The sequence below is a fragment of the Paracoccus sp. (in: a-proteobacteria) genome (assembly GCF_039808215.1).
Classification (GTDB): Bacteria; Pseudomonadota; Alphaproteobacteria; order Rhodobacterales; family Rhodobacteraceae; genus Paracoccus.
The window spans coordinates 53304-107402 of the sequence record NZ_JBDHSP010000005.1 but is presented as its reverse complement, the minus strand read 5'-3'; the positions used below and the strand labels follow the sequence as shown (position 1 = coordinate 107402).

Below are 54099 nucleotides of genomic sequence, written 5' to 3'. Positions count from 1 at the left end.
ACCTTGGTCCGGGCGGCATGATCCAGACCAACGGCAAATATGACCTTGCCATCGACGGCGAGGGTTTCCTGATGGTGCAGACGCCCGCGGGCAACCGCCTGACCCGCGCCGGCGCCTTCGCGACCAATGCCGAGGGCGTGCTGGTCAACCCCGACGGCCATGCGCTGCTGGACGACGGCCAGGCGCCGGTCGTGCTGCCCGCGGGGGTGCGCAGCGTCGGCATCGGGCTGGACGGCACGATCTCGGCCGATGGCAATCCGGTCGGGCGCATCGGCGTGTTCGCCGCCCCCGATCCGGCGAAGCTGCGGCTTGAGGCCGGGACGCTGATCGACCCGGGCGGCGCCGCCGAGCCGCAGGAGGATGCCCGGCTGCGCCAGGGCTTTCTCGAGGAATCGAACGTCGATCCGGTGATGGAGATCTCGCGCATGATCGAGGTGCAGCGCGCCTATGAACTGGGCCAGAGCTTTCTGGACCAGGAGGATCAGCGCATCCGCCAGGCCATCACCTCGCTCACCAGGTGAAAGGACAGCACATGAGAGCATTGCAAATCGCCGCCACCGGCATGAGCGCGCAGCAGATGCGCGTCGAGGTGATCTCGAACAACCTCGCCAACATGTCGACCACCGGCTACAACCCGCGCCGGGCCGAATTCGCCGACCTGCAATACCAGCAGGCGACGCGCCCCGGCACGCTGACCGCGACCAATGGCGCCATGGTGCCCGCGGGCGTGCAACTGGGCCTGGGCGTGCGCCCGGCCAGCGTCGCCGTGATGCTGGGCCAGGGGGCGCTGACGCAGACCAATGGCGACCTGGACCTCGCCATCGACGGCAGCGGCTATCTTGAGGTGACACTGCCCTCGGGCATCTCGGCCTATACCCGCGACGGCAGCCTGAAACGCTCGGCCGAGGGGCAGATCGTCACCTCCGAGGGCTATCCGCTGGTGCCTGACATCACCATTCCCGAGGGCGCGCGCAGCATCTCGATCAATGCCGGCGGCGAGGTCTTTGCCTATTTCAGCGACCGCGTCGAACCCGAGAACCTGGGCCAGATCACCCTGGCGACATTCGTGAACGAAAAGGGGCTCGAGGCGACCGGGGGCAACCTGTTTCTGGAGACCACCGCCTCGGGTGCGCCGCTGGTCGCCGCGCCGGGCCAGGAGGGGCTGGGCACGATCCGCGCCGGCTTTCTTGAGGAAAGCGCCGTCGATCCGGTGCGCGAGATCGCCGAGCTGATCAAGGCCCAGCGCGGATATGAGCTGAACTCGAAGGTCATCACCGCCGCCGACCAGATGCTGGCCACCACCGTGCAGGTGCGCTGATGAAATGGCTGGCGCTGATCCTGTCGCTGACGCCGGGCTGGGCCGGGGCCGGCACGCTGCTGGCCACACGCACCCTGCCCGCCGGCACCGTGCTGGCCGCGGCGGACGTGTCGCTCTCGGACGAAAGCGAGGGCGGGATTGACGACCCCGCGCAGGTCCTCGGCCAGCAGCTGCGGGTCATGGTCTATCAGGGCCGCCGCATCGACCCCTCTTATCTCAGCGCACCGACGCTGGTCGGGCGCAACCAGATCGTGACCCTCATCTATGAAAACGCCGCCCTGCGCATCGAGGCCGAGGGCCGGGCGCTTTCGGCCGGCAGCATCGGCCAGACCGTCCGCGTCATGAACAGCAGCTCGCGCGTGACCGTCTCGGGGCGCGTCGCCCCGGACGGCACCGTCGTCATCAGCCAGAACTGAGAGCCCCATGCCCAAGATGTCATCCTCCTGCCCCGCCAGCCTGATCGCTCTCGCGGCGCTTGTCCTGATGGCCGCCGCCTGCGGCCGCGCCTCGCAGATCGGCCAGGTCCCGAAAATGAGCCAGCCCGAGAACAGCGTCGAATTCCAGGCCATGGCCGCCACCGCCTATGGCGGCGAGCCCCTGCCCGAGCGGCCCGACAGCGCCGCCTCGCTGTGGACGACGCAGCCCGGCTCGCTGATCACCGACCGGCGCGCCGCCAGCCGCGGCGACATCCTGACCGTGGTGATCGAGATCGACGACCGGGCCGAGATCCAGAACAGCTCGGGCCGCAGCCGCAGCGCCGCCGACAAGGCCAGCATCCCGGCGATGGTCGGGCTGCCGCAGCGCATCGACGAATTGCTGCCCGACGGCGCCAGCATGGAGGAGATGGCCGAGGCAAAGGCCTCCTCGAGCTTCAAGGGCTCGGGCAATATCTCGCGGCGCGACAAGCTGACCCTGCGCGTGGCGGCGACGGTGATCGACCGGCTGCCCAACGGCGTGCTGCGCATCCAGGGCAGCCAGGAGGTGCGGGTGAACTATGAGGTGCGCGAGCTGACGGTCAGCGGCTTCGTGCGGCCCTCGGACATCGGCCGACGCAACGAGATCGCCTATGACCGCATCGCCGGGGCGCGCATTTCCTATGGCGGGCATGGCCAGATCAGCGACGTGCAGCAGCCGCGCTATGGCCAGCAGGTCGCCGATATCCTTCTGCCCTATTGAGGCCCGCAATGAAAAAGCTTCTGCTCGTGCTGCTGCCCCTGCTGGGCCTTGCCCTGGGCGCCGCCGGCGGCACCATGCTGCAGCCCGCAGCCACCGCGCCCAAAACCGGCCCCGAAACCGCCGCCTCCGGCGGGGCCGAGGCTGCGCCGGACGCCGGGCACGGGGCCGAGGCCGAGACCGCCGCCGCGGGCCATGGCGCGGATGACGGTGCCGGCGGCCTTGACTGGTTCAAGTTTCCCAACCAGTTCTTCGTGCCGATCCTGCGCAACGGCAGCGCCGATGCGGTGATGATCCTGTCGCTCGGGCTCGAGATCCGCGCCTCGGGCCGCACCGACATCGAATCCCAGGAACACCGGCTGCGCGACGCCCTGCTGAGCGCGCTGATGGCCGAGGCCAATACCGGCGCGTTCGACGGCAATTTCACCTCGGATGCCGCAATGCAGCGGCTGCGCGGCGCCCTGCTGGCGGCGGCCCGCAATGCCGCCGGTCCCTCGGTCGTGCGGGTGCTGGTCGAGGACATCGGCCGGCAGGCGCAATAGCCGCTTTCCGCCCGCCCGCGGCATCGGCTATAGACCCCGCAGATCCAAGCGGAGAGCCCGTTGCACCCGACCATCACCATCGTCCTCGCCTCGTGCAACGGCGCGCGCCACATCGGCACCCAGCTTGACAGCATCGCGGCGCAGACCGTGACGAACTGGCGGCTGCTGGTCAGCGATGACGGGTCGCGCGACGCCACGCGCCAGATCGTGCAGGACTTTGCCCGGGGCCGCGCCGCCGGCCAGGTCGAACTGATCGACGGCCCCTGCCGCGGCGCGACCGCCAATTTCCTGCACGCCACCCGCCATGCCGATCCCTCGGGCTGGCTGGCCTTTGCCGATCAGGACGACCAGTGGTTTCCCGAGCGGCTGCAGCGCGGCGTCGAATTCCTGGTGCAGCACCACGGCCCGGCCGTGCATGCCGCCCGAACCATGCTGGGCGATCAGGACCTGCGGCCGCTTGGCCCGGCGCCGCATTTGCGCGGCCCTTTCGGCTTTCGCAATGCGCTGATCCAGGCCTGCCTGCCAGGAAACACCATCCTGGCCAATGCCGAGGCCCTGCAGCTGCTGCAGGCGGGGGCGAAAGCGGCCGATGCGGCCGATGTCGTCGCGCATGACTGGTGGGCCTATCAGCTGCTGGCCGGGGCGGGGGCGCATATCCGCCGTGACCCGGCCCCGGCGCTGATCTATCGCCAGCATGGCCGGAACCTGATGGGGCGCAACGACACCTTCCGCGCCAGGGCGCTGCGGGCCATGATGCTGCATGACGGCCATTTTGCCGATTGGCTGGGGCGCAACCAGCGCGCGCTTGAGCCGATGGCCGGGCTGCTGCTGCCCGAAAACCGCGAACTGCTGCAGCGTTTCGGCCAGGCTCTGCGCGCCAGCGGCCCGCGCGCCTGCCGCGAGTTCATGCGCATGCGGCTTTACCGCCAGACCAGTGCGGGAACGCTGGCGGTGCTGGCGGCCGCGCTGGCCGGACGGTTGCGCCAGCGCTGAGCGGCGCCACAGCGCCGGGACGCGCGGGCGACGCCATGTCTGCCGACCGCAAGACCCGGCCGCATCGGCGCAAGACATCCCGGATTGCGGTCAGCGGGCCGACGCGCCCGGCGCCGCGCGGCCTCGTCCCGGTGCGACAGGAAAGATCCGATGCCCGCGCCCCGGGGCCGCCCGCAATCCCCGCCCGGATCAGGCCAGCAGCCTTGCCAGATACCTTCCGTAATCGTTCTTGGCGTATCTGGCGGCCTGTTCGCGCAACTCATCGGCGCTGATCCAGCCCTGGTCATAGGCGATTTCCTCGGGGCAGCCGGTTTGCAACCCCTGGCGCTGTTCCAGCGTGCGCACGAAATTGCCGGCGTCCAGCAGGCTTGCGTGTGTGCCCGTGTCGAGCCAGGCAAAGCCGCGGCCCATGCGCTCGACCGTCAGGCTGCCCTCGTGCAGATAGGTTTCCAGCAGCGTGGTGATCTCCAGCTCGCCCCGCGCCGAGGGGCGCACCTCTCGCGCCCGCGCCGGCGCCGTGCCGTCGAGAAAGTAAAGCCCGGTCACCGCATAATCCGAGGGCGGCACCTCGGGCTTTTCGACAATCTCCCGCGCCCGGCCCTCGGCGTCAAAGCCGACGACGCCGTAGCGCTCGGGGTCCGAGACGCGATAGCCGAAGACCGTGCCGCCGGCGGGGCGGCGGTCGGCGGCCGCAAGCAGCAAGGGCAGGCCGTGGCCGAAAAAGATGTTGTCGCCCAGCACCATGGCCGAAGGACTGCCGGCCAGGAAATCCTCGGCCAGCAGATAGGCCTGCGCCAGCCCGTCGGGCGAGGGCTGGACGATATATTCGAACCTCACCCCCCATTGGCTGCCATCGCCCATCAGGCGGCGGAACTGCGCCTGGTCCTCGGGCGTGGTGATCACCGCGATGTCGCGGATGCCGGCGAGCATCAGCACCGTGATCGGGTAATAGATCATCGGCTTGTCATAGATCGGCAAAAGCTGTTTCGACACGCCCATGGTGATCGGATAAAGCCGCGTGCCCGAGCCGCCGGCCAGGATGATGCCCTTGCGCTGGCCGGGCAGACTGGAAATGGCATTGGTCATGGATTCAACTCCTGCAATGTCTGGGCAAGACCGGCCTGCCAGTCGGGGCGGGCAAGGCCGAAGTCCTGCAAAATGGCGGCGCAATCCAGGCGGGAATTCGCCGGACGCCGGGCGGGGGTGGGATAGTCCGCGGTCGCAATGTCGGTGATGCGGCAGGCAAGCCCGGCCTGAGCCATGATCGCGCGCGCGAAATCCGCCCAGGTCACGTCGGGCGCCCCGGCAAAGTGATAGATGCCGGTGCGGTCCGCGCCCGCGCGCAGGGCATCCGTGATCTTCAGGCAGGCGGCGGCGATGGCGGCGGCGGGGGTCGGGCCGCCCCATTGGTCGGCGACGACGCGCAACTCCTCGCGCTCGGCGCCCAGTCGCAGCATGGTCTTGACGAAATTCGTCCCATGCGCCGAGAACACCCAGGAGGTGCGCAGTACCAGCCATTGCCCGCCGGCGGCCCTGATGCCCTGCTCGCCGGCCAGTTTGCTGGCGCCATAGACGCCCAGCGGCCCGGTCGGGTCGCTTTCCCGCCAGGGGCGTTCACCCGAGCCGTCGAAGACGTAATCGGTCGAGACATGGATGAAGGGCACGCCCAGCTCCGCCGCGGCCCGCGCCATGGCGGCGGGGGCCAGCGCGTTGACGGCATGGGCCAGGTCGGGCTCGGATTCGGCGCGGTCGACGGCGGTATGGGCGGCGGCATTGATCACCGCCGCCGGGCGCAGGGCGCGGATCGCCGCGGCGCAGGCACCGGCGTCAGTCAGATCGGCGCTTTCGCGCCCCAGGAACTGCGCCGCGGGGGCGATCCGGGCCAGTTCGGTCGCCAGCTGCCCGCTGCGGCCAAAGACCAGCAGTCCGCTCACGCCGCCCCCAGCCTTTGCCCGACGCCCTTTCGGCCGAGCAGCGGCTGCCACCAGACGGCATTGTCGAGATACCATGCGACGGTGCGCGCCAGCCCCTCCTCGACGGTGACCGAGGGGCGCCAGCCCAGCTCGTCGCGGATGCGGGTCGGGTCGATGGCATAGCGCCGGTCATGGCCGGGGCGGTCGGTGACGAAGGTGATCAAGCGGTCGTGCGGGGCGGCTTCGGGGCGCAGCCGGTCCATATGCGCGCAGATCACGCGCACGAGATCGATATTCTTGGCCTCGTTCTCGCCGCCGATATTGTAGCTGCGGCCGATCCGGCCCTTTTCCAGCACCAAAAGCAGCGCATCGGCGTGATCCTCGACATAAAGCCAGTCGCGCACATTGCCGCCATCGCCATAGACCGGGATCGGCCGGCCGTGCAGCGCATTCAGGATCACCACCGGCACCAGCTTTTCCGGGAAATGGAACGGCCCATAATTGTTCGAGCAATTGGTCAGCACCACCGGCAGGCCGTAGGTCTCGTGCCAGGCGCGCACCAGATGGTCCGAGGCCGCCTTGGAGGCCGAATAGGGGCTGCGCGGGTCATAGGGGGTATCCTCGGTGAACTGCCCCTCTTCCCCCAGCGAGCCGAAGACCTCATCGGTCGAGACGTGGTGAAAGCGGAAGCTCTCGGGCCGGTCCTGCCGGATCCAGTAGCGGCGCGCGGCCTCGAGCAGATTGTAGGTGCCGGTGATATTGGTGTCGATGAAATCGCCCGGCCCGTCGATCGAGCGGTCGACATGGCTTTCCGCCGCCAGATGCATGATCGCATCGGGCTGATGCGTGGCCAGCACGCGCTCCAGCGCCGCGGGATCGCGCAGATCGGCGTGTTCAAAGGCGTAAAGCGGGCTCTCGGCCACCGAGGCGACGTTTTCCAGGTTCGCCGCATAGGTCAGCGCATCGAGGTTCACCACCCGATGCCCGCGCGCCACCGCCAGCCGCACCACCGCCGAGCCGATGAAGCCCGCGCCGCCCGTTACCAGAATCTTCATCTTCCGTCCTCTTGTCCCTCTGCGCCCGCGAAGGTGAACGGGCTGTCGAAATCGCAAAGCCGCACCGCCGCGGCGTCCTTGCCCGACAGCAGCGGCGGCGCGCCCAGCCCCCAGTCGATGCCGGCGCTGTCCCAGGCCACCGCGCCATCGCATTCCGGCGCATAATGATCGGTGCATTTGTAGCAAATTTCCGTGTCCGGCTCGCGGGTGACGAAGCCGTGCAGAAAGCCGGCCGGGATCCACAACTGGCGGCCGTTGTCAAAGGACAGCTCGGCCCCGGTCCATCGCCCGTAACTTGGGCTGCCCTTGCGGATGTCGACCGCGACATCGAACAGCCGCCCGCGCCCGCAGCGCACCAGCTTGCCCTGGGCATGCGGCGGCGCCTGGAAGTGCAGGCCGCGCAAGGTGCCGGCAGCGGTCGAAAGCGAATGATTGTCCTGCACGAATTCCGGCAGGTCCAGCCCGGCGGCCAGCAATGTGCGCCGGTTCCAGCTTTCGGCAAAAAACCCGCGCGCATCGCCGTGCCGCGCTGGCGTCAGGATCAGGACCCCGGCCAGTGGGGTCTTCTCGATATTCATCGCTCATCGTCCAGAGTGGCGGCGCGGGTCAACGCGCCGGCAGGGAATCGTCGTGCCCGAAATCGGCCTTCGCGCCCAAACTATGGCCTCGGCCGATAAAATGCACGGGGAATAACGCGTGACTTGGAAGGCCTTGCAGGGACTTCCTTAAGCGATCGGAAATGGTTCCGAGTCACCGCCGCCACCACGTCAGCCAGCAGGCCGGCCAGCAGGGACGACAACCGCAATGCGTTACCGCCTCGTTGCGACCCATACCGGGACGGCCCTGCCCTTCGCCGCCGGGATCAGCGACCTGCGCACCCATGCCGGGGCCGGGGGGCTCGCGCTGTTCAGCCTGACGCAGCGCGGCGGCGGCATGACCGCCTATCGCATCACCGCCGCCGACCAGCCGATCATGATGGCGACCAGCCGGGCCTATGCGCCCGCGCTTTCCCATGCCGGCACGCCGCTTGCCAGCATCGTCGACCTGGGCGCCGGGCCGCTGCTGTTCGGCACCGGGCTGACCAACAGCCTGGGCGCCGGCATCGCCCTGGGTGCCGACGGCAGCTTTCTTGGCAGCGGCCAGCTGGCCGCTGCCGGGCTGGCCAGCGATGTCATCCGCATGGGCCAGTTCCAGACCCCGGCGGGCAGCTTTCTCTATACGGTGCGCGACGGGCAGACCGCCTTCGACATCTGGCGCATCGGCGCCGCGGGCGCGCTGGCGCATGTGACCCGCGCCGCCCTGCCCGCCGGCCCCGGCCTGCAGGGCGCCGAGATCGACGCCATGCAGCTGGCGCAGCTCGCCGACCGCAGCTTCATCGTCACCGCCTCGGCGCTGGGCAATTATGTCGCGGCGCAGATCGTCAATGCCGATGGCAGCGCCGGTGCCGCGCAGATGCTGTGGGCGCATGACGGCGTGGGCCTGAACCAGCCGCGCCACCTCGGCCTCGCCAGCGTGGCGGGCACGACCTATGTGGTGGTCGCCTCGGCGCAAAGCTCGTCGCTGACCACCATGCGCCTGACCTACGGGGGCGAGCTGATCCCCGTCGATCACGTCATCGACGAGCTGACCACCCGCTTCCAGCGCACCACCGCGCTGGAGACCGTGAGCATGGGCGGGCGCGCCTTTGTCTTTGTCGGCGGCGGCGACGACGGCATCAGCGTCTTCACCCTTACGCCCGAGGGCAAGCTCTTGCATCTGACCACACTGGCGGATGCCGACGACCGCAGCCTGGCGGATGTCTCGGCAATGTCGGCAGCGGTGATCGGCGGCAAGATCGCGCTGTTCGTCTCCTCGCACAGCGAGGCCGGCATCAGCCAGTTCGTGTTCGAGCCGGGCAGCATCGGCCTGACCGCCACCGTCGGCGCAGGCGATCAATATGGCACCGATGGCAGTGACATGATGATGGCCTCCTCGGGGACGGAATGGTTGTCGGGCGGCGCCGGAGACGACATCCTGATCGCCGGGGACCGCCCGCTGGCCATGGTCGGCGGCATGGGGGCCGACATCTTCGTGCCCAGCGCGGTGACCGGCCAGATCGTCATCCGCGACTTCGAGCCCGGGCAGGACCGCATCGACCTGTCCTTTCTGGGCATGTTGCGCAGCACCGCGCAGCTGCGATTCGTGCCGCAGGGCACCGGCATCAAGATTTCATTCGGAACCACGGAGATACGGGTTGTGACCAAGAACGGCACCACATTGCAGGCAAAGGATTTCGACAATTCGCTGATTCCGGTGGCGCATTACGCCGCCCCCAGCATGCGCACGAAGGTGCTGGGCACCGCCTTGGCCGACAGGCTGACCGCCTCGCGCCATGGCTCGAGCATCTATGGCTATGGCGGCAACGACATGCTGATCGGCGGCCTCGGCCGGGATCTGCTGATGGGCGGCGCCGGCCATGACACGCTGAACGGCGGGGATGCGAATGACAGCCTGGTGGGGGAGTTCGGCAACGACTTCCTGTCGGGCGGCGCCGGCAACGACATCCTCTACGGCGGGGGGGACCAGGATTCGCTTTACGGCGGCGCCGGTTTCGACACGCTGCACGGCGGCGACGGCAATGATTTTCTTTATGGCGACCTCGATGCCGACTATCTGTCGGATGCGGCGGGGCACAACACGCTGTCGGGCGGGGCGGGCAACGACACGCTGATCGCCGCCGCCGGCCATGACATCCTTTACGGCGGCGATCACAACGACCACATGCTGGCAGGCGCCGGCCATGACAGTCTTTACGGCGGCAGCGGCAATGATTCGCTGGATGGCGAGGCCGGCAACGACCTTCTCGACGGCGGCGACGGCAACGACACGGTCGCGGGCGGCAGCGGCAACGACATGATGCTGGGCGGCGACGGCAACGACCTGATGCGCGGCGGCGACGGCCATGACACGCTGAACGGCCAGACCGGCAACGATCTGATCCATGGCGACAGCGGCCATGACGTGCTGTTCGGCTGGCTGGGCAATGACACGCTGTTCGGCGGCGTCGGGTCGGACACGCTTTACGGCGACTGGGGCGACGACCTGCTGTTCGGCGGCGACGGCAACGACCCGATGCTGGGCGGAGAGGGCAACGACACGCTGCATGGCGAGGCCGGCGAGGATATCCTGCGCGGCGGCGAGGGCAATGATTCCGCCACCGGTGGGCTGGGCAACGACCTGATCTTTGGCGACGCCGGCAACGACCGCCTGTTCGGCCAGGAAGGCCACGATTCCATCGAGGGCGGGATGGGCGACGACCTGATCTCGGGCGGCGCGGGCAATGACACGCTGACCGGGGGCGCCGGCGCCGACATCTTCGTCTTTGCGATGGCGGATCTGGACGGCAGCACCGACGTGATCACCGATTACCAGCGGGCGTTTGACATGCTCGACCTGCGCGGGCTTGGGCTGAGCTTTGTCGGATATGACGCCTTCACCGCCGCGGGCCAGGCCCGGCTCGAGGTGCAGGGCAATGGCCATCGCCTGCTGGTCGACATGGACGGCGACCGCATGGCGGACCTGACCATCACGTTTGAGGGCACCAACACGCACGTCGGCATCGATACCGGGAGTTTCCTGTTCTAGCGCTCCAGCAGGTAACGATGCGTGCGCTCGAGCAACATCAGGCCGATGAACAGCAAGAACACCGCGAGGCCGATGACATAGCCCCGGCTGACATAGCTGGCCTCATAGGTCGGATAAAGCCCGCGCCGCATCAGCGCCACGCAATGGATCAGCGGGTTGAACCACAGCACCTCCTGCGCCTTCGTCGGCATCACCTCATAGAGAAAGAAGATCCCCGACATCAGGAACAGCGGCCGTGTCAGGATGCTCCAGACCCGTTCCCAGATCGGGAATGCCGTCATCAGATAGCAGTTCAGCGACCCCACGCCGACCGCGAGCAGCGTGACCAGCATGAGCGATTCGAGGATCGCCGCCATGTCGATCAGCACCGGCAGCTGGTAGATGATGAAGATCGCGCTCAGCACGATGCCGATGACCGCGGTATGGGTCAGCGCATTCAGCACCGTGCGCGCGATCATCGCGTCGATGAAGGTCACGCTGGGATAGGCCAGAAACGGGCGCGAGTAGCGGATCGAGGCCGCGACCTTGTGCGTCAGGTCGTTGAACATGGCAAATGGCAGAAAGCCGGACGCATAGAACAGCGCAAAGTTCGAGCCGATTCCGGGGCTTCTGAGCGCCATGCTGAAGATCACCGTCAGCAGGGCCACGCCCAGCACCGGCTCGAGCACCGCCCAGACATAACCCCCGGCCGAGCGGCCATAGGTGGTCGCCATCTCGCGCAGCATCAGCGCCACGACGATGCGCAGCATGCGAAACCGCGGGCCTTTGCGCAATGGCCGCTGGGCGCGGCGGGTTTCGCCTGAGATGTCGGACATGTGAACACAAATGCTGGCCTTGGGAACCGGCAATATGTAACAACTGCGCCGAAAAGGTAAACCAGCGAAAGCGTCCCTGCGGTGAGCACCCCCACTTCTTCGGCCGGCAGCAATGTCGGCCAACCCGCCCAGGCCCCTGGCGGGCAACAGGACGCGGCCGCCACGCCGAAACCCGCCGCAGCCGGGCCGGCCGCGACCGCGCGCCCCTTCCAGGGCAATCCGGCGATGACGCCGCCCGCTACTGCCCCGTCCCCGGCACCGGCGCCCGCAGCCGAGGCGCCTGCAGCCGCCACCCCTGTCGCGCCCACCTCGGCGCAACCGCCGGCGGTGCGCCCCGCTCCGGCGCAGCCGATCCCGGTCCGGCCGGTCGCCACCGCGGTGGTCAAGCCCGCCCCGGTCGTGCCGCCCACGCCGGTGCAGCCGATCCGCCCGACCGTGGCCATCGCCCAGCCGCGCCGCCGGCACTGGCTGATCCTGGTCTCGTTCCTGCTTCTGGTGGCGCTGCCCACGCTCGTATGGTCCTGGTATCTCTGGGCGCGGGCCTCGGACCAGTATGTCTCCAGCGTCGGATTTTCGGTGCGCACGGAACAGATGACGCCCTCGATGGACCTGCTGGGCGGGCTCATGCCCTTTACCGGCGGCGGCGGCGCCTCGGACACGGACGTGCTTTACGAATACATCCGCAGCCAGGACATGGTGGAAAGGATCGACGCCAAGCTGGACCTGCGCGCGCGCTTTTCCCGCGACTGGCCGCATGATTTCGTCTTTGCCTTCGACCCCTCGGGCCAGATCGAGGACCTGACCGATTACTGGCAGCGCCAGGTCAGGGTGCTTTACGACAACAGCACGCGGCTGATCACCCTCAATATCAGCGCCTTTTCCCCCGAGGACGCGCAGCTGATCGCGGCGGCGGTGTTTCAGGAAAGCTCGGACAAGATCAACGAACTGTCCTCGATCGCGCGTGACGATGCCACACGCCTGGCCAGCGAGGAACTGGACAAGATCCGCGAGGATCTGACCCGCACCCGCCAGGCGATGACCGCCTTCCGCATGGAGACGCAGATCGTCGATCCCGAGGCCGATCTTGCCGGCCAGATGGGCGTGCTGAGCGGGCTGCAGGCGCAGCTGGCCGAGGCTCTGGTCGCCCATGACCTGCTGATCGAGAACGCGCCGGCGACCGATCACCGCGTCACCCAGTCGCAACAGAAGATCGACGCCCTGCGCCGCCTGATCGACAGCGAGCGCTCCAAGTTCGGCGCCGGCGGCAAGGGTCCGGCCGGGGAAAGCTATGCCCAGCTGATGGCGGAATATGAAAAACTGGCGGTGGACCGCGAATTCGCCGAGGGCGCCTATCGCTCAGCCCGCATCGCCTATGAGACCGCGCTAGCCGAGGCCCGCCGGCAGTCGCGCTATCTGGCGGCGCATATCCAGCCCAAGGTGGCGCAAAGCTCGACCGAGCCGAACCGGCTGTGGTTGCTTTTCGTCGTCGCCGGCCTGCTGTTCACCGGCTGGTCGATCCTCGTGCTGATCTACTACAGCATCCGCGACCGCGGCTGAGCCATGATCCTGCTCGAGAATCTGACCAAGGTCTATCGGCTCAAGGGCCGGCAGACCGTGGTGGCGGACAGGTTGAACGCGGTGTTTCCGACCGGCGCCTCGGTGGCGCTGCTCGGGCGCAACGGTGCCGGCAAGTCCACGCTGCTGCGCATGATCGCCGGCACGGTCAAGCCGACCTCGGGCCGGGTGCTGTCGGACGGAAGCATCTCATGGCCGGTGGGCTTTGCCGGCAGCTTTCACCTTGAGCTGACCGGGGCGCAGAACGTGCGCTTCGTCGCCCGCATCTACGGCGTCGACACGGACGAGCTGGTGGATTACGTCGCCGATTTCGCCGATCTCGGGCAGCATTACCACCAGCCCTTCGGCAGCTATTCCTCGGGCATGCGCTCGCGGCTGGCGATGGGCACCAGCATGGGCATCCATTTCGACACCTATCTGGTCGATGAGGTCACCAGCGTCGGCGACGCCGATTTCCGCGCCAAGTCGCAGCGCGTGTTCAACGACCGCATGAGCACCGCGGGCGCCATCGTGGTCAGCCATTCCATGCCGATGGTGCGCAACATGTGCAACATGGGCGCGGTGCTGGATCACGGCCGGGTCAGCGTCTTTGAGGATCTCGAGGAAGCGATCGCCCTGCACGAGGCGATCCTGCGCGTGCCGCCCTCGGCGCAGCCCGGCTAGGCGCCGCCCTGCAACAGCGCCGCGATCTCATCGCGGCGCGCCGCGACCAGGCCGGCGTCGCCGCGCGATTCCACGTTCAGCCGCACCACCGGCTCGGTGTTCGATCGCCGCAGGTTGAAGCGCCAGTCGGCAAATTCCAGGCTGATGCCGTCGGTGTCGTCGCGCCCGGCTGCATCGGGGGCGAAACGCGCCAGCACGCGCGCGATCGCCGCCCCGGGATCGGCGAGGCGGAAGTTGATCTCGCCCGAGGAGGGAAAGGCCCGCATCCTGGCCGCCAGCAGCGCATCAAGGCCGCAACCCTTGCGCGAGAGCAGCTCCACCACCAGAAGCCAGGGCAGCATGCCGCTGTCGGCATGGTAAAAATCGCGGAAATAGTGATGCGCCGACATCTCGCCGCCATAGATCGCGCCGCTCTCGCGCATGGCGCGCTTGACGAAGGCATGACCGGTGCGGGCCTGCACCGCCTGCCCGCCCGCCGCCGCGATCACGTCGCGGGTGTTCAGCACCACGCGCGGGTCATGCACGATGCGCGCGCCCGGATGCCGTTCCAGAAAGGCCGCGGCCAGCAGCCCCACCACATACTCCCCGGGAATGAAATTCCCCTGCCCGTCGAAGAAGAAGCAGCGGTCGAAATCCCCGTCCCAGGCCAGGCCCAGATCGGCGCCATGCGCGCGCACCGCCTCGGCGGTCATCGGCTGGTTCTCGGGCAGCAGCGGGTTCGGGATGCCGTTCGGAAAGGCCGGGTCCGGGTCGTGGTTGATGCGGACAAAGCGCAGCGGCGCGCCGCGCCGCGCCAGTTCCGCGGCGATGGCGTCGAAGGTCGGCCCGGCGGTGCCGTTGCCGGCATTGACCAGCACCGTCATCGGCCGCAGCGCCGCGATGTCGATGAAGTCGACCAGAGCCGCGGCATAGCTGTCGCGCGCCCGGGCGAAATCGACCGTGCTGCCCCGGCGCGCGGATGGGACGAAATCGCCCGATTGTGCCAGCGCGGCGATGGCGGCGAAATCGCCCTCGGGGTCCAGCGGCGCCGCGCCGCGCCCGACCAGCTTCATGCCGTTGTAGTCGATCGGATTGTGCGAGGCGGTGACCTCGATGCCGCCGTCGGCGCCGGAATGGCCGGTGGCGAAATACATCTCCTCGGTGCCGGCAAGGCCGAGGTCGCGGACATTGGCGCCGCCCTCGTTCAGGCCGCGGATCAGCGCCGCCGCCAGTTCGGGCGAGCTGGCGCGGCAGTCGCGCCCGACGATCACCTCGCGCGCGGCCAGCACCTGGGCAAAGGCGCGGCCGATGCGCCAGGCGATGTCGGCATCCAGTTCGCTGCCCAGCCGGCCGCGCACGTCATAGGCCTTGAAACAGTCGATACGCCGCGCGGGCGCCCCTGCCGGAACACTCATTCCATCCCCCATTCTGCCCTGACGTGGCTATAGCAGCCGCAAGGCGATGGAAACAGCCGGTCGCGGCTGATGACCCGCGGCCCCGGTCGCGCTAGACTGGCAAGGGGGGGGGACGCCGATGGAAAAGCCGCAGCCCGATCACGCGGCGCCGATGCGCGCAGGAGCGGCGGCGGGTGGCGGCGCGATCCGCACCCGCATCCTGACCGGCGATGCCATCGCGCCGCTGCTGGACGAACTGGCGCGGCTGCGCATCACGGTATTTCGCGACTGGCCCTATCTTTACGACGGCGATCTGGATTACGAGCGCGAATACCTGCAATGCTGCCTCACGCCCGGGTCGGTGATGGTCGGCGCCTGGGACGGCGCGACGCTGGTCGGCGCCGCCACCGGCGCCCCGATGGAGGACCACGCCGAGGAATTCGCCCCGGCCTTCGCGCATCGGCCGGAAAAGCTGCACCAGATCTTCTATTGCGCGGAATCGGTGGTCCTGCCGCAATATCGCGGCAAGGGGCTGGCGCGGGCCTTTTTCGACGGGCGCGAGGCGCATGGCCGGCTCTTGGGGCGCCGCTTCAGCGCCTTTTGCCGGGTGCTGCGCCCCGAAAACCACCTGCTGCGGCCGCCGGGCTTTCAGCCGATGGATGCGTTCTGGCAGCGGCGCGGCTATCGCCCGCTGCCCGATGTCGATGCCGGCTTCGACTGGAAGGACATCGGCCAGAACGCGCCGACGCGCAAGCGGCTGCAGTTCTGGATGCGCAAGCTCTAGCGGCGCGGCTGACAAAAGGTCGCAGGCGGCAAGCGGTTCCGTTTGGTTGCGGTTTGGTTTGCCGCCGCTATTTCGGCCCTGATCGCGGGGCCGATGCGGATAGCCTACCCTGCGCAAACCTGGAGAATCTTGTCAGGAGCAGGAACATGCAGATTTGGGACAGCCACGAGCGTTACGGAGCCATTTCCCGACCGTTGCACTGGGGCATGGCGGCATTGATGGTCTGGCAATTCGGCGGCGTGCTGGCCAAGAAGGCGCTGGGCGAGGAGAACGGCCTCGCGGCGGCGCTGTCGGGCAATCACACCGAGGTCGGGACGATGCTGGCCGTGCTGATCGTCTTGCGCCTGATCTGGGCCTTTGCCAACCGCCACAACCGGCCGCCGCATGACGAGGGCCTGCGCGGGCAGCTGGCCAAGGCGGGCCATCTGGCGCTTTACGCGCTGATGGTGCTGGTGCCGGCTGCGGCGCTGCTGCGCGCCTGGGGCGGCAAATGGGGCTATTCGCCCTTCGGCATCGAGGTCTTTCCCGGCCGCGAGCCAGAGCAGGTGGTGGGCTTTGCCACCTGGATCGGCGGCACCTTCCATGGCGAGCTGGGCCTGATCATGGGCGCGCTGATCCTGGGCCACATCCTGATGGCGGTGATCCATGCCCGCCAGTCGCGCGGCCGCACCGTCGGGCGCATGGCCGGCTGATCCGGCCTCTTGCCGCGGTGCCTAGGCGGGTTCGTCGGGCATTGCGGCCTCGGGCGTGGCCGCGGGCGCCGGACTGGCGCCTTCGGGGTCGGTCAGGCGGTTGTCCTCCCACTGGCCCGCGGCGGTCTGGCCGCTGGCATAGCGCATGACCCCGGTGCCCTGGCGCTTGCCGGCACTGAAATGCCCGGTATAGATATCGCCATTGGCATAGGTGGCGACCCCCTCGCCGTCGATCTCGCCCGCCTTCCAGGCGCCCTCGTAGCGAAAGCCGTCGGGGGCGATCAGCCGGCCCCGGCCCTCGCGCAGGCCATGCGCGAAGGCGCCGTCATAGCTGGTGCCGTCGGCATAGGTCGCCTGGCCCTGGCCGTGACGCTGGCCGTCCAGCCAGGCGCCGTTGTAGACATAGCCGTCGGGATAGGTCATGCGACCCTGGCCCTCGTTGCGGCCGCGCCGGAAGGCGCCCTCATAGACAAGGCCATTGGCATATTTCGCCACGCCCTGCCCCTCGATCACCCCGGCCTGCCATTCGCCGTCATAGCTGGCGCCGTCGGCATAGGTAATCAGCCCGCGCCCCTGCGGCAGGTCGTCCTTCAGCGCCCCCTCATAGACCGAGCCGTCGGGATAGGTGATGCGCCCCAGCCCCTCCATGCGGCCCTCGACCCAGTCGCCGGCATAGACATAGCCATCATGGCCGGTGAATGTGCCGGTGCCCCAGTGCCGGTCGCCGCGGAAATCCCCCTCATAGCGGTCGCCATTGGCAAAGACCGCCACGCCCCTTCCCTCGCGCCGGCCATTGGCAAAGCGCCCCTCATAGCTGTCGCCCGAGGGCTGGGTCAGCCTGCCCTGGCCAGACATCTGCCCGCCGGCCCAGTGCCCCTCATAGATCAGGCCGTCGGGCATGGTGAAGCGGCCGCGGCCCTCGCGCCGGTCGGCCTTCATCTCGCCCTGATAGGTGGCGCCGTCGGCATAGACGATCTTGCCCGAGCCCTGCTTGAGCCCCTGTTTCCAGCCGCCCTCATAACGAAAACCGTTCGGCTGGGTCAGCACGCCGCGCCCGTCGTGCAGCGCGTTCACAAAGCCGCCCTCATAGACCGAGCCATTGGCATAATGCGCCACACCCTGGCCGGTGATCTGCCCGTCCAGCCAGTCGCCCTCATAGGTGCCGCCATCGGCATAGGTGATCTTGCCGCGGCCCTGCGGCTTGCCCTGGGCAAACTCGCCCTCATAGACCGAGCCATTGGGGAATTTCGCCCGGCCCCGGCCCTGGATCACGCCATCCACCCAGTCGCCGCTGTATTCATAGCCCGAGGGCAGGCGATAGGTGCCGCTTCCGTGCTGGCGGCCGTTGCGAAAGCTGCCCTCATAGACGCCGCCATCGTCATAATGCTTGCTGACCACCGGCCCGGCCGCGGCCATGCCGGCGCCGGCCAGGATCATCGCGCCGGCGACAACGGCTGCCTTCATGACCCTCTTCCTCCCGTGCGGTTTCCCGCCCCGGTTCTAGCGCATGGGTCCTGCCGGCGCAAAGCCGACTTTTCCTTTGCCGCGACCTCGCCTATCACGGGGGCGACATCCGCTGAAGGGGCGCGCCATGGCCGACAAGATCCGCATCACCCTGGGACAGCTGAACCCCACCGTGGGCGACCTGCCCGGCAATGCGGCCAGGGCCCGCGACGCCTGGGCGCAGGCGCGCGCTGCCGGCGCCAGGTTGTTGGCCCTGCCCGAGATGTTCATCACCGGCTACCAGACCCAGGACCTGGTGCTGAAATCCGCCTTCACCCGCGACGCCATGGCCCATGTCGAGGCGCTGGCCCGCGACTGCGCCGACGGCCCCGCCATCGCCATCGGCGGCCCCTTGGCCGAGGGCGACAAGCTCTACAACGCCTACTGGATCCTCAGGGACGGACGCGTGGCGGCGCGGGTGCTGAAGCACGAACTGCCGCACAAGCAGCTTTTCGACGAATTGCGCCTGTTCGACCAGGGCCCGGTCAGCGGCCCCTACAGCGTGAACGGGTTGCGCATCGGCAGCCCGATCTGCGAGGACGCCTGGTGGCCCGAGGTGACCGAGACCCTGGCCGAGACCGGGGCGGAACTGCTGCTGGTGCCGAACGGCAGCCCCTATCACCGAAACAAGCTGGACCTGCGCATGGGCCATATGGTCGCGCGCGTGGTCGAGACCGGGCTGCCGTTGATCTATCTGAACTCGGTCGGCGGCCAGGACGACCAGATCTATGACGGCGCCAGCTTCGTGCTGAACCCCGGCGAGGACGGCGGCGCGGTCAAGGTCATGCAGCTTGCCCCTTTCGACGAGGCCCTGGCCCATGTCGATTTCACCCGCACGCCGCAGGGCTGGCGCGCGGTGCCCGGCCAGATGGACCACCAGCCCGACGAATGGGAACAGGACTATCGCGCCATGACCGAGGGGTTGCGCGACTACATGGGCAAGTCCGGCTTTCGCAAGGTGGTGCTGGGGCTTTCGGGCGGCATCGATTCCGCGCTGGTCGCCACCATCGCCTGCGACGCGATCGGGCCCGAGAACGTGCGCTGCGTCATGCTGCCCAGCGAATATACCTCGCCCTCCAGCCTGGAGGATGCCGCGGATTGCGCGCGCCGGCTGGGGGTGCGGCTGGACAGCGTGCAGATCGAGGGCGCGCGCGACGCGGTGGGTGCGGCGCTGGCGCCGCTGATGGCGGGCACCACCCCCGACACCACCGAGGAAAACATCCAGTCGCGGCTGCGCGGCGTCATGCTGATGGCGATCTCGAACAAGTTCGGGGAACTCTTGCTGACCACCGGCAACAAGTCCGAGATCGCGGTCGGCTATGCCACGATCTATGGCGACATGGCCGGCGGCTACAATCCGATCAAGGACCTCTACAAGACCCGGGTATTCCGCACCTGCCACTGGCGCAACCTGAACCACCGCGACTGGATGCGGGGCGCGGCGGGCGAGGTGGTGCCGCCGCAGGTGATCGCCAAGCCGCCATCGGCCGAGCTGCGCCCGAACCAGACCGACCAGGACAGCCTGCCGCCCTATGAGGTGCTGGACGCGATCCTCGAAGGGCTGGTGGAAAAGGATCTGGCGCTGGTCGATCTGGTGGCGCAGGGCTTTGACCCCGACACGGTGCGCCGGGTCGAAGCGCTGCTTTATGGCAGCGAATGGAAACGCTACCAGGCGGCGCCGGGGCCGCGGATCTCGACCCGGGCCTTCTGGCTGGACCGCCGCTATCCGCTGGTGAACCGCTGGCGCGACCGGCTGTAGGCACGCGGCCGGGCGCCGGAAACTGCGTGGCATTTTAAGCAGATGTCACGTGCCTGCGCGGGCGCGGCGCCTATCATGGCCTCTGGGCGGACAGGGTTTCGGCGCGGACCGCCTGCCGTGGCGGCGGGCATTTCCCCCGGGCCGGCAGGACAAGGCGCGCCGGGCCGCGGGTCCCGGACCACCACATGCCGGGGCCCGACGGCCGCGCGCCGTCGGCCGGGTCAGACCTCGACCGCCAGCGCCTGCTGCGCGCCGACCTCGAAGACGCGCCTGTAGCGGGCGATTTCCGCTGCCGGGCCGGTGGCCTTGCCGGGGTTGTCCGACAGCTTGACCGTCGGGCGCCCGTCTGCCGCCACCGCCTTGCACACCAGCGAAAACGGCGCCAGCCGATCCTCGGGCACCAGGCCGCGGAAATCGTTGGTCAGCAGCGTGCCCCAGCCGAAGCTGACCTTCACCCGGCCATGGAATTGCCGAAACAGCTCGCCGATCTTGCCGACATCCAGCCCGTCCGAGAAGATGATCAGCTTGCGGCGCGGGTCCTCGCCGCGGTTTTGCCACCAGCGGATCGCAATCTCGGCGCCCTCGGCCGGGTCGCCGCTGTCGACGCGGATGCCGGTCCAGCCCGCCAGCCAGTCCGGGGCGTGGTCCAGAAAGCCCTGGGTGCCATAGGTATCGGGCAGGATGATGCGCAGATTGCCCTCATGTTCCTCGTGCCAGTCGGCCAGCACGCGATAGGGGGCGCGGCGCAATTCCTCGTCGCTGTCGGCAAGCGCGGCAAAAACCATCGGCAGTTCATGGGCATTGGTGCCGATGGCCTCGATGTCGCGGCGCATGGCGATCAGGCAGTTCGAGGTGCCGATGAAACGCTCATCCCCCAGCCCCTCGACCATGGCCTGCACGCACCAGTCCTGCCACAGGAAGCTGTGGCGCCGCCGGGTGCCGAAATCGGCGATGCGCAGGTCGGGGCCAAGCGCGCGCAGCGCCTCGATCTTTTCCCAGACCCGGGTCATGGCGCGGGCATAAAGCACCTGCAGCTCGAACCGGCCCATGTCGCCCAGCACCGCGCGCGAACGCAGCTCCATGATGATCGCCAGCGCCGGGATTTCCCACAGCATGACCTCGGGCCAGCGGCCTTCGAAGCTCAGCTCATACTGGCCATCGCGCTTTTCCAGGTGATAGGGCGGCAGGCGCAGGTTCTCGAGGAATTCCATGAAATCCGGGCGGAACATCTGGCGCTTGCCGTAAAAGGTATTGCCGCGCAGCCAGGTGCTTTCGCCGCGCGTCAGCGACAGGCTGCGCACATGGTCAAGCTGCTCGCGCAGCTCGCCCTCGTCGATCAGCTCGGCCAGGCGGATGCGGCTGCTGCGGTTGATCAGGCTGAAGGTCACCCGCGTGTCGGGCCGGTTGCGAAACACCGACTGGCACATCAGCAACTTGTAGAAATCGTCGTCGATCCGCGAGCGCACGATCGGGTCGATCTTCCATTTATGGGCATAGACGCGGGCGGCGATGTCGACGGTCGGGGTGATCATGCCAGCACCACGCCGGCGCGGGTCATCTCTGCCCGCGCCGCCTCGCGCGAGCCGTTCAGGTCGATGGCGCGGGTCGCCTGCTCGATCACCCTGGCGCGAAAGCCCAGCTTTGCCGCGTCGATGGCCGACCAGGCCACGCAGAAGTCAAGCGCCAGCCCGACGAAACTCAGATCCAGCAGGTCGCGCTCGCGCAGATAGCCGGCCAGGCCGGTGGCGGTGCGGCGGTCATTGTCGTGGAAGGCCGAATAGCTGTCGATCTGCGGGCGAAAGCCCTTGCGAATCACCAGATCGGCGCAATCGACCGCCAGCCCTGGATGGAACCCGGCGCCGGCGCTGCCGATCACGCAATGGCTGGGCCACAGCACCTGCGGGCCGTAAGGCATCTCGACCAGCGAAAAGGCCGCAGCACCGGGATGATTCTCGGCAAAGCTCGCATGGTCGGGCGGGTGCCAATCCTGGGTCAGCACCACCGCGTCGTGATCGGCCATCAGATCGTTGATCGCAGTCAGGATCTCGTCGCCGCCGGATACGGCAAGCCGCCCCCCGGGGCAGAAATCCAGCTGCATGTCGATGACGATGAGCGCCCTTGCCATTGCCCGGCCCCGCTTGCCCCCTGCCCGCAAATTGGTAGGCGGCGGCGCAGCAGGCGTCAATGCCGCAGCTTGATCCGCCGCCCCGCCGCGGGTAATGCCGGCCCATGCTGATCGTCGCCGCGCTTTATCACTTCACCCGCTTTCCCGACCCCGCGGCGCTTGCAGCGCCGCTGGCCGAACTGGCCGCGGCGCAGGGCGTCAGGGGCAGCCTGCTGCTGGCGCCCGAAGGCATCAACGGCACCATCGCCGGGCCGCGCGCCGGCATCGATGCGGTGCTGGCCCATATCCGCGCCCTGCCCGGCTGCGCCGCGCTCGACTGCAAGGAAAGCACCGCCCGGACCATGCCCTTCGGCCGCCTGAAGCTGCGCCTCAAGCGCGAGATCGTCACCATGGGCCAGCCCGGGGTGGACCCGACCGCCGCCACCGGCCGCCATGTCCAGCCGCGCGACTGGAACGCGCTGATCAGCGCCCCGGACGTGGCGGTGATCGACACCCGCAACGATTACGAGGTGCAGATCGGCAGCTTTGCTGGCGCCGTCAATCCCGGCACGCGCAGCTTTCGCGACTTTCCCGCCTGGTGGCGGCAGAACGCGCAACGCTTCCGCGGCAAGCGCATCGCCATGTTCTGCACCGGCGGCATCCGCTGCGAGAAATCGACCAGTTTCCTGCTGGGCGAAGGCGTGCCCGAGGTGTTCCACCTCAGGGGCGGCATCCTGAACTATCTCGAACAGGTGCCCGAACGGGACAGCCTCTGGCAGGGCGAATGCTTTGTCTTCGATCGCCGCGTCAGCCTCGGCCATGGACTCGCCCAGGGCAGCCACAGCCTGTGCCACGCCTGCCGCCGGCCGCTCTCGCCCGCGGACCGCGCGCGGCCCGAATTCGAGGACGGCGTCTGCTGCCACCGCTGCGCCGACACCTTCTCCGACGCCGACCGCGCGCGCTTTCGCACCCGCCAGCGCCAGGCCGAACGCGGCGAATGTTTCGCCGCCCCCGAATAAGAAACCGCGCGCCCGGTCGGGGGCGCGCGGCTGCATTCTTGCCGAAATATCCCGGGGGAAGCGCTGCAGGCGTTGGGGGCAGAGCCCCCTATTTCACCTGACCCAGACGCCCCGCCGCGATCGCGGCCATGTTCAGGATGTCGTTCACCGTCGAATTGGTCGAGCAGATCTGGATCGGCAGCGGCACACCGGTCAGGATCGGGCCGATCATCGTCGCCCCGGCCATCTCCTGCAGGAGCTTGACCGAGATCGAGGCCGAATGCCGTGCCGGCACCACCAGCACATTGGCCGGGCCGGTCAGGCGCGAGAACGGATATTTCGCCGCCGACACCGGGTTCAGCGCCACGTCCACGGTCATTTCGCCCTCATATTCGAAATCGGCGCCACGCGCGTCCAGCACCTCGGTCGCCTTGGCCATCTTCACCGCGCGCTCGCTCAGCGGATAGCCGAAGTTCGAAAACGACAGGAAGGCCACACGCGGGTCCAGCCCAAGGCCGCGCGCGACATGCGCGCCGCGGGTGGCGATCAGCGCCAGGTCCTCGGCCTCGGGCCATTCATGCACCAGCGTGTCGCCGACGATGATGATGCGGCCGTTGAGCAGGATCGCGGTCAGGCCGACGGCGCCGTCCTCGGGCTTCACGTCAAAGACCTTGCCGATCTGCGCCAGCGTCGGCGCGTTCTTGCGCGTGGCCCCGGTCACCAGCCCGTCGCCATGGCCATGCAGCAGCAGCAGCGAAGCGAAGACATGGCGATCGCGATTGGCCAGCTTGAAGGCATCCTCGCGGTCGAAGCCGCGCCGCTGCAACCGGGCGTAAAGCGATTGCTGATAGGTCTCCAGATGGCGGGTATTGGCGCTGTTGACGATGGTCAACTCGCGGAAGGCGTCGCCCATGCCCACCGATTCCAGCATCTCGCGCACCTCGGCCTCGCGCCCGACGACCAGCGACTGGCCCATGCCGCCGCGCTGCCAGGACACGGCGGCGCGCAGCACGCGCAGATCGTCGCCCTCGGCAAAGATCATCCTTGCCTGGGCCTGGCGGGCGCGGGCATGGATGCCCTGCAGCACCGCCGCCGTCGGGTCCATGCGCGCCTTCAGCGCCTGCACATAGGCGTCCATGTCGATGATCGGCCGGCGCGCCACGCCGGTGTCCATGCCGGCCTTGGCGACGGCCGGCGGCACGACATGGATCAGCCGCGGGTCAAAGGGCGTCGGGATGATGTAGTCGCGGCCGAACTGCAGCTTGCGGCCATAGGCCACGGCGACCTCGTCGGGCACGTCCAGCCGCGCCAGTTCCGCAAGCGCCTGGGCGCAGGCGATCTTCATCTCGTCATTGATGGCGCGGGCATGGATGTCCAGCGCGCCGCGGAACAGATAGGGAAAGCCCAGGACGTTGTTCACCTGGTTGGGGTAGTCCGAGCGCCCGGTGGCCAGGATGGCGTCGGGGCGCACGGCATGGGCCTCTTCGGGGGTGATCTCGGGGTCGGGGTTCGCCATGGCGAAGATCACCGGATTGTCGGCCATGGCCATGACCATGGCCTGCGTCACCGCGCCTTTGGCCGAGACGCCCAGGAACACGTCCGCGCCCTTCATCGCCTCGTCGAGCGTGCGCAGGTCGGTCTTGACCGCATGGGCGGATTTCCACTGGTTCATGCCCTCGGTGCGGCCCTGGTAGATCACGCCCTTGGTGTCGCACATGATGCAGTTCTCATGCCGCGCGCCCATGGATTTCAGCAGTTCCAGACAGGCGATGCCGGCGGCGCCGGCGCCGTTCAGCACGATGCGCACGTCCTCGATCTTCTTGCCCGACATTTCCAGCGCGTTGATCAGGCCGGCAGCGCAGATCACCGCGGTGCCGTGCTGGTCGTCGTGGAACACCGGAATGTCCATCAGCTCCTTCAGGCGCTGCTCGATGATGAAGCATTCCGGCGCCTTGATGTCCTCGAGGTTGATGCCGCCAAAGCTGGGGCCCATCAACTTGACGGCGTTGATGATCTCCTCGGCGTCCTCGGTGTCCAGCTCGATGTCGACGGCGTTCACATCGGCAAAGCGCTTGAAGAGCACCGCCTTGCCCTCCATCACCGGCTTTGACGCCAGCGCACCCAGGTTGCCCAGCCCCAGGATGGCGGTGCCATTCGAGATCACCGCCACCATGTTGCCCTTGACCGTATAGTCATAGGCGGTCTCGGGGTGCTCGGCGATGGCTTCGACCGGCACGGCGACGCCCGGCGAATAGGCCAGCGATAGGTCGCGCTGCGTGGCCATGGGCGTCGAGGCGACGATGTCGTATTTGCCGGGCCGCGGTTCAAGGTGATAGGCCAGCGCCTCTTCGCGCGTGATGCGGGATTTGCGCGGGGTGTTGTCGTCGCTCATCGCCGGGTTCTCCTCGTGACGTGATCCTATGGCATAGCGCCCGTCAGCCCGGAATCGAAAGAGAAAAATTCGTTGAAGCTGACCCTAGGAAAACAGCGCCCCGATCAGCGCCTGGCGATGGCCGTCCAGCGCCAGCGCGATGGCCAGCACCGCCAGCGCCGCGGCGACCAGATCGTGGCGCGGATCCCAGCAGCGGTGGCGCCGCGCCAGCCAGACCGTCACCGGATAGCACAGCAGCTGCGCCAGCCCCTGCCCGATCAGCAGCCCCGGCAGGCCAAAGGCCCAGGCACCGGCCAGCACCAGGGCGAAATAGATCAGCGCCCGCGCCGACTGCATGATGAAAAAGCCGCGCGAATCGCCCGCCGCCAGCGCCGAATATTCATAGCTGATCGGGATCACCTGCAGCATCTGGATGCAGGCGATGGCCACGAGAATGCCGCCCGCCGTGTGATAGCGCGGGTCGTAAAGCAGCTCGACCAGTCCCGGGCCGACCCAGGCCAGCACCACCGCCGCCGAAAGCAGCACCGCGCTCAGCCCGGCCCGCGTGCGTGCCAGGATGCGCCGGTCGGCCGCACTTTCGCCGGGCGGGTGCTGGCGATACATCGGGATGAACAGCCGGTTCGCGATTGATGAGCCCAGCATCATCGGCACCGTGGCCAGGAACAGGCCGATATTGTAGATGCCCAGCTGTTCCAGCGTCAGCACCCGGCCCAGGATGATGCGGTCGCCCTGAAACAGCACAAAGCCGCAGATGGTGCTGAAAAAGATCCACAGGCCGAATTTCATCACCTCGGCGCGCGCCTCGGGTTCCATGCGCAGGCGGTTGCGGTGCCCGGGCAGGAAATGGCGAAACATCAGAAGCTGCGCGACGGCGCCCAGCACATTGCCCCAGACCAGCGCCCAGACCGACTGCAGGATCAGCGCCGCGGCGATGGTCAGCAGCACGCCGATCAGCTGGTTGCACAATTCGATCACCGTCAGCCGGCCGATCTGCAGGTGCCGCGCCGCCGAATCGATCCGCGTCGGGAAAAACCCGCCGATCATCAGCGAGCTGGCGGCGACCGGAAACACCCAGGCGAATTCCGGCGCGTCATAGAACACCGCCAACGGCCAGGACATGGCCAGCGCCGTCAGGAACAGCATGAAGCCGCGCACGATCTTCAGCGTCCAGATCGTGTCGAGAAAGTCCGGATCGTCGCCGCGCCGGCTTTGCATGATCGAGGGGCCAAAGCCCATGTCGCTGAACATGGTCAGCCCGATCAGGAAGCTGGTGACCAGGGTCATCAGCCCGAAATCGTCCGGGCTGAGCAGCCGCGTCAGGATCAGGTTCGAGCCGAGGCGCATGATCTGGCCCAGGCCGAAATTCATCGTGCTCCAGGCGCCGCTGCCCAGGGCGCGCGAGGCGATGCTCTTGCGGGCCGGCGCCGGCGGCACCGCGGTCGCGGCCTGCTCGCTCATCAGCCCATTCCGTGCGTCGGCGTGTTGACCACCCCGGGCGAGGGCAGGCCGGGAATGTCACCCAAAAGCCACAGCGCTACAAAGACGCCGCCGGCCAGCAGGCAGGCCATATAGGCGGTGCGCAGGCGCCGGGCGCGGTGATCGGCGGCGCCCAGCCGGTAGGGCAGCGCGATCACCGGCCGGGTGCCGGTCACCTGGGCGAATTGCAAGGTGTTGCGCAGCACCGGGTTCATCAGTTCAAGCAGGAAGGCCACCGCCAGCGCCAGGGCGCCGCTGGCACCCACCCCCAGCACCGCGCTTTTCTTGCGGTTCGACATGGCGGGATATTCCGGCGCCACGGCACGTTCCAGCAGCACGAAACGCTCGGCCTGGTCGTTGTCCATCAAGAGCTGCTGCGTCTCGACCTGCGCCAGCTGGCGCGAGATCTCGGCATAGCGGTCCTGCAGGCGGCGCTGCTGGCGGGTCATCGCCTCAAGGTCGCGTCCGACCTGGGGGGCGCGGTTGCGCGCCTGCTCGATCTCGTTGCGCCGCCCCAGCAGCTTGGCCTTCTGTTCGTTCAGCGAGGCCAGCTGCGCGTCGATCAGCTCGACCTGGCGGCGGGTCATGTCGGAACTGCCGCCGCCGCCGACATTGAGCATGACCAGATTGTCCTCGAGCCGCTTGATCTCGGGGTGGTCGGGGGCCAGGGTGCGGCGCGCCTGCGCCAGCTCCACCTCGGCCGAGCGGATCTTCTGCACCAGCGAGGCCTGCGAGCGCGTCTCGGCCGTGCCGCCCGCCTCAAGCGACAGCCGCTCGCGCTGCAGGCCCATGATATCGCGCTCCAGCGCCGCGTCCATTTCCGAAAGCTGCGCCAGTTCCGTCTGCAGGAACTCCTGCGAGGCGGGCAGCGAATCCTCGTTGCGGGCGCTGAACTCGACCACCTTGCGTTCCTGCTTGGCCAGTTCCACCTCAAGCCGGGATTCCTCGGCACGCAGGAATTCCTGCGATTCCAGGATGCGGGCCTTGCGGTTCTCGCGGTCGCGGTTCACCACGCTGTCGGCAAAGTCATTGGCGATGGCGGCGGCGGTCGATGCGGTCTCGGCCTGCGAGGTGATGACGATCCCGGCCAGCGACTGGCGGGCATCGGCGGCGGCGCCGGGGGCGCTGATGCTTTCGATGCGGGTCGACATGCGCAGGGCGCCCAGCTTCTCGGCCTCGCTCAGCGGCGCCTTGGCGAACAGGTTCAGCCGCTCGATCACCTCGCGCAGGTTCTCGCGCGCCATCAGGCGCTGCTCGATCAGCTGCACCCGGCGCGCGGCGGGCATCGAGGCGTCGCTGCCCTGGTCGATCGCCGCCGGCATGTCCAGCTGGATGATGGCCGATGCCTGATAGACCCGCGGCGAGGATACGATCAGATAGAAGGAAATCAGCACGCCCAGGACCACGATCGTCAGCATCAGCGGCAGCCGCCGCCAGATCATCGAGATCAGGTCCCGCAAGGATTGTATCGGTCCCACCTGTCGAGCCCTGCCTCTTGTTCAGTCTTCGGACTTGTTCAGCACCACGCCCATCACCGGCGGCATCCCCGCCAGCAGCCGCTCGGTCTCGGCCATGTCCGAGGCGGTGACGCGCCGCCCGTCGGCGACCAGCAGCAGCGCATCGGCCAGCGGCAGGGCGGCCAGGGCCGCATCCTCGTCCAGAAGCGCGCCGATGTCGATCACCGCGATCTCGTCGGGGTTGGACTGGTGCAGGCGGGCCATGGCATCCAGCAGGGCGACATCCTGCAGCATCTCGGCCGCGCCCGGTTCGGCGCGTTCGGGCGCCAGCACCGACAGGTTCGGCGCCTCGCTCACCGTGGCCAGCAGCGTGTCCAGCCCCTGCCCGGCGCCCAGCGTTTCGGACACCGGGGCGCAGCCCGGCACGCCCAGCCGCGCCGCCACACCCGGATTGCCCAGATCGAGGTCGATCAGCGCCACCCGCGTATGGGGCTGGCGCGCCAGCGCCAGCGCCAGGTTCACCGAGACGAAGGTGCCGCCGGCGCCCGGCGTCACCGGCACCACGGCAAGCCGGCTCCAGCCGCGTTCGCGCATCTCGCGCAGCAGCCGGGTGCGCAGCAGCGCAAAGCGCTGCGCCACGATGCGGGCGTGTTTCTGGTCCTCGGCGGCCAGCGCCGCCTCGCGCCGGATGAACTTGCTGGAAACCTGCGGCCGCACCGGTTCCGCTGCCGCCCCAACTGCCGATACCAATTCCGGCGCCTTGCCTGTCACGGGCGTCAAACCTGTGGCCTCTCTGCCTCTGCCAACCTCTTGCCGGTCCGTGGCGGCAACCCTGCCACTGACCTTTCCGGCAGCGCCATGCTAGCGTCCCGGGCAGGAACGCCACAACCCAAAACACGCCGGATCACGACAATGCGCTGCATTTGCGACAGGACGCCGCCCTTTCCAGCCTCTGGCCCCGCCACCCGCCCCGCAGGCGGCGCCTGGAGCGCTATCAACCTAGGATTGTGTTCGCCGCCGATTCGCCCCGCAGCCCCAGGGCTGGCGCACCGATGAGCGATTGCACGATCATCATCCCCGCCCATGACGAGGCCGGCTATATCGGCGACTGCCTTGGACATCTGCTGGCGCAGGACCACCGCGGCGCGCTGTTGGTCGTGGTGGTCGCCAATGGCTGCCGCGACGACACCGCGGCGCGGGCCCGCGCCTGCGCCCCGGGCTTTGCCGCGCGCGGCTGGCGGCTGGTGGTCGAGGAACTGGCGCAGGGCGGCAAGATCGGCGCGCTGAACCATGGCGATGCGCTGGCCGGCCCCGGCATCCGCATCTATCTGGACGCCGACATCCGCCCGGCCCCGGGGCTGGTCGCGGGCATCGTCCGGGCGCTGGAGGTGCCCGCACCGCGCTATGCCGGCGGCCGGCTGGAGGTGGCGCCGGCGAAAAGCCGGGTCTCGCGCGCCTATGCCCGCTTCTGGCAAAAGCTGCCCTTCGTGGCCCGGGGGGTGACCGGCGCCGGGCTGTTCGCGGTCAACGCGCCCGGGCGGGCGCGCTGGGGGGAATTTCCGCAGATCATCTCGGACGACACATTCGCGCGGCTGCAGTTCAGCGAATCCGAGCGCATCCTGGTCGACCAGCCCTATTCCTGGCCGCTGGTCGAGGGTTTCGGCCCGCTGGTGCGGGTGCGCCGGCGCCAGGACGCCGGCGTGGCCGAGATCGCGCGGCTTTATCCGGATCTGCTGGCGCGGCAGGGCCAGGTGCGGCCGACGCGCGGGGAGCTGCTGCGGCTGGCGGCGGGCGATCCGCTGGGCTTTGCCGCCTATGCCGCGGTGGCGCTGGCGGTGCGCCTGGGCCGCAACGACCAGACCTGGGCGCGCGGGCGCTAGCGCCGCCTCAGCCGAGATCGGGATAGAACCGCCCGGCGGGGGACAGGGTGAAGATTTCGCAGCCGTCGGCGGTGACGCCGATCGAATGCTCGAACTGCGCCGAGAGCGACTTGTCGCGGGTGACGGCGGTCCAGTCGTCGGCCAGGATCTTGGTCTCGGGGCGGCCGAGGTTCACCATCGGCTCGATGGTGAAGAACATCCCCTCCTCAAGCACCGGGCCCTTGCCGGGGCGGCCGAAATGCAGCACGTTCGGCGGCGCGTGGAAGGTGCGGCCCAGGCCGTGGCCGCAGAAATCGCGCACCACCGACATGCGGTTGGCCTCGACATGGGACTGGATCGCCCAGCCGATGTCGCCGAATGTGGCGCCGGGGCGCACGGCCTCGATGCCCTTCATCAGGCTGTCATGCGTGACCTGGATCAGGCGCCTCGCCTTCACCCCGGCCCGGCCCGCCACATACATGCGCGAACTGTCGCCGAACCAGCCGTCCCGGATCACCGTCACGTCGATGTTCAGGATGTCGCCATCCGCCAGCACCTTGTCGCCGGGGATGCCGTGGCAGACGACATGATTCACGCTGATGCAGCTGGCGTGCTGATAGCCGCGATAGCCGATGGTGGCGCTGATCGTGCCCAGTTCCTCGACCCGGTTGCGGATGAAATCGTCCAGCGCCGCGGTGGTGACCCCTGGCGCGACCAGCGGCCCCACCTCGTCGAGGATCTGCGCCGCGATGCGCCCGGCCGCATGCATGCCCGCGAAATCCTGGGGGTCATGGATGCGGATCCCCTCGCGGGTCTGGCGTGCGTCGTTCATGGCGTCCTCGTGCTGTGCTTGCCCCCACAGATAGACCCATGCCGCCACTTGTTCCAGCCCCGCGCGCGGACCTATACATTCCCGACCCCGCCGGATGCCATGAGGAGCGCGAGATGCAGTCCGACAACCCCACAGCCGCCATCCTCGTCATCGGCGACGAGATCCTCTCGGGCCGCACGCGCGAGGGCAATGCCCATCATCTGGCCGGCGTGCTGACCGCCACCGGTTTCGACCTGCGCGAGATCCGGGTGGTCGCCGACGACCACGAGCAGATCGTGGCGGCGCTGCGCGCCTTCGACAAAAGCCTCGGCGGCGCCCATGACCTGGTCTTCACCTCGGGCGGCATCGGGCCGACGCATGACGACATCACCGCCGATGCCGTGGCCGCGGCGCATGGCACCACGGTCGAGATCCACCCCGGGGCCCGCGCCATCCTGCAGGCCCGCTGCGACCGCATGGGCACCGAGCTGACCGAGAACCGGCTGCGCATGGCCCGTGTGCCGGTCGGCGCGGTGCTGATCGACAATGCCGTGTCGGGCGCGCCGGGGTTTTCCATCGGCAATACCCATGTCATGGCCGGCGTCCCCGAGGTGTTTCGCGGCATGGTCGCCTGGCTGATCCCGCAGCTGTCGGGCGGCCGGCCGGTGCAGTCGGATTCGGTCACCGTGCGGCGCGGCGAAAGCGAGGTCGCGGACGGGCTGAAAGAGGTGGCCGAGGCATTCGCCGACCTGTCGCTGGGCTCGTATCCGTTCCAGGACCCGACCGGCTGGGGTACGAATCTGGTGGTGCGCGGGCTTGATGCCGCGCGCGTCGCCGAGGCGATGGCGGCACTGCGCGCCAGGCTGGCGCTGTGATCCCCGATCCCGACATCGCCCGCGCCTTCGAAACCACCTGGCCGGCGGCGGAATATGCCCGCGCCGGCGGGCTGGCGGTCGGGCGAGGCATGGGCGGCGGCGGCCGCGTCGCCTCGGCGCGGCGCCTGGGCCCGGACTGGTCCGGGGCCGATCTGGCCGCGGTCGAGGCGATCCAGCGCGGCTGGCACGAGGCGCCGCGCTTTCGCGTCGCCGATGGCGACCCAGCGCTGGCGGATGCGCTGGCGGCGCGCGGCTACCACCTGGACACGCCGACGGCGATCATGGCCGCGGATTGCGCGGCGCTGGCCGGCACGGCGATCCCGCCGCTGACCGCCTTCAGCATCTGGCCGCCGCTGGCCGTGCAATGCGACATCTGGCAGGGCGGCAATGTCGGCCCGGCGCGGCAGGCGGTGATGGCGCGCGTCACCCTGCCGCATACGGCGCTGCTGGGCCGGCTCGACGACCGCGCCGCCGGCGCCGCCTTCGTGGCGGCGGACGGGCCGGTGGCGATGATCCACGCCATCGAGGTGGTGCCGGCGCTGCGCCGCCGGGGCATGGCGGGCTGGCTGCTGCGCATGGCGGCGCAATGGGCCGCGGCGCAGGGCGCCACGCGGCTGGCGCTGGCGGTGCGGCGCGAGAATGCCGCCGCCCGCGCGCTTTATGCCGGGGCGGGCTTTGCCGAACTGGGCGGCTACGGCTACTGGATCCGCGGCTGATCCGGCGCCTGCCCGACGGCCAGACGGCGCAGCTCGCGCTTGAGCAGATCGAGTTCGGCGCGCATCAGGCTCAGCTCGGCCCGCAGGTCGTCGTCGAGCAGCGCCCCGGCGACCAGCGTCAGGCTGCCCAGATGCCGGGCGCCGGGCTGCAGTGGCTCGACGCCGCTGCCCTCATCCTCGAGCAGCAGAAAGCTCTGCACCCCGTCGGCCAGGCGCTGCGCCGGGATCGCCGCCTCGATCCGCCAGCGCCCGCCGCCCAGATCGCTGACCCGCGCCGTGCCGACGCGCGCCCCCAGATGCAGCAGCAGCAGCCGGCCGGGGGCGGCGTCGCGGCGGATCTCGGCCTGCCAGATGCCGCCCTTCAGGCCGTGGGATTGAAACTCGCTCATCGGGGGTTTCCTCAGAATTGCGCCCGCAGGTGGCGCGAGAAGAACAGCTCGCGGATCTCGAGCGCGTTCATCCGCGGCGCCTCGAGGATCAGGTCCAGCCAGATCCGTTCGAGGCGATTTTCCTGCATCTGCATATAGGCCAGGTCGAATTCCAGCACGCGCTGGCATTGCCGCCCCGGTTCGGGCGGGTCGAACTGCAGCGTCATCTCCTCGACATTGGGGCCATGGCAGATATTCAGCCGGGCAAACAGCCGCAGCGCACGCTCGGCCACAAGCTCGGTCTCAAGGCGCAGCACATGGCCGCGCGTCAGCCCGTGCAGCGCCGCCGCTGGCAGGTCCAGCGACAGCGACAGGAAGCTGCCGGCAAAACCGAAGGCCTCGAGCCGCAGGCCGAAGGGCGACAGGTCGGTGGGGCCGGGATTGCCGATCTGGTCAAGGATCAGCGCCGCCTCGGGGCAGTCGTGCCAGACAGCGGCGCCATCGCCCAGACGGGTGCCGCTGTCGGGCGCGGCCAGGCCGCGGGGCGAGAGCTGCGCCGCCATCACCCCCGGGCGCCAGCGCCAGTCCGTGCCGCCGGGCAGCGCCAGCGCCTCGAGCGCGGCGCCCGACAGCGCGGCGTGGCGGTCGGTGCGGCCAAGGAACCGGTCAAGCTGCGCGCGCAGGCCCAGCGCCTCGTCGCGCAAAAGCGCCAGCCGCACCGGACCGGGGGCGCGCTCGGCCGCGGCCAGGTCGCCCCATTGCCGCAGCGCACTTTCGCGCGTCTTGCGATCCAGCCATTTGCGTGGACGCATCGCCACCGGCCGCCCCGTCACTGGTCCATGTAGACATGGGTCTCGGCCGCCGCCCCCGGATGGGTGACGGCGCCGTACCGGGCCTTGCCGACCAGCTGCGCATATTTCCACAGTGCCCCGGAAGCATAGTCGGTCCGGCGCGGGCCCGGCCATTCCGCCCGGCGCAACGTCAGCTCGTCGTCGGATAGCGCCACCGAGATCTCGCCGCGGATCGCGTCGATGGTGATCATGTCGCCGTCGCGGATCAGCGCGATCGGGCCGCCATGCGCCGCCTCGGGGCCGACATGGCCGACGCAGAAGCCGCGCGTGGCGCCAGAGAATCGCCCGTCGGTGATCAGCGCCACCTTCTTGCCCATGCCCTGGCCCGACAGCGCCGCGGTGGTGGCCAGCATCTCGCGCATGCCGGGGCCGCCGGCGGGGCCCTCATTGCGGATGACGATGACGCAGCCCTCCTGATAGTCGCGCCGGGTCACGGCGGCAAAGGCCTCCTCCTCGCATTCGAAGACGCGGGCCGGGCCGGTAAACACCTGATGCTCGGGGGCCATGCCGGCGACCTTGACGATGGCGCCGTCGGGGGCGAGGTTGCCCTTCAGCCCGACCACGCCGCCGGTCCGCGACAGCGGCGCGCCGACCGGGTGGATCACCTTGCCGTCGATCTCGCGCGTCACCAGGTCCAGCTCCTCGCCGATGCTTCGGCCCGAGGCAGTCATGCAATCCTCGTGGATCAACCCGGCGCGGCGCAATTCGCGCATGACCACCGGCACGCCGCCGGCCTCGAACAGGTCCTTGGCGACGTAATCGCCGCCCGGCCGCAGGTTCACGAAATAGGGCGTATCGCGGAAGATGTCGCAGACATCGAACAGGTCGAAGGGGATGCCGGCCTCATGGGCGATGGCCGGCAGGTGCAGCCCGGCATTGGTCGAGCCGCCGGTGCAGGCGACGATGCGCGCGGCGTTTTCCAGCGACTTGCGGGTGACGACATCGCGGGCGCGGATGTTTCTCTCGATCAGGGTCATCACCGCCTCGCCCGAGGCCAGCCCATATTGATCGCGCGATTCGTAGGGCGCCGGCGCGCCGGAACTGTTCATCAGCGCCAGCCCGATCGCCTCGGACACACAGGCCATGGTATTGGCGGTATATTGCCCGCCGCAGGCCCCGGCCGAGGGGCAGGCCACGCGTTCGAGGATTTCCAGTTCCGCATCCGACATCTTGCCGGCGGCGTGCTGGCCCACGGCCTCGAACACATCCTGCACCACCACGTCATGGCCGTTCAGCTTGCCGGGCAGGATCGAGCCGCCATAGATGAACACGCTGGGCACATTCAGCCGCACCATGGCCATCATCATCCCCGGCAACGACTTGTCGCAGCCGGCCAGCCCCACCAGCGCGTCATAGCAATGCCCGCGCATGGTCAGTTCCACCGTATCGGCGATGGCATCGCGCGAGGCCAGGCTCGATCGCATGCCCTCATGCCCCATGGCGATGCCGTCGGTGACGGTGATGGTGGTGAATTCGCGCGGGCAGCCGCCGGCCTTCTTGACGCCCTGCTTGACCGACTGCGCCTGGCGCGCCAGGGCGATGTTGCAGGGCGCGGCCTCGTTCCAGCAGGTGGCGACGCCGACCCAGGGGGAATGGATCTCGTCCTCGGTGATGCCCATGGCATAGAAATAGCTGCGGTGCGGCGCGCGCGCCGGGCCTTCGGTCACATGCCGGCTGGGCAGGGTCGATTTGTCGAAACGGCTGTTCTTCATGGCGCACCCCCTTGCTGCCATCTGGATAGGCCCAGCCCGCGGCAGGGGCAAGGGTCCGGGACCGGCTCAGGCGCTGGCCGCGTCCAGCCTTGCGGCCATGATCAGGTCGTTCATCGTCACGCCCCCGGCGGAATGCGTGGTATAGGTGATGCTGGCATGGCCCCAGCCAAAGGCGATCTCGGGGTGGTGGCCGCCGGCCTCGGCCTGCCAGGCGGCAAGATTGACCAGCGCCGCGGCGCGCCGGAAGGTCTTGAAGCGCCATTCCCGGCAGATCGCCCGCCCGTCGGCGGTCAGGTCCCACAGCGGCAGTTCGGCCAGCGCCTGGCGCAGGGCCTCGTCGCGCAGCAGGGGGGGATCCTCGGTTATCTTCGCCTCGCTCAGGGAAGTCATGGCTGCCTCCGTCACAGGATCGGCGCCGCCAGCGCCAGAAGGTTGTTGCGCAGCCGCCGCGCCAGCGACCAGTCGCGGATCTCGTCGGGGCCGACCGGACGGGCGCGGCGGATGTAGCTTTGCTGGCGCGCGTCCAGCAGCGCGGTCAGATCGCCGCCCAGGAACAGCATGTTCATCTCGTAGTTCAGCTCGAAGCTGCGCCGGTCCATATTGGCGCTGCCGAGCATGGCCATGCGCCCGTCCACGGTGATGATCTTGGCATGCAAGAGCCCCTCCTGGAACAGCAGCAGCCGCACCCCGGCCGCGACCAGCCCGTGATAGAAGCCCTCGGAGGTGGCCTGCACCACCAGCGAATCGTTTCTGGCCGGCAGGATCACCGTCACCTCGACCCCGCGCCGCGCGGCGCTGCGCACGGCACTGTCCAGCGCGCTGTCGGGGACGTAATAGGGCGTGGTGATCACCAGCCGCTCGCGCGCGGCATGGATCATCGTCACCATGCTGTCGGAAAGCGAGCCGCGATGCTCGTCCGGGCCGGTGGCCACGACCTGCGCCACCTCGCCCGGGCCGCTGACCGGGCGGGTCATCTGCAGCATGTCCCCCAGATCCTCGCCGGTATAGCTCATCCAGTCCTGCAGGAACACCGCCTGCATCTGGCGCACCACCGGCCCCTCGATGGCCAGCAGCACGTCGATCCATGGCGCAAAGCGCGGCTTGACGGCAAAATCGCGATCGGCGCAGTTGCGGCTGCCGGTGAATCCCAGCACATGATCGATGACCACGATCTTGCGGTGGTTGCGCAGGTCCATGCGGTGAAACAGGCTGCCGATCACCGGCAGGCTCAGCGGCAGGGCGATGATGCATTCCGCGCCCGCCTGCTTCATCGCTGCCCAGGCGGGCGAACGGGCAAAGGGCCGGCTGCCGAAGGCGTCGATGATCGCCCGCACCTTGACCCCGCGCCGCGCCGCGCGCGAGGCCGCCTCGGCCACGGCCCGGCCCGAGGCGTCGTCGAGCCAGATGTAGAACAGGATGTGGACGTGATCGCGCGCCCCGTCGATCGCCTCGACCATGGTGGTGATGGCGCTGTCATCCTCGGGCAGCAGCGCGGCGCGATTGCCCGAGACCGCGGTGAAGCCGGTGGTGGCCTGATTCGCCCGGATCAGCGGCGCGGCGAATTCCGGCAGGATGCGCAGTTCCTCGGGGCTGTGCGTCCACAGGCCCGACAGGTGCGAGCGGACATTGGCCCGGGTCTCGACCAGGGCGCGGCGCATGCGCACCTCGCCAAACATCACATAGGCGACGATGCCCACCAGCGGCACCAGTTCGATCACCAGGATCCAGGACAGCCGCACCGTGGGTTCCAGCTGCGGGCGCAGGATCACCCGCACCGACACGGCCAGCGCGGCAAGGTAATGCAGGAAAACGAAGGTCTCGGTCCACATGCCGCCATAAAAGCGCCGGGCGCGCGGAATTGCAATTCGGCACGAGTTTGCATATCTCACGGCCTTGACCGCAGCGAGAGGGGCCGCCGATGAACTGGATCACCAACTATGTCCGCCCGCGCATCAACTCCCTGTTCTCGCGCCGCGAAGTGCCCGAGAACCTTTGGACGAAATGCCCGGAATGCGGCACGATGCTGTTTCACCGCGAACTGGCCGACAATCTGAACGTCTGCACGAATTGCGACCACCACCTGGCGATCTGCCCGCGCGCGCGCTTTGCCGCGCTGTTCGATGGCGGCATCTTCAACGAGGTGAAGGTGCCCGAGCCGGTCGCCGACCCGCTGGCCTTCCGCGACCAGAAGAAATACCCCGACCGCATGCGCGCGGCGCAGAAATCCACCGGCGAGAAAGAGGCGATGCTGGTCGCCGAGGGCGAGATCGGCCGCACCCCCATCGTCGCCGCGGCGCAGGATTTTTCCTTCATGGGCGGCTCGATGGGCATGTATGTCGGCAATGCGATCATCGCCGCCGCCGAACGCGCCGTCAGCCTGCGCCGGCCCCTGGTGCTGTTTTCCGCCGCCGGCGGCGCGCGCATGCAGGAGGGCATCCTGTCCCTGATGCAGATGCCGCGCACCACCGTCGCCGTGCAGATGCTGAAGGAAGCCGGCCTGCCCTATGTCGTGGTGCTGACGCATCCGACCACCGGCGGCGTCACCGCCTCCTATGCCATGCTGGGCGACATCCAGATTTCCGAGCCGAACGCGCTGATCTGCTTTGCCGGGCCGCGGGTGATCGAGCAGACCATCCGCGAGAAGCTGCCCGAGGGTTTCCAGCGCGCCGAATACCTGCTGGAACACGGCATGCTGGACCGGGTGACGCATCGCAAGCAGCTGCGCGACGAGCTGATCTCGATCCTGCGCATGCTGGGCGGCCTGCCCGCCCCGGTGGCGGGCGAGCTGCCGGCGCCGGGCAGCATCGCCCCCGCCCCGGCCGAGCCCGCCGCCGAGAGCCCGGCCTGAAGCGGCGATGACCAGATCGGACGCCATCCTCGCGCGGCTGATGCAGCTGCATCCCAAGGTCATCGACCTGTCGCTGCAGCGCATGACCCGCCTTCTGGCGGCGCTGGGCGATCCGCAGGACCGCATCCCGCCGGCGATCCATGTGGCGGGCACCAATGGCAAGGGTTCGACCCAGGCGATGATCCGGGCCGGGCTCGAATCGGCGGGGCTGAGGGTGCATGCCTATACCTCGCCGCATCTGGCGCAGTTCAACGAGCGCATCCGCCTGACGGGCGAGCTGATCGGCGAGGATTCGCTGGCCGCGGCGCTGGCCGAATGCGAGGCGGCGAATGCCGGCCAGCCGATCACCTTCTTTGAGATCACCACCGCCGCGGCCTTTCTGGCATTCTCGCGCAGCCCGGCCGATTACACCCTGCTCGAGGTCGGGCTGGGCGGGCGACTGGACGCCACCAATGTCGTCAGGGCGCCGCGTCTGTGCGTGATCACGCCGGTCAGCATCGACCACACGCAATATCTGGGCGAGACCCTGGCCGAGATCGCCGGCGAAAAGGCCGGCATCCTGAAACGCCGCGCGCCCTGCATCGTCGCCCCCCAGGACCCCGTGGCGCGCGAGGTGATCGAGACCCGCGCCGCGCGGCTGGACGCGCCGCTGCGCATCGCCGGCCAGGACTGGGACAGCCGGCGCGAGGGCGACGCGCTGATCTATCAGGACGGCCAGGGGCTGATGGACCTGCCGCTGCCGGTGCTGCCCGGCCCGCATCAGATCGTGAACGCCGGCACCGCCATCGCCGCCCTGCGCGAACTGGGCTTCGGCCGCATCGAGGCGCGCGCGGCGGTCACCGAGGCCGAATGGCCCGCCCGCATGCAGCGCCTGACGCGCGGCCCGCTGGTCGCGGCGGCGGCGGCCTGCGAATTGTGGCTGGACGGCGGCCACAACCCGGCCGGGGGCGAGGCGGTGGCGGCGACGCTGGCCGCCATGGCGCGGCGCCCGACCTATCTGGTCTGCGGCATGCTGAACACCAAGGACGTGCCGGGCTACATGCGCCCGCTGGCGGCGCAGGCGCAGGGCCTGACCGCGGTGGCGATCCCCGGCGAGCCGAACACCCTGCCCGCCGAGGAAACCGCCGCCGCCGCCGCCGGCGCGGGGCTGAAAGCGGATACGGCGCCGGACGCGCTGGCCGCCGTCAGCCGCATCGCCGCGGCGCATCCGGGCGCGCGCATCCTGATCTGCGGCTCGCTTTACCTGGCCGGGCAGGTGCTGCGCGAGAACGGCTAGGCCCGGCCCCAACCTGCGTCGCGCATCTCGTGCAGGCGGCTGGCGGTGCGCTCGAATTCAAAGGCGCCCTCGCCCTCGGCGTAAAGCCGCTCGGGCGCGTCGGCGGCGCTGGCCACCAGCCGCACCTTCGCCTCGTAGAGCGTGTCGATCAGGGTGACGAAACGCTTGGCCTCGTTGTAGTTCGACTGGCCCAGACGCGGGATGGCGTCGATGAACAGCAGGTCCAGCGCCTCGGCCATGGCGATGTAATCGGCCGGGCCCAGCGGCTTGCCGCAGAGGTCCCAGAAGCCTGCGCGGCCGGCGCGGCCCAGATGCTGCGGGATCTCGACGCGGCGGCCCTTGATCTCCAGCAGCAGCGGCGTGGTGTCGCGGCCGCCGGTCTCGGCGCGCCACAGCGCGTCCATGCGCTCATGCGCAATGCTGTCGGCGGGGGTGAACCAGACCTGGCCGCCCTCGTCGCGGTTCTGGCGGTGATCGGTGGGGCTCGACAGTTCGATCACCTGCATATGCGCACGGATCATGTCGATGAAGGGCAGGAACAGCTGGCGGTTCAGCCCGTCCTTGTAAAGATCGTCCGGCACCCGGTTCGAGGTGGTGACCACGGTCACGCCCTGTTCGAACAGGATCTGGAACAGGCGGCCGACGATCATTGCATCGGCGATGTCGGTGATCTGCATCTCGTCAAAGCACAGAAGCTGCGCCTCGCGCGCCACCTCCATCGCCACCGGGCGCACGATGTCCTGCTGGCCGGTCTTGCGCACCGCCTCGAGCTCGGTCTGGATTTCCTGCATGAATTCGTGGAAATGCACGCGCCGCTTGCGGGAAAGGGGCGCAGCCTCCATGAGCAGGTCCATCAGCATGGACTTGCCGCGCCCGACCCCGCCCCACAGATAGATCCCGGGCACCGCCGGCGCGGGCGCCGGTGCCGCGCCGATCAGCCGGCCGAACCAGCCGGTTTTCGCCGGGGCCGGCGGTGGCGCCTCGGCCGCGGCCAGATCGCGCAAGAGCCGGTCCAGCACCGGCAGGATCGCGCGCTGCGCGACATCGGGTTCCAGCCGGCCAGAGGCCGCCCGGGCTTGATAAAGTTCGGATACGCTCGCCATGAGTGCCCCCTGCCAAAGTTCCGCCCGGCCCGCAAGGGCAAGTTGCAACCTTCGCCGCCTCAGCCGATCGGACGGTTGCGCGTCTCGGTCGGGATGAAGAGCGTCGCCACCACCGCCAGCGCCAGCAGCGCCGCAAAGACGCCCATGGCGGTGCCAAAGCCCTGCGCCACCACCCCGCCGAGGATCGAGGGCGCCAGCAGCCCGCCCACCCGCGCCACGGCGCTGGCGGTGCCCATGCCGGTGCCGCGCAGCCCGGTCGGGTAAAGTTCGGGCGTATAGGCGTAAAGCGCGCCCCAGGTGCCCAGCAGGGCAAAGCTCATCAGCAAGAGCGAGGCCGCGACCAGCCAGGGGCTGGCGGCAACGGTGAACAGAAAGCAGCCGGCGGCGCTGAGCAGCAAGAACAGCTGCAGCGTCGGCCGGCGACCCCAGCTTTCCACGCCATGCGCGGCCAGCGCATAGCCGGGCAGCTGCGCCAGCGCCAGCAGCACCAGGAACCCATAGCCGCGCACAAAGCCGAAGCCGCCCTTCACCAGTTCTGCCGGCAGCCAGACGAACACCCCGTAATAGGACAGAGACACCAGAAACCAGGTGGCGAATATGCCCAGCGACAGCCGGCGCAGCTCGGGCCCGAACAGGCCCTGCCCCGCCGCCGGCGCCGGCGGCAGCACCAGCCGCACCGCCTCGGGCAGCGGCGGCGCGCCATTGCCGGCCAGCACCCGCGCCAGCGTGGCGCGCGCGCCGGGCTCATCGCCCCGGCGCAGCAGATACATCGGCGATTCCGGCAGCCACAGCCGCAGCCAGATGCCGATCAGCGCCGGCAGCGCCGCCATGGCAAAGATCCAGCGCCAGGTCTCGGCCACCCCGGCCAGATGCGCGATCCAGGCCGCCAGGGCGATGGCCAGCGTGCCCAGCGCCCAGAAGGCCTCGAGCCAGACCAGCCAGCGGCCGCGGTCGCGCGGCGGCAGGAACTCGGCCATCATCGCGTAATCCACCGGCAGCGTGCCGCCGACCGCCATGCCGGTCAGAAAGCGCAGCATCAGCAGCGCCCGGAAATCCGGCGCGAAGGCCGAGGCAAGGCCGAAGACCGCATCGCAGGCCACCGTCAAGAGCAGCACCCGGCGCCGGCCGATGCGGTCGGCGATGCGCCCGAACAGCGTCGCGCCGGCGAACATGCCCAGAAAGAACAGCGTGCCGGTCTGCAGCGCCTGCGGCACCGTCAGGCCGAAACTGGCGGCGATCGAGGCGGCGGTAAAGCCGATCGCGATGACCTGCATGGCGTCCGCGGCCCAGACCAGGCCAAAGATCCCCAGCAGCCGGCGCTGAAAGCGCCCGGCGCCGCCACGGGCCAGCGCCTCGTCGATGGTCATCTGCATCCCGGCGCTCCTGTTTCGCGGCGGCCGCTCCAGCCTTGCCCGGAAACCGCGCCCCGGCAAGCCCCGGCGACAGCGGCCGCAGATGAAAAAATCCCCGCGGCGCGGGCCGCGGGGAAGGTGTCACTGTCCCGTCCGGCTGCCTTGGGCGCAGCCGGTTTCAGATCAGTTCAGGCGGCGGCCGACATCCTCGATCGCCTTGTCGATGCCGGCGCGACGCTCGGCCGGGCTGGCCTGCTTGCCGAGGATCTCGGTCGCGGCGGCGATGGCGGTCTGGATGGCGCGGTCGCGCACCGCGCGCACCGCCTCGGTCTCGGCGCTGGAGATCTGCTCTTCGGCGGCCTTCAGGCGACGCTCGATCGACAACTGCAGCGCCTTCTTGGCCTTTTCGGCCTCGATCGTGGCTTCGCGCCGGGCGTTGACGATGATGTCGTCGGCCAGGGTCTTCACCTCGCGCTGGCGGCGCTCGTAGCTGGCATAGATCTCCTGCGCTTCCTCGCGCAGGCGCCGGGCCTCGGCCAGATCGTTGCGGATGCCGTCGGCACGCTTGTCCAGAAGCCCGCCGACGATCTGCGGCACGCGGAAATAGACCACGATGCCCACGAACAGCAGGAAGGCCAGGGTGACGATGAAATCGGTGTTGCGCAGCGAGAAGAACGGCCCCGAGGCGGCAAGCGCCGGGCTTGCGATCAGGGTCAGCAGGACGCTCAGACGTTTCATTGCAGCGCCCCCTTCAGTCGCTGATCGACCGCGGCATCGACCAGCTTGCGGTCTGCCTTGCCGCCGAAATTCTCGACCAGGGCTGCCGTGACCTCGCGCGCGACGCTGCGCGCGTCCTCGACGGCCGAGGCGCGGATCTCGCCGATGCGCTTTTCCGATTCCGCGGCGCGCGCGGCGATCTCGGCATCGGCATGGGCGATGGCGGCGTCCAGTTCCTTCTGGATCTCGGCCTTGTTGGCGGCCACGATCTTCTGGGCCTCGCCGCGGGCCTCGGCCAGGGCGCGCTCATAGGCGGCCTCGGCTTCCTTGGCCTTGTGCTTGAACTCCTCGGCCGCCATCAGATCGCCGGTGATGGCGCCCTGACGGTCCGCGATGACTCCGCCGATGCGCGGCAGCGCGATGCGCGACAGCACCCAGTAGATCACCGCCAGCACGACGAGCAGCCAGAAGATCTGGTTGCCGAAAGTGCTGAAATCCAGCTGCGGCATGCCCGGCGCAGAGGCGGCATGTCCCGCCGCGGCATCGGCTGCCGCATGGCCCGCCGCCTGGGCGGATTCGGTGATGACCACCGTTTCAGATTCTTGGACCGCTGCGGGCGCGGTCTGTTGCAACAGGCTGAACATTTCCTACCCCATGCCGGTCGTTTCACAATCGGGTGGGCGCGCGACGCCCCCACCCAACCGCAAGGATGGCAAAAGGATCAGACTGCGAACAGCAGCAGCAGCGCGACCAGGAACGAGAAGATGCCCAGGGCTTCGGCGAAGGCCATGCCGATGAACAGCGTCGCGGTCTGCGAGGCGGCGGCCGACGGGTTGCGCAGCGCGCCCGACAGGTAGCTGGCGGCGACATTGCCCACCCCCATGGCGGCGCCCGCCATGCCGATGCAAGCCAGACCTGCGCCGAGATACTGTCCCAGTTGACCCAGATTTTCCATGTTCATGCTCCTTGAGACTTTGGAAAGGGATGTTGGTTTCGACCCGTGCCGGCCGGCTCAGTGCGCCGGATGCAGCGCGTCCTTGAGATAGACGCAGGTCAGGATGGTGAAGACATAGGCCTGGATCAGCGCGACCAGCACCTCGAGCCCGTACATCGCGGCGATGGCGATGATCGAGACCGGCGCGATGGCGGCGATCGCGGCGAAGGCGGCAAAGACCTTGATCACGGCGTGACCGGCCATGACGTTGCCGGCAAGTCGGATCGAATGGCTGACCGGGCGCACGAAATACGAGATCACCTCGATCATCGCCAGCACCGGACGCAAGGGCAGCGGCGCCGAGCCGACCCAGAACAGGCCAAGGAAATGCGTGCCGTGCTTGACGAAGCCAAGGATGGTCACGCCCAGGAACACCATGACCGCCAGCACCGCGGTCACCGCGATATGCGAGGTGGTCGAGAAGCTTTTCGGCAGCAAGCCGAGGAAGTTCGCGAACAGGATGAAGCAAAACAGCGTCATCACATAGGGGAAGTATTTCAGCCCGTCCTTGCCGGCGACATCCTCGACCATCTTGCGCACCATGCCGTAAAGCAGCTCGGCGATGGATTGCAGGCGGTTCGGCACGATGGCGCGGCCGCGGGTGCCAAAGACCAGAAGCCCGGTGATCGCCAGTGCCGCCAGCGCCATCCACAGCGTCGCGTTGGTCGGCGTGTACCAGCTGACCGCGCCCTCGCCAAACAGCGGTTTGACGACGAACTGATCCATCGGATGGAAAGTCAGACCACCTGCTTCTTCTGTCGCCATTTCATTCACCCTTGTCGTCGCCGGACTGTTCCGGGGCCTTGCCTATCTCTTTCGCGGTCCGCATCATGGTCTTTATGCCGGCCACAAAGCCCAGAAGCACAAAAACCACCATGAAGACCGGCTGCAGGCCGGTCACGTAATCCAGCCCGTATCCGATCGCCAGACCGATGGCCATTCCCGCCACCAGTTCGGTCACCATGCGCCAGGCCATGTTGGCCTGGCTGAAATGTTCTTCTCCGCGCGAGGACGGCTTGCGCTCGGCCTTGCGGTCCAGGCGGACCTCAAGATCGCGCAGGCGCTCCGCGTCCCGGGCGCGTGCGGCGTCATGGTCGTCCTCGGCCAAGGCTCACACCCCCGTTATCGGTTGGCGCGGTGATAGGGACTTGCCCGCGCCGAGTCAAGCAAGCGCGACCGTTGCGCAAGTCATTGATATTGCAGCAGCCATCATTTCCCGCGCCCGGCGGCACACGCGCCCTTGCGGCACCTGGGCGATCCGCCGCATATTCAACCCGCAAGTTGAGAAAGCCCGATGTCCGCGCCCAACCCCCATCTTGACGCCATTTTCGCGGCGCTGGCCGATCCGACGCGGCGGCGGATCCTGGCCATGCTGCTTGAGGATGACATGACGGTGACCGATGTCGCCTCGCCCTTCGAGATGAGCCTGGCGGCGATCTCGAAACATCTGACGGTGCTGGCGGCGGCCGGGCTGATCCGGCAGGAGCGGCGCGGGCGCATCATCTGGTGCAAGCTCGAGCCGGATGGGCTGCGCCGCGCCTCGGTCTGGATGCAGGGCTTTGGCCAGTTCGAGCCCGTGGACCTCGACGATTTCGAGCGGTTCCTGCGCGTGTCGCTGGCCGCGGACCGCGACGAGAGCTGAGACCGGCGACTTGGCGCTTGACGCAATCGGCGGCGCGACGCATGAACCGGCCATGCTGGTTTACAAGATCTTTCGCCCCGCCGAATACGCGGCCTTCCTTCGGCACGGCCGCAGCGATGGCGCCCCCGTCGATCTGGCCGACGGCTATGTGCATCTGTCGACCGCGGCGCAGCTGCCGGTGACGCTGGCGCGCCATTTCGCCGGCGAGGGCCTGCTGCATCTGCTGGCGGTTGACGCCGGCGCCCTGACCGGGCTCTGCTGGGAGCCGGCGCGCGGGGGCGAGCTGTTTCCGCATCTCTACCGTGAACTCCGGGCGGCGGATGTGATCTGGAGCCGCCTGCTGCCGCCCGGCCCCGAGGGCCATGACACCGGAGACCTTGCATGACCCCGATCGAGCGCCTCGGCCTGGCCGCGCTGCACCGCCTTGACCCGGAACGCGCCCATGACCTGTCGATCCTCGCGCTTGGCCGCGGGCTGGTGCCGCTGCCCGGCGGGCCGGTCAGTTCCGCACGGCTGCGCCTGCGCCTGGCCGGGCTTGACCTGGCCAATCCGGTCGGGCTGGCCGCCGGCTATGACAAGAACGCCCGCGCCCTGCCGGCGCTGATGCGCGCGGGCTTCGGCTTTGTCGAGGTCGGCGCCGCGACGCCGCGCCCGCAGCCGGGCAACCCCAGGCCGCGGCTGTTTCGCCTGCGCGAGGATCGCGCCATCATCAACCGTTTCGGTTTCAACAATGACGGCGCCGAGGCCATCGCCGCGCGCCTCGCTGCCCGCCCGGCGCAGCCCGTTCCCGTCGGGCTGAACATCGGCGCCAACAAGGACAGCGCCGACCGTGCCGGCGATTTCGCCCAGGTGGTGCGCATCGCCGGCGCCAGCGCCGATTTCCTGACGGTGAACGTCTCCTCGCCCAATACCGAGCGGCTGCGCGACCTGCAGGGCGCGGCGGCGCTGGCGGCGCTGCTGCGCGGGGTCATGGCGGCGCGCGACGCGCTGCCCACCCGCCCGCCGGTGTTCATCAAGATCGCCCCCGACCTTGACGAGGCCGGTATCGCCGACGTGGCCGATGTCGCGCTGGACGCCGGGGTGGATGCGATCATCGCCACCAACACCACGCTGTCGCGCGCGGGCCTGGCATCGCGCCACGCCGCCGAGGCCGGCGGGCTTTCGGGCGCGCCGCTGTTTCACCGCGCGACGCAGGTCCTGGCGCGGCTTTACCGCCGGACCGGCGGGCGCGTGCCGCTGATCGGCGTCGGCGGCATCGGCTCCTCCGAGGATGCCTGGCAGAAGCTGCGCGCCGGCGCCTCGGCGGTGCAGGTCTATTCGGCGCTGATCTATCAGGGTTTCTCGCTGGCGAGCCGCATCGCGCAGGAGATCGACGCGCGGCTGGGCCGCGAGGGGCTGACGCTGGCCGAACTGACCGGCAGCGGCAACGCCGACTGGCTGCAAGGCTGAGGCCGGCGGCCTCAGTCCGGCGCGCCACCCGCCGCGGCCAGAAGCGCGCCCAGCAGGCCGCTGTCATGGCCCAGTTCCGCCGCCACCACCGCGGGGCGAAACAGCTCCGGCTTGTCCGAGAGATGCGCCAGCACCGCGGCAGCGGCAATGGCCCGCCCGCCGGCGACGCTTTCGACCGTGCCGATCCGCCCCGAGCCGCAGCGGTCCTGCGCCAGCCGCGACGAGACAAGGCCGACGTGACCGGCCAGGCCGTTGCCGCTGTCCAGCCGCCGCCCGCCCAGCACCAGCCCGCCGCCGACCCCGGTCGAGACCGTCAGACAGGCAAAGTTGCGCGCCCCGCGGCCCGCACCCAGCGCCGCCTCGGCCAGCGCCGCCGCCGCAGCGTCATTGACGGCGCGGCAGCGCCCGCCAAAGCGCGCCGCAAGCATCGCGCCCGGCGGCGCGGCGCTGATCGCGCGCAGCGTGTCGCGGTTGACCGCATGCCAGTTGCCCGCCGCGTCCACCCGCCCGGCCACCGCCACACCCAGGGCCTCGACCTGGCGAAAGCCCGGATCGGCCAGAAGCGCGGCCAGGGTGTCGATCTGCGCCACGACATCGGCGCCACGACATCGGCGCCGCGCAATCGGCCATGGCCAGGCGGCCAAGCCCGAGGTTTTCGGCCCGCAGCGCCTCGCGCGGGGTGGGACGGGGGCGCAGCGTCGCGTCATAGGCGATCACATCCGCCCCGGCCGCGGCCAGGGCGCGAAGCTCGTCCAGGCGCATGGAGATGCGCACCGGACTGTCGGCGAGGCAGCTCTTGACGATGCCGATGATCGGCGCCCCGCCCCGCAGGCGCGTGAGCAGATCCATGCGTCGCCGAGGCCCGCTGCCGTGTGGCCGGCAGCAGGCCGACATGCTGCACGATGGCGCGAATGCGCGCGATGCTTTCGGCGTCGAAAGGCCGGATCGGCAGCGCCATGCGGTCCGAGCCGATCAGCCCGATGGCCACCATCGCCACCTTGAAGGCGCCGACGCCGCCGGCATCGCCCGAGCGGCCAACGGTCTGGAAGGCGATCTCGAACAGGCGGTTCAGGCGCTCCTGCTCGGCAACAGCGCCGGTCATGTCGCCGGCGCGGGCCGCGGCCCAGAGCCGGACATAGCCGGCGGCATCGGCATTGGCGAGGCCGGTTGGCGGTAGCATTCATCGCGATCAGCCGGCGAAATGCCACGTCGTCGCCCGAGGAATCCTTGACGCCGACGATCACCCCCTCGCGGCCGAGATCGGCCACCCGGCACAGCAGGAGATACTTCACCGCATCGAAGCCGATCACGCCTGCCCGCAGCGCCTGGCGGGTCGCGGCGACCTCCCCGAAACACGCGTCGCGCATATTCGGCGCGGCACCAGGTCCCTTGCGCCGAGAGCCAAAAGCGTTGTCGCGCGTTTCAGCGGCCGAATTCTGTCGCATCGGACTGCGCGAGAACCTTCGCGGCAGCGTCGGGGCGCTGCAGGCCGATCTCGATGCCCGGCTGGCCCACCGCAGCACCGGATGGCTGCATCCCGGCTGTGGAACATGGGACGACGGCCGGTGGCGACCGTCATGCCATTCGTCAGCCAGAAAGCTGAACTGGACAGGTCAGGCACGCAGGGCCAGGCGTTCCTGGCTGGGCGAGCTCGCCGCCGGATCGCGCAGGACATAGCCCCTGCCCCAGACGGTCTCGATATGGCTTTCACCCCCCATGGCGGCGGCAAGCTTCTTGCGCAGCTTGCAGACGAACACATCGATGATCTTCAGCTCGGGCTCGTCCATGCCGCCATAGAGATGGTTGAGAAACATCTCCTTGGTCAGCGTCGTGCCCTTGCGCAGGCTGAGCAATTCGAGGATCTGGTATTCCTTGCCCGTCAGGCCGACGGTCCGGCCCGCGACCTCGACCGAGCGGGCGTCGAGATTCACCACCATCTCGCCGGTGCGGATCAACGACTGGCTGTGCCCCTTCGAGCGGCGGATGATCGCCTGGATGCGGGCGATCAGCTCGTCGCGGTTGAACGGCTTCGTCATGTAATCGTCGGCACCGAAGCCGAAGCCGCGCAGCTTGCTTTCGGTGTCGTCCGAGCCGGTCAGGATCAGGATCGGCGTGTCGATGCGGGACATGCGGATCTGGCGCAGCACCTCCATCCCGTGCATGTCGGGCAGGTCGAGATCGAGAAGGATCAGGTCATAGTCGTAAAGCTTGGCAAGATCGATGCCCTCCTCGCCCATGTCGGTGCAATAGACGTTGTAGCTTGCGTGGGTCAGCATCAGTTCGATGCTGCGCGCAATGGTGTGGTCATCCTCCACCAGCAGGATCCGCATGTGATATCCCCTTGCCAACCTGACGATGGGCAAGTGTTGCCCGCCGAAGGTTAATATCATGTTACCGGATTGCCGATCCAACATTATTCAATCTGAGGTTGTCGAAACTTCTGCAACTGGGTGATCTTCAGCGCGTTGCGCCCATGCCGGTGCAGTGCCGCGACCCAGCCATCGAACTCTTCTCCGGTCAGCCCGTAGCGGCCGATCGCCTCATCGCGGGTCATCAGCCCGTGATCGACCGCGGCGATCACCGTCGCCTTGCGGCTGGCCACCCAGCGCGTGTCGGCATCGGGCAGGTCCGCCAGGCTGAGGATGCTGCCATCGGACAGGATGGCAAGGCGCGGACGGGCGGTTTTCTTCAAGAACATCGGCAAGCTCCTGTCTTTCACGCACCGTTCTGCGCGAAACTTCTTAAGCCGCGGTGAAATCGCGCCGGCTTTCACCGCCCGCGCCCCTTGAGAATTCCGGCATTTTTCCTATAAATGTCCTGAATGCGGCGCCGCCATCCCCGCCGGCCGGCCGCGACAAGGACGATCCATGACCGCGCCATACCCCTCCCTGCGCCAGCCGGCGCCCGATATGCCCATGAACTCGCTGGGGTTTCGCAAGCCGCCGGGCCAGACGCGCGTAGTCGTCGCCATGTCCGGCGGCGTGGACAGTTCGGTGGTGGCCGCCATGCTGGCCGAACAGGGCTATGACGTGATCGGCGTGACCTTGCAGCTTTACGACCACGGCGCGGCGCTGGCCAAGAAGGGCGCCTGCTGTGCCGGCCAGGACATCCACGATGCCCGCCGCGTCGCCGAGCGCCTGGGATTCCCGCATTACGTCCTCGACTATGAAAACAGGTTCCGCGAATCGGTGATCGAGGAATTCGCCGACGCCTATCTGGCCGGCGCCACCCCCGTCCCCTGCATCCGCTGCAATGAGCGGGTGAAGTTTCGCGACCTGCTGCAGACCGCGCGCGAACTGGACGCCGATTGCATGGCCACCGGCCATTACATCCGCCGCCTCGAGGGCACGCAGCGCGCCGAGCTGCACATGGCGGCCGACCCCCATCGCGACCAGAGCTATTTCCTGTTCTCGACCACGCAGGAACAGCTCGACTTCCTGCGCTTTCCGCTGGGCGGGCTTGCCAGCAAGGCCGAGACCCGCGCCCTTGCCGCGCAATACGGGCTGGCGGTCGCCGACAAGCCCGACAGCCAGGACATCTGCTTTGTGCCCGACGGCAATTACGCCGGGGTGATCGAGAAGCTGCGCCCCGGCGCCGCCGAGCCGGGCGAGATCGTGGACCTGCAAGGCAATGTGCTGGGCAGCCACCGCGGCGTCATCCACTATACCATCGGCCAGCGGCGCGGCCTGGGCATCGGCGGGCTTGACGATCCCTATTACGTCCTCCGCCTCGACCCCGAGGCGCGGCAGGTCGTCGTCGGCCCCAGGCAGGCGCTGGCGACCCGGATCGTGCCGGTCAGCGAGGTGAACTGGCTGGGCGACACGCCCCTGGCCGGCGAGACCCCGGTCAGCGTGCGCATCCGCTCGACCCGGCCGCCGCGGCCGGCGATCCTGCGCGCGCTGGACAATGGCCGCGTCGAGGTCGAACTTCTTTCCCCCGAGGAAGGCGTCAGCCCGGGCCAGGCCTGCGTGTTCTACGCCAGCGAGGGCACGCGCGTGCTGGGCGGCGGCTGGATCACCCTGCGCCGCGGCGGCTGATCAGCCCGCCGCCGCCAGCAGGCGGATGCGCTCGACCATGGCGCGCAGCCCGTTCGAGCGCTGCGCCGACAGATGCCCCTCAAGCCCCAGCCTGCCCAGTTCCGCGCTGGCGTCGATGCCGGGCACATCCGCCAGCGGCACGCCGGCATAAAGCGCATGCAGGATCGCCACCAGCCCGCGCACGATCAGCGCATCGCTGTCGCCCTGAAAGTCAAAGCGCCCCTCCCCGATGCGCGAGACGATCCAGACCTGGCTGGCGCAGCCCTCGACCTTGCTGGCCGGCACCTGCAGCAGCGGGTCCATCGCGGGCATCGCCTTGCCAAGCTCGATGACATGGCGGTAGCGCTCTTCCCAGTCCTCGAGAAAATCGAAGGTTTCGGCGATCTCTTCAAAGGCGGGCGTGGCCATCTGACATCCTTTCGCATCGGTGCGAGCCCGGGGGGCGCGCACGGCATAGCGCGCCCGGCCGGCAAGGTCAAAGAGGCTTTCGCCCTGCGGCGACATGGCCTATCACTGCGCAAAACGCCAGGAGCACGCGGGGGACGCCATTCATGAAAACGGGAACACTGGCCTCTCTTGCCTGTGCGATGCTTGTTCTGGGCGGCTGCGGCCGCATGGGCGACAGCCGCTGGAACCCCCTCTCCTGGATGTCGGGCAGTTCGCGCCCCGAAACGCTGGAGCCCAAGGGCGGCTATCCCGAGGCGCGCACCGACGGGCGCATCCCGGTGGCCCATGTCGCCTCGGCCAGATGGCAGCCGCTGTATGAAGGGCGGATGCTGGTCGTCGAGGGGCTTGCGGCCTCCAAGGGCTGGTGGGATGTGGCCCTGGTCACCGAGGTGCCGATGCCGCGCGGCCGCGTCCAGCCCGACGAGGACGGCGTCCTGCGCCTGCGCCTGGTCGGCAAGCCGCCTGCGCCCGACACATTCGCCGCCGCCAATGCCGCCGATCCGGCCAGCGACATGCTGACCGTGGCGCTGACCATCCCCAATGCCGTGCTGCCGCGCCTGCGCGAGGTGGTGGTCACGGGGGCGATGAATTCAGTCAGCATCCGCCCCTGAGGGGCAAGGAGACCGGCGCCGCCGCCTGTCCGCCGGACTCAGCCCATCTTGCGCAGATAGGTCCAGGTCGCGACGCGCGCATCGCGCGCCACCGACCAGCTTTCGGCATCGCCCAGATATTCGAAGCCGCAATTCGTCAGCACCCGGGCCGAGCCGGGGTTGTCCTGGAACGCCTCGGCAAACAGCGTGCGCGAGCCGTGCGGATTGGCCGCGACCAGCGCCGCCACCGCCTCGGTGGCGAATCCGGTGTTCCAGAACCCGGCGCCGATCCAGAAGCCAAGCTCGGACTGCTCGCGCTCGACCCGGGTCAGCGAGACCACGCCCAGCACCTCGGCCAGCCTGTTGGCCGAGCCGTCGATGGCCCAGACATCTTCCTGGCGCGAGGCGGCCAGAGCGCGGCGCACATAGGCCTCGGCCGCGCCCGGCGGCAAGGGATGCGGGATCGAGCGGGTGCCCTCGGCCACGCGGCGGTCGGCGGTGTAATGCGCGATCAGCCCGGCGTCGGACAGGCGCAGCGGCCGCAGCACGAAACGCTCTGTCGCGATCTCGATCTGCCGTTCTTCTGCGGCAATCACGTCGATCATGTCACTCATCTCCCCCTATTGTGCGGAAATATATGGGTGCAACAAACTGAAATACGAAGGGGACCGGCCTTCGCCGATCCCCAGTCTTGCATCCGAGTATGAATATCGGCTTACTCGGCAGCCTCAATCTGGGCGGGCAGCACGGAAATATAGGTGCGTCCCTTGAGGCCCTTGCGGAAGGTCACATGGCCGTCGCTGAGCGCGAACAGCGTGTGGTCGCGGCCCATGCCGACGTTCTGGCCCGGCCACCAGGTGGTGCCGCGCTGGCGCACGATGATGTTGCCGGCCACGGCCGACTGGCCGCCGAACAGTTTCACGCCAAGACGGCGACCGGCCGAATCGCGACCGTTGCGGGACGAACCGCCTGCTTTCTTATGTGCCATGGGTCAGTCTCCTCAGTTGGCGGCTTCGACTTTGGTGCGTGCACCGACGGCGGGTTTCACGTCGCTTTTCTCGGCGCCGCTCTCCAGCAGGTCGGTGACGCGGATCAGCGTCAGCTGCTGGCGGTGGCCGCGGGTGCGCTGCGACGAATGCTTGCGGCGGCGCTTGACGAAGGTGATGACCTTGTCGGCCTTGATCACGTCGATCACTTCCGCCTGCACGGCGGCGCCGGCAACCAGCGGCGCGCCGACGGTCGAGCCGATCATCAGCACTTCGTTGAACTGCACCTTGTCGCCGGCCTCGGCGTTCAGCTTTTCGACGCGCAGCACGTCACCGGCCTGGACCCGGTACTGCTTGCCGCCCGTCTTGAGAACTGCGAACATTCGCTTCTTCCTTGTTCTGCCGCGTCCTTCGGCCCCCGCGCCCGCGGGTGTTTGCGGGTCTGCCCCGCCTTCGGACTGCGCACCCTTCGGATCGGGTGTGGTTCAAAATGACATGCCGGCAACGGGCTGCTGCCCGGCCGGTCGCGGCTGTATCATGGATTCGCGACGCAAAGTCAACAGGATTGACCGCGCCGCGCCGCCATAATCCAGGCCAAAAACCAGGCCCGCCACGAGGCCGTTACTTGACGCGCGTCCAGCGCTGGGTCTTGCAAAATACCGCGACGCAACCCGAGACCTTCAGCACCTTGCCCTCGAGCACCATCTTCGAGCGATAGGTCTTGTCCGAACCCGGATCCCAGATCGTCCCGCCCGAGAACCTGCCGCCGCCGTCATCCGTCATGCCGGCAACGATGTTCTTGCCGGTATTGGGCGAGTCGATTTCCTTGCCGGCCTTGTCGAAGGACCGCACCAGCTTGCCGCAATACTTGCCGCCGCAGTCATGGAACTGCACCATGCCCACATTGCCGTCGTCATTGGCCTCGGTCTGGAAGATGCCCTCGATGCCTTGCGCCTGCAGGGCGGTGGCGGTCAGCGACAGCGCCGCGGCCAGTGCCAGTGTCCTCATGGTGATTCCCCCTCCCCCGGGGATTGTTGCCTTGGCGCCAGATTGAAACAGCCTCGCGGCCGATCAAGCCTGACGTGGGGTCCGGGCCTTTCCGATCGCGGCCCGCTATGGCAAAGACACCCCACGCTTTCAGGAGTGATGCGATGATCCTTTACCCCGCGATCGACCTCAAGGACGGCAATTGCGTGCGGCTGCTGCGCGGCGACATGCAGGCGGCGACGGTCTTTGGCAGCGATCCCGCCGCGCAGG

General features: G+C 68.7%; 58 protein-coding genes and 1 pseudogene (2 of these 59 running past the window's edge). 24 read left to right on the top strand and 35 right to left on the bottom strand.

The features are described 5' to 3' along the window. The 6 genes in view from WMK75_RS03625 to WMK75_RS03600 are tightly spaced (at most 60 nt apart) and all read left to right on the top strand, a layout consistent with a single transcriptional unit that may run on beyond the window. Window positions 1-521 carry the 3' portion of a flagellar hook-basal body complex protein gene (locus WMK75_RS03625; RefSeq protein ID WP_347266289.1) on the top strand. It extends 196 nt beyond the left edge of the window, so 521 of the gene's 717 nt are visible here — the last part of the coding sequence; the start codon falls outside the window, past its left edge; it ends in the stop codon at window positions 519-521. 11 nt (window positions 522-532) lie between these two features. Next, window positions 533-1318 (top strand): flagellar basal-body rod protein FlgG, encoded by a 786-nt coding sequence (gene flgG / locus WMK75_RS03620; RefSeq protein WP_347266288.1) that lies wholly within the window; start codon window positions 533-535, stop codon window positions 1316-1318. Continuing rightward, window positions 1318-1734 carry a flagellar basal body P-ring formation chaperone FlgA gene (flgA, locus tag WMK75_RS03615; RefSeq protein WP_347266287.1) on the top strand — a complete coding sequence of 139 codons (417 nt, stop codon included), beginning with the start codon at window positions 1318-1320 and terminating at the stop codon, window positions 1732-1734. Before flgG ends, flgA begins: the two co-directional genes overlap by 1 nt. Window positions 1735-1750: 16 nt before the next feature. Further along, on the top strand, window positions 1751-2494 hold the full coding sequence (gene flgH / locus WMK75_RS03610; protein ID WP_347266306.1) for a flagellar basal body L-ring protein FlgH: 744 nt from the start codon (window positions 1751-1753) through the stop codon (window positions 2492-2494). Window positions 2495-2502: 8 nt separating this feature from the next. Then, entirely contained in the window at window positions 2503-3033 is a 531-nt protein-coding gene (locus WMK75_RS03605; RefSeq protein WP_347266286.1) for a hypothetical protein, read from the top strand. Window positions 3034-3093: 60 nt separating this feature from the next. Continuing rightward, window positions 3094-4026 (top strand): glycosyltransferase, encoded by a 933-nt coding sequence (locus tag WMK75_RS03600; RefSeq protein WP_347266285.1) that lies wholly within the window; start codon window positions 3094-3096, stop codon window positions 4024-4026. A gap of 189 nt (window positions 4027-4215) precedes the next feature. Here the strand turns inward: WMK75_RS03600 and rfbA are convergent, their stop codons facing one another. From rfbA to rfbC, 4 genes are read right to left on the bottom strand one after another with little or no spacing between them, the layout of a single operon-like run. Next, a complete protein-coding gene (gene rfbA / locus WMK75_RS03595) occupies window positions 4216-5112 on the bottom strand; it encodes a glucose-1-phosphate thymidylyltransferase RfbA (protein WP_347266284.1) in 897 nt (298 codons plus the stop codon). Further along, window positions 5109-5960 carry a dTDP-4-dehydrorhamnose reductase gene (rfbD, locus tag WMK75_RS03590; protein WP_347266283.1) on the bottom strand — a complete coding sequence of 284 codons (852 nt, stop codon included), beginning with the start codon at window positions 5958-5960 and terminating at the stop codon, window positions 5109-5111. The genes rfbA and rfbD overlap by 4 nt, the downstream gene beginning before the upstream one ends. Then, on the bottom strand, window positions 5957-6994 hold the full coding sequence (rfbB, locus tag WMK75_RS03585) for a dTDP-glucose 4,6-dehydratase (protein WP_347266282.1): 1038 nt from the start codon (window positions 6992-6994) through the stop codon (window positions 5957-5959). Before rfbB ends, rfbD begins: the two co-directional genes overlap by 4 nt. Next, window positions 6991-7572 carry a dTDP-4-dehydrorhamnose 3,5-epimerase gene (rfbC, locus tag WMK75_RS03580; protein ID WP_347266281.1) on the bottom strand — a complete coding sequence of 194 codons (582 nt, stop codon included), beginning with the start codon at window positions 7570-7572 and terminating at the stop codon, window positions 6991-6993. Before rfbC ends, rfbB begins: the two co-directional genes overlap by 4 nt. A 226-nt stretch (window positions 7573-7798) precedes the next feature. Between rfbC and WMK75_RS03575 the strand changes: the two genes are divergently transcribed. Continuing rightward, complete coding sequence (locus tag WMK75_RS03575) at window positions 7799-10618, top strand: calcium-binding protein (RefSeq protein WP_347266280.1); 2820 nt, start codon at window positions 7799-7801, stop codon at window positions 10616-10618. On the opposite strand, the gene WMK75_RS03570 is transcribed toward WMK75_RS03575, so the two are convergent. Beyond that, entirely contained in the window at window positions 10615-11367 is a 753-nt protein-coding gene (locus WMK75_RS03570; protein WP_347266279.1) for an ABC transporter permease, read from the bottom strand. The two genes, WMK75_RS03575 and WMK75_RS03570, sit on opposite strands and share 4 nt — an antisense overlap. Window positions 11368-11514: 147 nt before the next feature. Between WMK75_RS03570 and WMK75_RS03565 the strand changes: the two genes are divergently transcribed. After that, on the top strand, window positions 11515-12990 hold the full coding sequence (locus tag WMK75_RS03565; protein WP_347266278.1) for a capsule biosynthesis protein: 1476 nt from the start codon (window positions 11515-11517) through the stop codon (window positions 12988-12990). Window positions 12991-12993: 3 nt separating this feature from the next. Further along, window positions 12994-13671, top strand: a complete 678-nt coding sequence (locus tag WMK75_RS03560; protein WP_347266277.1) for an ABC transporter ATP-binding protein — start codon at window positions 12994-12996, stop codon at window positions 13669-13671. Here the strand turns inward: WMK75_RS03560 and WMK75_RS03555 are convergent. Continuing rightward, window positions 13668-15065 (bottom strand): phosphomannomutase, encoded by a 1398-nt coding sequence (locus WMK75_RS03555; protein ID WP_347266276.1) that lies wholly within the window; start codon window positions 15063-15065, stop codon window positions 13668-13670. The genes WMK75_RS03560 and WMK75_RS03555 overlap by 4 nt on opposite strands. A 151-nt stretch (window positions 15066-15216) precedes the next feature. Between WMK75_RS03555 and WMK75_RS03550 the strand changes: the two genes are divergently transcribed. Together WMK75_RS03550 and WMK75_RS03545 are read left to right on the top strand one after the other, a co-directional pair. Further along, window positions 15217-15828 (top strand): GNAT family N-acetyltransferase, encoded by a 612-nt coding sequence (locus tag WMK75_RS03550; RefSeq protein WP_347266305.1) that lies wholly within the window; start codon window positions 15217-15219, stop codon window positions 15826-15828. A 146-nt stretch (window positions 15829-15974) separates the two neighbouring features. Next, on the top strand, window positions 15975-16520 hold the full coding sequence (locus WMK75_RS03545; protein WP_347266275.1) for a cytochrome b/b6 domain-containing protein: 546 nt from the start codon (window positions 15975-15977) through the stop codon (window positions 16518-16520). Between the two features lie 21 nt (window positions 16521-16541). Here WMK75_RS03545 and WMK75_RS03540 read toward each other — a convergent pair whose 3' ends face one another. Then, window positions 16542-17984: a 2-isopropylmalate synthase gene (locus WMK75_RS03540; RefSeq protein WP_347266274.1), complete on the bottom strand. Its 1443-nt coding sequence runs from the start codon at window positions 17982-17984 to the stop codon at window positions 16542-16544. Window positions 17985-18111: 127 nt separating this feature from the next. On the opposite strand from WMK75_RS03540, the gene WMK75_RS03535 reads away from it, so the two are divergent. After that, entirely contained in the window at window positions 18112-19782 is a 1671-nt protein-coding gene (locus WMK75_RS03535; RefSeq protein ID WP_347266273.1) for an NAD+ synthase, read from the top strand. A gap of 221 nt (window positions 19783-20003) precedes the next feature. Here WMK75_RS03535 and pncB read toward each other — a convergent pair whose 3' ends face one another. Both pncB and pncA read right to left on the bottom strand, forming a co-directional pair. Beyond that, on the bottom strand, window positions 20004-21314 hold the full coding sequence (pncB, locus tag WMK75_RS03530; RefSeq protein WP_347266272.1) for a nicotinate phosphoribosyltransferase: 1311 nt from the start codon (window positions 21312-21314) through the stop codon (window positions 20004-20006). Continuing rightward, window positions 21311-21907, bottom strand: a complete 597-nt coding sequence (gene pncA / locus WMK75_RS03525) for a bifunctional nicotinamidase/pyrazinamidase (RefSeq protein WP_347266271.1) — start codon at window positions 21905-21907, stop codon at window positions 21311-21313. Before pncA ends, pncB begins: the two co-directional genes overlap by 4 nt. 104 nt (window positions 21908-22011) lie before the next feature. Between pncA and WMK75_RS03520 the strand changes: the two genes are divergently transcribed. Next, entirely contained in the window at window positions 22012-22905 is an 894-nt protein-coding gene (locus WMK75_RS03520; RefSeq protein WP_347266270.1) for a rhodanese-related sulfurtransferase, read from the top strand. An 88-nt stretch (window positions 22906-22993) separates the two neighbouring features. Here the strand turns inward: WMK75_RS03520 and WMK75_RS03515 are convergent, their stop codons facing one another. The 4 genes from WMK75_RS03515 to WMK75_RS03500 all read right to left on the bottom strand — a co-directional run bounded on the left by WMK75_RS03515 (window position 22994) and on the right by WMK75_RS03500 (window position 28959). Beyond that, window positions 22994-25276: an NADP-dependent malic enzyme gene (locus WMK75_RS03515; RefSeq protein WP_347266269.1), complete on the bottom strand. Its 2283-nt coding sequence runs from the start codon at window positions 25274-25276 to the stop codon at window positions 22994-22996. A gap of 84 nt (window positions 25277-25360) precedes the next feature. Continuing rightward, window positions 25361-26734, bottom strand: a complete 1374-nt coding sequence (locus tag WMK75_RS03510) for an oligosaccharide flippase family protein (RefSeq protein ID WP_347266268.1) — start codon at window positions 26732-26734, stop codon at window positions 25361-25363. Continuing rightward, window positions 26734-28212, bottom strand: coding sequence for a Wzz/FepE/Etk N-terminal domain-containing protein (locus tag WMK75_RS03505; protein ID WP_347266267.1), 1479 nt, complete (start codon window positions 28210-28212; stop codon window positions 26734-26736). Before WMK75_RS03505 ends, WMK75_RS03510 begins: the two co-directional genes overlap by 1 nt. Before the next feature lie 39 nt (window positions 28213-28251). Continuing rightward, entirely contained in the window at window positions 28252-28959 is a 708-nt protein-coding gene (locus WMK75_RS03500) for a chromosome partitioning protein (RefSeq protein ID WP_347266266.1), read from the bottom strand. Window positions 28960-29261: 302 nt separating this feature from the next. On the opposite strand from WMK75_RS03500, the gene WMK75_RS03495 reads away from it, so the two are divergent. After that, the gene (locus WMK75_RS03495; RefSeq protein ID WP_347266265.1) at window positions 29262-30089 is read left to right on the top strand and encodes a glycosyltransferase family 2 protein; all 828 of its coding nucleotides are present in this window, start codon (window positions 29262-29264) and stop codon (window positions 30087-30089) included. Window positions 30090-30096: 7 nt separating this feature from the next. On the opposite strand, the gene map is transcribed toward WMK75_RS03495, so the two are convergent. Beyond that, window positions 30097-30900, bottom strand: a complete 804-nt coding sequence (gene map, locus WMK75_RS03490) for a type I methionyl aminopeptidase (RefSeq protein WP_347266264.1) — start codon at window positions 30898-30900, stop codon at window positions 30097-30099. Window positions 30901-31013: 113 nt separating this feature from the next. Between map and WMK75_RS03485 the strand changes: the two genes are divergently transcribed. Continuing rightward, on the top strand, window positions 31014-31754 hold the full coding sequence (locus tag WMK75_RS03485; protein ID WP_347266263.1) for a molybdopterin-binding protein: 741 nt from the start codon (window positions 31014-31016) through the stop codon (window positions 31752-31754). After that, a complete protein-coding gene (locus tag WMK75_RS03480) occupies window positions 31751-32470 on the top strand; it encodes a GNAT family N-acetyltransferase (RefSeq protein WP_347266262.1) in 720 nt (239 codons plus the stop codon). The genes WMK75_RS03485 and WMK75_RS03480 overlap by 4 nt, the downstream gene beginning before the upstream one ends. On the opposite strand, the gene WMK75_RS03475 is transcribed toward WMK75_RS03480, so the two are convergent. The 5 genes from WMK75_RS03475 to cls all read right to left on the bottom strand — a co-directional run bounded on the left by WMK75_RS03475 (window position 32452) and on the right by cls (window position 37230). Then, on the bottom strand, window positions 32452-32859 hold the full coding sequence (locus tag WMK75_RS03475; RefSeq protein ID WP_347266261.1) for a hypothetical protein: 408 nt from the start codon (window positions 32857-32859) through the stop codon (window positions 32452-32454). The two genes, WMK75_RS03480 and WMK75_RS03475, sit on opposite strands and share 19 nt — an antisense overlap. Before the next feature lie 11 nt (window positions 32860-32870). Further along, the gene (locus tag WMK75_RS03470; RefSeq protein WP_347266304.1) at window positions 32871-33650 is read right to left on the bottom strand and encodes a DUF6478 family protein; all 780 of its coding nucleotides are present in this window, start codon (window positions 33648-33650) and stop codon (window positions 32871-32873) included. 17 nt (window positions 33651-33667) lie between these two features. After that, the gene (gene ilvD / locus WMK75_RS03465; protein WP_347266260.1) at window positions 33668-35401 is read right to left on the bottom strand and encodes a dihydroxy-acid dehydratase; all 1734 of its coding nucleotides are present in this window, start codon (window positions 35399-35401) and stop codon (window positions 33668-33670) included. A gap of 66 nt (window positions 35402-35467) precedes the next feature. Further along, window positions 35468-35791: a 4a-hydroxytetrahydrobiopterin dehydratase gene (locus WMK75_RS03460; protein WP_347266259.1), complete on the bottom strand. Its 324-nt coding sequence runs from the start codon at window positions 35789-35791 to the stop codon at window positions 35468-35470. 11 nt (window positions 35792-35802) lie between these two features. Next, window positions 35803-37230, bottom strand: a complete 1428-nt coding sequence (gene cls, locus WMK75_RS03455; protein ID WP_347266258.1) for a cardiolipin synthase — start codon at window positions 37228-37230, stop codon at window positions 35803-35805. Window positions 37231-37319: 89 nt separating this feature from the next. On the opposite strand from cls, the gene accD reads away from it, so the two are divergent. Beyond that, complete coding sequence (gene accD / locus WMK75_RS03450) at window positions 37320-38249, top strand: acetyl-CoA carboxylase, carboxyltransferase subunit beta (RefSeq protein ID WP_347266257.1); 930 nt, start codon at window positions 37320-37322, stop codon at window positions 38247-38249. A 7-nt stretch (window positions 38250-38256) separates the two neighbouring features. Then, entirely contained in the window at window positions 38257-39525 is a 1269-nt protein-coding gene (locus WMK75_RS03445; protein WP_347266256.1) for a folylpolyglutamate synthase/dihydrofolate synthase family protein, read from the top strand. Here the strand turns inward: WMK75_RS03445 and zapE are convergent. The 7 genes from zapE to WMK75_RS03410 form a co-directional block, all read right to left on the bottom strand. After that, on the bottom strand, window positions 39522-40628 hold the full coding sequence (gene zapE / locus WMK75_RS03440) for a cell division protein ZapE (RefSeq protein ID WP_347266255.1): 1107 nt from the start codon (window positions 40626-40628) through the stop codon (window positions 39522-39524). The two genes, WMK75_RS03445 and zapE, sit on opposite strands and share 4 nt — an antisense overlap. A gap of 59 nt (window positions 40629-40687) precedes the next feature. Further along, window positions 40688-42001: an MFS transporter gene (locus WMK75_RS03435; RefSeq protein ID WP_347266254.1), complete on the bottom strand. Its 1314-nt coding sequence runs from the start codon at window positions 41999-42001 to the stop codon at window positions 40688-40690. Window positions 42002-42163: 162 nt separating this feature from the next. Beyond that, on the bottom strand, window positions 42164-42718 hold the full coding sequence (locus WMK75_RS03430; protein ID WP_347266253.1) for a F0F1 ATP synthase subunit B: 555 nt from the start codon (window positions 42716-42718) through the stop codon (window positions 42164-42166). Beyond that, window positions 42715-43341, bottom strand: coding sequence for a F0F1 ATP synthase subunit B' (locus tag WMK75_RS03425; RefSeq protein ID WP_347266252.1), 627 nt, complete (start codon window positions 43339-43341; stop codon window positions 42715-42717). Before WMK75_RS03425 ends, WMK75_RS03430 begins: the two co-directional genes overlap by 4 nt. A gap of 77 nt (window positions 43342-43418) precedes the next feature. Continuing rightward, window positions 43419-43652 carry a F0F1 ATP synthase subunit C gene (locus tag WMK75_RS03420; protein WP_347266251.1) on the bottom strand — a complete coding sequence of 78 codons (234 nt, stop codon included), beginning with the start codon at window positions 43650-43652 and terminating at the stop codon, window positions 43419-43421. Window positions 43653-43709: 57 nt separating this feature from the next. Beyond that, entirely contained in the window at window positions 43710-44456 is a 747-nt protein-coding gene (locus tag WMK75_RS03415) for a F0F1 ATP synthase subunit A (RefSeq protein ID WP_347266250.1), read from the bottom strand. 1 nt (window position 44457) lies between these two features. Then, a complete protein-coding gene (locus tag WMK75_RS03410) occupies window positions 44458-44799 on the bottom strand; it encodes an AtpZ/AtpI family protein (RefSeq protein WP_347266249.1) in 342 nt (113 codons plus the stop codon). A gap of 186 nt (window positions 44800-44985) precedes the next feature. On the opposite strand from WMK75_RS03410, the gene WMK75_RS03405 reads away from it, so the two are divergent. From WMK75_RS03405 to WMK75_RS03395, 3 genes are read left to right on the top strand one after another with little or no spacing between them, the layout of a single operon-like run. After that, window positions 44986-45333: a metalloregulator ArsR/SmtB family transcription factor gene (locus WMK75_RS03405; protein ID WP_347266248.1), complete on the top strand. Its 348-nt coding sequence runs from the start codon at window positions 44986-44988 to the stop codon at window positions 45331-45333. A gap of 52 nt (window positions 45334-45385) precedes the next feature. After that, on the top strand, window positions 45386-45718 hold the full coding sequence (locus tag WMK75_RS03400; RefSeq protein ID WP_347266247.1) for a DUF952 domain-containing protein: 333 nt from the start codon (window positions 45386-45388) through the stop codon (window positions 45716-45718). Beyond that, window positions 45715-46782, top strand: coding sequence for a quinone-dependent dihydroorotate dehydrogenase (locus tag WMK75_RS03395; RefSeq protein WP_347266246.1), 1068 nt, complete (start codon window positions 45715-45717; stop codon window positions 46780-46782). Before WMK75_RS03400 ends, WMK75_RS03395 begins: the two co-directional genes overlap by 4 nt. Before the next feature lie 11 nt (window positions 46783-46793). On the opposite strand, the gene WMK75_RS03390 is transcribed toward WMK75_RS03395, so the two are convergent. The 4 genes and pseudogenes from WMK75_RS03390 to WMK75_RS03375 form a co-directional block, all read right to left on the bottom strand. Further along, a complete protein-coding gene (locus WMK75_RS03390) occupies window positions 46794-47372 on the bottom strand; it encodes an ROK family protein (protein WP_347266245.1) in 579 nt (192 codons plus the stop codon). Between the two features lie 79 nt (window positions 47373-47451). Further along, window positions 47452-47544 (bottom strand): annotated as a pseudogene (locus tag WMK75_RS03385) (hypothetical protein); the annotation flags it as partial. An 851-nt stretch (window positions 47545-48395) separates the two neighbouring features. Further along, entirely contained in the window at window positions 48396-49112 is a 717-nt protein-coding gene (locus tag WMK75_RS03380) for a response regulator transcription factor (protein WP_347266244.1), read from the bottom strand. Between the two features lie 83 nt (window positions 49113-49195). Continuing rightward, on the bottom strand, window positions 49196-49480 hold the full coding sequence (locus tag WMK75_RS03375) for a DUF1153 domain-containing protein (protein WP_347266243.1): 285 nt from the start codon (window positions 49478-49480) through the stop codon (window positions 49196-49198). Window positions 49481-49649: 169 nt separating this feature from the next. On the opposite strand from WMK75_RS03375, the gene mnmA reads away from it, so the two are divergent. Continuing rightward, window positions 49650-50819 carry a tRNA 2-thiouridine(34) synthase MnmA gene (mnmA, locus tag WMK75_RS03370; RefSeq protein ID WP_347266242.1) on the top strand — a complete coding sequence of 390 codons (1170 nt, stop codon included), beginning with the start codon at window positions 49650-49652 and terminating at the stop codon, window positions 50817-50819. Here mnmA and WMK75_RS03365 read toward each other — a convergent pair whose 3' ends face one another. Further along, on the bottom strand, window positions 50820-51227 hold the full coding sequence (locus WMK75_RS03365; protein WP_347266241.1) for a SufE family protein: 408 nt from the start codon (window positions 51225-51227) through the stop codon (window positions 50820-50822). Window positions 51228-51370: 143 nt separating this feature from the next. Between WMK75_RS03365 and WMK75_RS03360 the strand changes: the two genes are divergently transcribed. Next, window positions 51371-51877, top strand: coding sequence for a hypothetical protein (locus WMK75_RS03360; protein WP_347266240.1), 507 nt, complete (start codon window positions 51371-51373; stop codon window positions 51875-51877). 38 nt (window positions 51878-51915) lie between these two features. Here the strand turns inward: WMK75_RS03360 and WMK75_RS03355 are convergent, their stop codons facing one another. The 4 genes from WMK75_RS03355 to WMK75_RS03340 form a co-directional block, all read right to left on the bottom strand. Continuing rightward, complete coding sequence (locus WMK75_RS03355; RefSeq protein WP_347266239.1) at window positions 51916-52461, bottom strand: GNAT family N-acetyltransferase; 546 nt, start codon at window positions 52459-52461, stop codon at window positions 51916-51918. Between the two features lie 110 nt (window positions 52462-52571). Continuing rightward, window positions 52572-52844: a 50S ribosomal protein L27 gene (gene rpmA / locus WMK75_RS03350; protein WP_347266238.1), complete on the bottom strand. Its 273-nt coding sequence runs from the start codon at window positions 52842-52844 to the stop codon at window positions 52572-52574. A 12-nt stretch (window positions 52845-52856) separates the two neighbouring features. Beyond that, window positions 52857-53225 (bottom strand): 50S ribosomal protein L21, encoded by a 369-nt coding sequence (gene rplU, locus WMK75_RS03345; protein WP_347266237.1) that lies wholly within the window; start codon window positions 53223-53225, stop codon window positions 52857-52859. A 238-nt stretch (window positions 53226-53463) separates the two neighbouring features. Continuing rightward, complete coding sequence (locus WMK75_RS03340; protein ID WP_347266236.1) at window positions 53464-53850, bottom strand: DUF2147 domain-containing protein; 387 nt, start codon at window positions 53848-53850, stop codon at window positions 53464-53466. 143 nt (window positions 53851-53993) lie between these two features. Here WMK75_RS03340 and hisA point away from each other — a divergent pair, with 143 nt between their 5' ends. Continuing rightward, window positions 53994-54099, top strand: the start of a protein-coding gene (hisA, locus tag WMK75_RS03335) for a 1-(5-phosphoribosyl)-5-[(5-phosphoribosylamino)methylideneamino]imidazole-4-carboxamide isomerase (RefSeq protein WP_347266235.1). Its footprint extends 611 nt past the window's final position; 106 of the gene's 717 nt are visible here — the first part of the coding sequence; its start codon is at window positions 53994-53996; the stop codon falls past the right edge of the window.

Coding starts and splice junctions, on each gene's coding strand:
- flgG (WP_347266288.1), top strand. CDS start 533: ATGAGAGCATTGCAAATCGCCGCCACCGGCATGAGCGCGCAGCAGATG.
- flgA (WP_347266287.1), top strand. CDS start 1,318: ATGAAATGGCTGGCGCTGATCCTGTCGCTGACGCCGGGCTGGGCCGGG.
- flgH (WP_347266306.1), top strand. CDS start 1,751: ATGTCATCCTCCTGCCCCGCCAGCCTGATCGCTCTCGCGGCGCTTGTC.
- WMK75_RS03605 (WP_347266286.1), top strand. CDS start 2,503: ATGAAAAAGCTTCTGCTCGTGCTGCTGCCCCTGCTGGGCCTTGCCCTG.
- rfbA (WP_347266284.1), bottom strand. CDS start 5,112: ATGACCAATGCCATTTCCAGTCTGCCCGGCCAGCGCAAGGGCATCATC.
- rfbB (WP_347266282.1), bottom strand. CDS start 6,994: ATGAAGATTCTGGTAACGGGCGGCGCGGGCTTCATCGGCTCGGCGGTG.
- rfbC (WP_347266281.1), bottom strand. CDS start 7,572: ATGAATATCGAGAAGACCCCACTGGCCGGGGTCCTGATCCTGACGCCA.
- WMK75_RS03575 (WP_347266280.1), top strand. CDS start 7,799: ATGCGTTACCGCCTCGTTGCGACCCATACCGGGACGGCCCTGCCCTTC.
- WMK75_RS03570 (WP_347266279.1), bottom strand. CDS start 11,367: ATGCTGCGCATCGTCGTGGCGCTGATGCTGCGCGAGATGGCGACCACC.
- WMK75_RS03560 (WP_347266277.1), top strand. CDS start 12,994: ATGATCCTGCTCGAGAATCTGACCAAGGTCTATCGGCTCAAGGGCCGG.
- WMK75_RS03555 (WP_347266276.1), bottom strand. CDS start 15,065: ATGAGTGTTCCGGCAGGGGCGCCCGCGCGGCGTATCGACTGTTTCAAG.
- WMK75_RS03550 (WP_347266305.1), top strand. CDS start 15,217: ATGCGCGCAGGAGCGGCGGCGGGTGGCGGCGCGATCCGCACCCGCATC.
- WMK75_RS03545 (WP_347266275.1), top strand. CDS start 15,975: ATGCAGATTTGGGACAGCCACGAGCGTTACGGAGCCATTTCCCGACCG.
- WMK75_RS03540 (WP_347266274.1), bottom strand. CDS start 17,984: ATGAAGGCAGCCGTTGTCGCCGGCGCGATGATCCTGGCCGGCGCCGGC.
- WMK75_RS03535 (WP_347266273.1), top strand. CDS start 18,112: ATGGCCGACAAGATCCGCATCACCCTGGGACAGCTGAACCCCACCGTG.
- pncB (WP_347266272.1), bottom strand. CDS start 21,314: ATGATCACCCCGACCGTCGACATCGCCGCCCGCGTCTATGCCCATAAA.
- pncA (WP_347266271.1), bottom strand. CDS start 21,907: ATGGCAAGGGCGCTCATCGTCATCGACATGCAGCTGGATTTCTGCCCC.
- WMK75_RS03520 (WP_347266270.1), top strand. CDS start 22,012: ATGCTGATCGTCGCCGCGCTTTATCACTTCACCCGCTTTCCCGACCCC.
- WMK75_RS03515 (WP_347266269.1), bottom strand. CDS start 25,276: ATGAGCGACGACAACACCCCGCGCAAATCCCGCATCACGCGCGAAGAG.
- WMK75_RS03510 (WP_347266268.1), bottom strand. CDS start 26,734: ATGAGCGAGCAGGCCGCGACCGCGGTGCCGCCGGCGCCGGCCCGCAAG.
- WMK75_RS03495 (WP_347266265.1), top strand. CDS start 29,262: ATGAGCGATTGCACGATCATCATCCCCGCCCATGACGAGGCCGGCTAT.
- map (WP_347266264.1), bottom strand. CDS start 30,900: ATGAACGACGCACGCCAGACCCGCGAGGGGATCCGCATCCATGACCCC.
- WMK75_RS03485 (WP_347266263.1), top strand. CDS start 31,014: ATGCAGTCCGACAACCCCACAGCCGCCATCCTCGTCATCGGCGACGAG.
- WMK75_RS03475 (WP_347266261.1), bottom strand. CDS start 32,859: ATGAGCGAGTTTCAATCCCACGGCCTGAAGGGCGGCATCTGGCAGGCC.
- WMK75_RS03470 (WP_347266304.1), bottom strand. CDS start 33,650: ATGCGTCCACGCAAATGGCTGGATCGCAAGACGCGCGAAAGTGCGCTG.
- ilvD (WP_347266260.1), bottom strand. CDS start 35,401: ATGAAGAACAGCCGTTTCGACAAATCGACCCTGCCCAGCCGGCATGTG.
- WMK75_RS03460 (WP_347266259.1), bottom strand. CDS start 35,791: ATGACTTCCCTGAGCGAGGCGAAGATAACCGAGGATCCCCCCCTGCTG.
- cls (WP_347266258.1), bottom strand. CDS start 37,230: ATGTGGACCGAGACCTTCGTTTTCCTGCATTACCTTGCCGCGCTGGCC.
- accD (WP_347266257.1), top strand. CDS start 37,320: ATGAACTGGATCACCAACTATGTCCGCCCGCGCATCAACTCCCTGTTC.
- WMK75_RS03445 (WP_347266256.1), top strand. CDS start 38,257: ATGACCAGATCGGACGCCATCCTCGCGCGGCTGATGCAGCTGCATCCC.
- zapE (WP_347266255.1), bottom strand. CDS start 40,628: ATGGCGAGCGTATCCGAACTTTATCAAGCCCGGGCGGCCTCTGGCCGG.
- WMK75_RS03435 (WP_347266254.1), bottom strand. CDS start 42,001: ATGCAGATGACCATCGACGAGGCGCTGGCCCGTGGCGGCGCCGGGCGC.
- WMK75_RS03430 (WP_347266253.1), bottom strand. CDS start 42,718: ATGAAACGTCTGAGCGTCCTGCTGACCCTGATCGCAAGCCCGGCGCTT.
- WMK75_RS03425 (WP_347266252.1), bottom strand. CDS start 43,341: ATGTTCAGCCTGTTGCAACAGACCGCGCCCGCAGCGGTCCAAGAATCT.
- WMK75_RS03420 (WP_347266251.1), bottom strand. CDS start 43,652: ATGGAAAATCTGGGTCAACTGGGACAGTATCTCGGCGCAGGTCTGGCT.
- WMK75_RS03415 (WP_347266250.1), bottom strand. CDS start 44,456: ATGGCGACAGAAGAAGCAGGTGGTCTGACTTTCCATCCGATGGATCAG.
- WMK75_RS03405 (WP_347266248.1), top strand. CDS start 44,986: ATGTCCGCGCCCAACCCCCATCTTGACGCCATTTTCGCGGCGCTGGCC.
- WMK75_RS03400 (WP_347266247.1), top strand. CDS start 45,386: ATGCTGGTTTACAAGATCTTTCGCCCCGCCGAATACGCGGCCTTCCTT.
- WMK75_RS03395 (WP_347266246.1), top strand. CDS start 45,715: ATGACCCCGATCGAGCGCCTCGGCCTGGCCGCGCTGCACCGCCTTGAC.
- WMK75_RS03380 (WP_347266244.1), bottom strand. CDS start 49,112: ATGCGGATCCTGCTGGTGGAGGATGACCACACCATTGCGCGCAGCATC.
- WMK75_RS03375 (WP_347266243.1), bottom strand. CDS start 49,480: ATGTTCTTGAAGAAAACCGCCCGTCCGCGCCTTGCCATCCTGTCCGAT.
- mnmA (WP_347266242.1), top strand. CDS start 49,650: ATGACCGCGCCATACCCCTCCCTGCGCCAGCCGGCGCCCGATATGCCC.
- WMK75_RS03365 (WP_347266241.1), bottom strand. CDS start 51,227: ATGGCCACGCCCGCCTTTGAAGAGATCGCCGAAACCTTCGATTTTCTC.
- WMK75_RS03360 (WP_347266240.1), top strand. CDS start 51,371: ATGAAAACGGGAACACTGGCCTCTCTTGCCTGTGCGATGCTTGTTCTG.
- WMK75_RS03355 (WP_347266239.1), bottom strand. CDS start 52,461: ATGATCGACGTGATTGCCGCAGAAGAACGGCAGATCGAGATCGCGACA.
- rpmA (WP_347266238.1), bottom strand. CDS start 52,844: ATGGCACATAAGAAAGCAGGCGGTTCGTCCCGCAACGGTCGCGATTCG.
- rplU (WP_347266237.1), bottom strand. CDS start 53,225: ATGTTCGCAGTTCTCAAGACGGGCGGCAAGCAGTACCGGGTCCAGGCC.
- WMK75_RS03340 (WP_347266236.1), bottom strand. CDS start 53,850: ATGAGGACACTGGCACTGGCCGCGGCGCTGTCGCTGACCGCCACCGCC.